This is a genomic window from Fodinicola feengrottensis (genome assembly GCF_010993775.1).
Lineage (GTDB): Bacteria > Actinomycetota > Actinomycetes > Mycobacteriales > HKI-0501 > Fodinicola > Fodinicola feengrottensis.
The window spans coordinates 1-55,575 of sequence record NZ_WOTO01000023.1; the positions used below are offsets into that span (position 1 = coordinate 1).

At 64.3% G+C, this 55,575-nt stretch carries 60 protein-coding genes, 3 tRNA genes and 9 pseudogenes (1 of these 72 only partly in view); 35 read left to right on the top strand and 37 right to left on the bottom strand.

What is annotated here, in order from left to right; genetic code table 11:
• Positions 1 to 23: 23 nt before the first annotated feature.
• From GNX96_RS21265 to GNX96_RS21275, 3 genes and pseudogenes are all read right to left on the bottom strand, one after another.
• Positions 24 to 1,265: a HAMP domain-containing sensor histidine kinase gene (locus GNX96_RS21265; RefSeq protein WP_279581049.1), complete on the bottom strand. Its 1,242-nt coding sequence runs from the start codon at positions 1,263 to 1,265 to the stop codon at positions 24 to 26.
• Between the two features lie 120 nt (positions 1,266 to 1,385).
• A pseudogene (locus GNX96_RS21270) lies at positions 1,386 to 2,109 on the bottom strand (response regulator transcription factor).
• 185 nt (positions 2,110 to 2,294) lie between these two features.
• Entirely contained in the window at positions 2,295 to 2,564 is a 270-nt protein-coding gene (locus tag GNX96_RS21275; protein ID WP_163569415.1) for a hypothetical protein, read from the bottom strand.
• Between the two features lie 187 nt (positions 2,565 to 2,751).
• On the opposite strand from GNX96_RS21275, the gene GNX96_RS21280 reads away from it, so the two are divergent.
• From GNX96_RS21280 to GNX96_RS53895, 5 genes are all read left to right on the top strand, one after another.
• Positions 2,752 to 3,537 (top strand): PucR family transcriptional regulator, encoded by a 786-nt coding sequence (locus tag GNX96_RS21280; protein ID WP_163569416.1) that lies wholly within the window; start codon positions 2,752 to 2,754, stop codon positions 3,535 to 3,537.
• Between the two features lie 219 nt (positions 3,538 to 3,756).
• Complete coding sequence (locus GNX96_RS21285) at positions 3,757 to 4,659, top strand: twin-arginine translocation signal domain-containing protein (RefSeq protein WP_163569417.1); 903 nt, start codon at positions 3,757 to 3,759, stop codon at positions 4,657 to 4,659.
• Positions 4,659 to 4,850 (top strand): hypothetical protein, encoded by a 192-nt coding sequence (locus GNX96_RS53885; RefSeq protein ID WP_279581050.1) that lies wholly within the window; start codon positions 4,659 to 4,661, stop codon positions 4,848 to 4,850. Before GNX96_RS21285 ends, GNX96_RS53885 begins: the two co-directional genes overlap by 1 nt.
• Before the next feature lie 234 nt (positions 4,851 to 5,084).
• Positions 5,085 to 5,363 (top strand): hypothetical protein, encoded by a 279-nt coding sequence (locus GNX96_RS53890; protein WP_279581051.1) that lies wholly within the window; start codon positions 5,085 to 5,087, stop codon positions 5,361 to 5,363.
• A complete protein-coding gene (locus GNX96_RS53895; RefSeq protein WP_279581052.1) occupies positions 5,323 to 6,438 on the top strand; it encodes a GMC oxidoreductase in 1,116 nt (371 codons plus the stop codon). Before GNX96_RS53890 ends, GNX96_RS53895 begins: the two co-directional genes overlap by 41 nt.
• A 46-nt stretch (positions 6,439 to 6,484) precedes the next feature.
• On the opposite strand, the gene GNX96_RS61265 is transcribed toward GNX96_RS53895, so the two are convergent.
• The 6 genes and pseudogenes from GNX96_RS61265 to GNX96_RS64370 form a co-directional block, all read right to left on the bottom strand.
• On the bottom strand, positions 6,485 to 6,742 hold the full coding sequence (locus GNX96_RS61265) for a dioxygenase family protein (RefSeq protein WP_390624099.1): 258 nt from the start codon (positions 6,740 to 6,742) through the stop codon (positions 6,485 to 6,487).
• A 118-nt stretch (positions 6,743 to 6,860) separates the two neighbouring features.
• Positions 6,861 to 7,409: pseudogene (locus GNX96_RS61270) on the bottom strand (dioxygenase); the annotation flags it as partial.
• Positions 7,342 to 8,563 (bottom strand): annotated as a pseudogene (locus GNX96_RS21300) (acetyl-CoA C-acetyltransferase). The pseudogenes GNX96_RS21300 and GNX96_RS61270, both read right to left, overlap by 68 nt.
• Before the next feature lie 19 nt (positions 8,564 to 8,582).
• Entirely contained in the window at positions 8,583 to 8,735 is a 153-nt protein-coding gene (locus tag GNX96_RS21305; RefSeq protein WP_163569418.1) for a hypothetical protein, read from the bottom strand.
• 151 nt (positions 8,736 to 8,886) lie between these two features.
• Complete coding sequence (locus GNX96_RS53900; RefSeq protein WP_279581053.1) at positions 8,887 to 9,222, bottom strand: methyltransferase domain-containing protein; 336 nt, start codon at positions 9,220 to 9,222, stop codon at positions 8,887 to 8,889.
• A 43-nt stretch (positions 9,223 to 9,265) separates the two neighbouring features.
• A pseudogene (locus GNX96_RS64370) lies at positions 9,266 to 9,481 on the bottom strand (methyltransferase domain-containing protein); the annotation flags it as partial.
• Positions 9,482 to 9,939: 458 nt separating this feature from the next.
• On the opposite strand from GNX96_RS64370, the gene GNX96_RS21320 reads away from it, so the two are divergent.
• Positions 9,940 to 10,590, top strand: coding sequence for a TetR/AcrR family transcriptional regulator (locus GNX96_RS21320; RefSeq protein ID WP_279581055.1), 651 nt, complete (start codon positions 9,940 to 9,942; stop codon positions 10,588 to 10,590).
• Positions 10,591 to 11,068: 478 nt separating this feature from the next.
• Here the strand turns inward: GNX96_RS21320 and GNX96_RS21325 are convergent, their stop codons facing one another.
• The gene (locus GNX96_RS21325) at positions 11,069 to 11,770 is read right to left on the bottom strand and encodes a hypothetical protein (protein WP_163569420.1); all 702 of its coding nucleotides are present in this window, start codon (positions 11,768 to 11,770) and stop codon (positions 11,069 to 11,071) included.
• A 242-nt stretch (positions 11,771 to 12,012) separates the two neighbouring features.
• Between GNX96_RS21325 and GNX96_RS21330 the strand changes: the two genes are divergently transcribed.
• From GNX96_RS21330 to GNX96_RS21345, 4 genes are all read left to right on the top strand, one after another.
• Positions 12,013 to 12,085, top strand: a tRNA-Glu gene (locus GNX96_RS21330).
• 41 nt (positions 12,086 to 12,126) lie between these two features.
• Positions 12,127 to 12,200, top strand: a tRNA-Asp gene (locus GNX96_RS21335).
• A 40-nt stretch (positions 12,201 to 12,240) separates the two neighbouring features.
• Positions 12,241 to 12,319 (top strand) — tRNA-Phe (locus GNX96_RS21340).
• 659 nt (positions 12,320 to 12,978) lie between these two features.
• On the top strand, positions 12,979 to 13,821 hold the full coding sequence (locus tag GNX96_RS21345) for a phosphotransferase (RefSeq protein ID WP_163569421.1): 843 nt from the start codon (positions 12,979 to 12,981) through the stop codon (positions 13,819 to 13,821).
• Between the two features lie 49 nt (positions 13,822 to 13,870).
• Here GNX96_RS21345 and GNX96_RS21350 read toward each other — a convergent pair whose 3' ends face one another.
• From GNX96_RS21350 to GNX96_RS64375, 15 genes and pseudogenes are all read right to left on the bottom strand, one after another.
• The gene (locus tag GNX96_RS21350) at positions 13,871 to 14,458 is read right to left on the bottom strand and encodes a hypothetical protein (protein WP_163569422.1); all 588 of its coding nucleotides are present in this window, start codon (positions 14,456 to 14,458) and stop codon (positions 13,871 to 13,873) included.
• A gap of 184 nt (positions 14,459 to 14,642) precedes the next feature.
• Positions 14,643 to 15,608, bottom strand: a complete 966-nt coding sequence (locus tag GNX96_RS21355) for a hypothetical protein (RefSeq protein ID WP_163569423.1) — start codon at positions 15,606 to 15,608, stop codon at positions 14,643 to 14,645.
• A 134-nt stretch (positions 15,609 to 15,742) separates the two neighbouring features.
• Positions 15,743 to 16,090 carry a hypothetical protein gene (locus GNX96_RS21360; protein ID WP_163569424.1) on the bottom strand — a complete coding sequence of 116 codons (348 nt, stop codon included), beginning with the start codon at positions 16,088 to 16,090 and terminating at the stop codon, positions 15,743 to 15,745.
• A 1,556-nt stretch (positions 16,091 to 17,646) separates the two neighbouring features.
• A complete protein-coding gene (locus tag GNX96_RS21365; RefSeq protein WP_390624100.1) occupies positions 17,647 to 18,090 on the bottom strand; it encodes an RICIN domain-containing protein in 444 nt (147 codons plus the stop codon).
• Between the two features lie 838 nt (positions 18,091 to 18,928).
• Positions 18,929 to 20,143: a hypothetical protein gene (locus GNX96_RS21370; protein ID WP_163569426.1), complete on the bottom strand. Its 1,215-nt coding sequence runs from the start codon at positions 20,141 to 20,143 to the stop codon at positions 18,929 to 18,931.
• A complete protein-coding gene (locus GNX96_RS21375) occupies positions 20,026 to 20,751 on the bottom strand; it encodes a hypothetical protein (RefSeq protein ID WP_163569427.1) in 726 nt (241 codons plus the stop codon). Before GNX96_RS21375 ends, GNX96_RS21370 begins: the two co-directional genes overlap by 118 nt.
• On the bottom strand, positions 20,711 to 21,013 hold the full coding sequence (locus GNX96_RS21380; protein WP_163569428.1) for a hypothetical protein: 303 nt from the start codon (positions 21,011 to 21,013) through the stop codon (positions 20,711 to 20,713). The genes GNX96_RS21375 and GNX96_RS21380 overlap by 41 nt, the downstream gene beginning before the upstream one ends.
• 12 nt (positions 21,014 to 21,025) lie before the next feature.
• On the bottom strand, positions 21,026 to 21,763 hold the full coding sequence (locus GNX96_RS21385) for a glycoside hydrolase family 130 protein (RefSeq protein WP_279581056.1): 738 nt from the start codon (positions 21,761 to 21,763) through the stop codon (positions 21,026 to 21,028).
• Entirely contained in the window at positions 21,763 to 22,119 is a 357-nt protein-coding gene (locus GNX96_RS53905; RefSeq protein WP_279581057.1) for a hypothetical protein, read from the bottom strand. The genes GNX96_RS21385 and GNX96_RS53905 overlap by 1 nt, the downstream gene beginning before the upstream one ends.
• Before the next feature lie 3 nt (positions 22,120 to 22,122).
• Entirely contained in the window at positions 22,123 to 22,647 is a 525-nt protein-coding gene (locus GNX96_RS53910; RefSeq protein ID WP_279581058.1) for a carbohydrate ABC transporter permease, read from the bottom strand.
• A complete protein-coding gene (locus GNX96_RS53915) occupies positions 22,553 to 23,041 on the bottom strand; it encodes a hypothetical protein (protein WP_279581059.1) in 489 nt (162 codons plus the stop codon). Before GNX96_RS53915 ends, GNX96_RS53910 begins: the two co-directional genes overlap by 95 nt.
• A gap of 1 nt (position 23,042) precedes the next feature.
• On the bottom strand, positions 23,043 to 23,945 hold the full coding sequence (locus GNX96_RS21395) for a carbohydrate ABC transporter permease (RefSeq protein WP_163569429.1): 903 nt from the start codon (positions 23,943 to 23,945) through the stop codon (positions 23,043 to 23,045).
• Positions 23,945 to 25,231: an extracellular solute-binding protein gene (locus tag GNX96_RS21400; protein WP_163569430.1), complete on the bottom strand. Its 1,287-nt coding sequence runs from the start codon at positions 25,229 to 25,231 to the stop codon at positions 23,945 to 23,947. The genes GNX96_RS21395 and GNX96_RS21400 overlap by 1 nt, the downstream gene beginning before the upstream one ends.
• Before the next feature lie 51 nt (positions 25,232 to 25,282).
• The gene (locus GNX96_RS53920) at positions 25,283 to 25,771 is read right to left on the bottom strand and encodes a LacI family DNA-binding transcriptional regulator (protein WP_279581060.1); all 489 of its coding nucleotides are present in this window, start codon (positions 25,769 to 25,771) and stop codon (positions 25,283 to 25,285) included.
• A 52-nt stretch (positions 25,772 to 25,823) separates the two neighbouring features.
• A pseudogene (locus GNX96_RS64375) lies at positions 25,824 to 26,315 on the bottom strand (LacI family DNA-binding transcriptional regulator); the annotation flags it as partial.
• Between the two features lie 429 nt (positions 26,316 to 26,744).
• Here GNX96_RS64375 and GNX96_RS21410 point away from each other — a divergent pair.
• Complete coding sequence (locus GNX96_RS21410) at positions 26,745 to 27,110, top strand: hypothetical protein (protein WP_163569431.1); 366 nt, start codon at positions 26,745 to 26,747, stop codon at positions 27,108 to 27,110.
• 749 nt (positions 27,111 to 27,859) lie between these two features.
• Positions 27,860 to 28,591 (top strand): hypothetical protein, encoded by a 732-nt coding sequence (locus GNX96_RS21415; protein WP_163569432.1) that lies wholly within the window; start codon positions 27,860 to 27,862, stop codon positions 28,589 to 28,591.
• A 7-nt stretch (positions 28,592 to 28,598) separates the two neighbouring features.
• Here GNX96_RS21415 and GNX96_RS21420 read toward each other — a convergent pair whose 3' ends face one another.
• Positions 28,599 to 29,168, bottom strand: a complete 570-nt coding sequence (locus GNX96_RS21420; protein ID WP_279581062.1) for a TOMM precursor leader peptide-binding protein — start codon at positions 29,166 to 29,168, stop codon at positions 28,599 to 28,601.
• A gap of 100 nt (positions 29,169 to 29,268) precedes the next feature.
• On the opposite strand from GNX96_RS21420, the gene GNX96_RS21425 reads away from it, so the two are divergent.
• The 11 genes and pseudogenes from GNX96_RS21425 to GNX96_RS53935 all read left to right on the top strand — a co-directional run bounded on the left by GNX96_RS21425 (position 29,269) and on the right by GNX96_RS53935 (position 37,214).
• On the top strand, positions 29,269 to 30,108 hold the full coding sequence (locus GNX96_RS21425) for a hypothetical protein (RefSeq protein ID WP_279581063.1): 840 nt from the start codon (positions 29,269 to 29,271) through the stop codon (positions 30,106 to 30,108).
• Positions 30,109 to 30,445: 337 nt separating this feature from the next.
• On the top strand, positions 30,446 to 31,270 hold the full coding sequence (locus tag GNX96_RS21430) for a hypothetical protein (protein WP_163569435.1): 825 nt from the start codon (positions 30,446 to 30,448) through the stop codon (positions 31,268 to 31,270).
• 33 nt (positions 31,271 to 31,303) lie between these two features.
• A complete protein-coding gene (locus tag GNX96_RS21435) occupies positions 31,304 to 32,359 on the top strand; it encodes a nitroreductase family protein (RefSeq protein WP_163569436.1) in 1,056 nt (351 codons plus the stop codon).
• Complete coding sequence (locus GNX96_RS21440) at positions 32,305 to 32,694, top strand: SagB family peptide dehydrogenase (RefSeq protein WP_163569437.1); 390 nt, start codon at positions 32,305 to 32,307, stop codon at positions 32,692 to 32,694. The genes GNX96_RS21435 and GNX96_RS21440 overlap by 55 nt, the downstream gene beginning before the upstream one ends.
• A 31-nt stretch (positions 32,695 to 32,725) precedes the next feature.
• Positions 32,726 to 32,875: a hypothetical protein gene (locus GNX96_RS53930; protein ID WP_279581064.1), complete on the top strand. Its 150-nt coding sequence runs from the start codon at positions 32,726 to 32,728 to the stop codon at positions 32,873 to 32,875.
• Positions 32,876 to 32,879: 4 nt separating this feature from the next.
• Entirely contained in the window at positions 32,880 to 33,275 is a 396-nt protein-coding gene (locus GNX96_RS21445; protein ID WP_163569438.1) for an acyl carrier protein, read from the top strand.
• Positions 33,276 to 33,335: 60 nt separating this feature from the next.
• Positions 33,336 to 33,698, top strand: a pseudogene (locus GNX96_RS64380) (serine hydrolase domain-containing protein); the annotation flags it as partial.
• 82 nt (positions 33,699 to 33,780) lie between these two features.
• Complete coding sequence (locus GNX96_RS21455) at positions 33,781 to 34,524, top strand: serine hydrolase domain-containing protein (protein ID WP_163569439.1); 744 nt, start codon at positions 33,781 to 33,783, stop codon at positions 34,522 to 34,524.
• Positions 34,525 to 34,681: 157 nt separating this feature from the next.
• The gene (locus GNX96_RS21460; RefSeq protein WP_163569440.1) at positions 34,682 to 35,890 is read left to right on the top strand and encodes a glycosyltransferase family 4 protein; all 1,209 of its coding nucleotides are present in this window, start codon (positions 34,682 to 34,684) and stop codon (positions 35,888 to 35,890) included.
• A 19-nt stretch (positions 35,891 to 35,909) separates the two neighbouring features.
• Positions 35,910 to 36,467, top strand: coding sequence for a glycosyltransferase family 1 protein (locus GNX96_RS21465; RefSeq protein ID WP_163569441.1), 558 nt, complete (start codon positions 35,910 to 35,912; stop codon positions 36,465 to 36,467).
• A 2-nt stretch (positions 36,468 to 36,469) separates the two neighbouring features.
• A pseudogene (locus GNX96_RS53935) lies at positions 36,470 to 37,214 on the top strand (glycosyltransferase family 4 protein).
• On the opposite strand, the gene GNX96_RS21480 reads toward GNX96_RS53935, so the two are convergent.
• Positions 37,137 to 38,225 carry a serine hydrolase domain-containing protein gene (locus GNX96_RS21480; protein WP_163569443.1) on the bottom strand — a complete coding sequence of 363 codons (1,089 nt, stop codon included), beginning with the start codon at positions 38,223 to 38,225 and terminating at the stop codon, positions 37,137 to 37,139. The pseudogene GNX96_RS53935 and the gene GNX96_RS21480 overlap by 78 nt on opposite strands.
• Before the next feature lie 186 nt (positions 38,226 to 38,411).
• Here GNX96_RS21480 and GNX96_RS21485 point away from each other — a divergent pair, with 186 nt between their 5' ends.
• The 10 genes and pseudogenes from GNX96_RS21485 (at position 38,412) to GNX96_RS21535 (ending at position 46,539) form a co-directional block, all read left to right on the top strand.
• Positions 38,412 to 38,822 (top strand): ABC transporter transmembrane domain-containing protein, encoded by a 411-nt coding sequence (locus GNX96_RS21485; RefSeq protein ID WP_279581065.1) that lies wholly within the window; start codon positions 38,412 to 38,414, stop codon positions 38,820 to 38,822.
• Positions 38,795 to 39,367, top strand: coding sequence for an ABC transporter transmembrane domain-containing protein (locus tag GNX96_RS21490; RefSeq protein WP_279581066.1), 573 nt, complete (start codon positions 38,795 to 38,797; stop codon positions 39,365 to 39,367). Before GNX96_RS21485 ends, GNX96_RS21490 begins: the two co-directional genes overlap by 28 nt.
• A gap of 23 nt (positions 39,368 to 39,390) precedes the next feature.
• Positions 39,391 to 39,786, top strand: a complete 396-nt coding sequence (locus GNX96_RS21495) for an ABC transporter ATP-binding protein (RefSeq protein ID WP_279581067.1) — start codon at positions 39,391 to 39,393, stop codon at positions 39,784 to 39,786.
• Positions 39,787 to 39,847: 61 nt separating this feature from the next.
• Positions 39,848 to 40,144, top strand: a complete 297-nt coding sequence (locus GNX96_RS21500; RefSeq protein WP_279581068.1) for an ABC transporter ATP-binding protein — start codon at positions 39,848 to 39,850, stop codon at positions 40,142 to 40,144.
• A gap of 301 nt (positions 40,145 to 40,445) precedes the next feature.
• On the top strand, positions 40,446 to 41,051 hold the full coding sequence (locus tag GNX96_RS21505) for an ABC transporter transmembrane domain-containing protein (protein ID WP_390624107.1): 606 nt from the start codon (positions 40,446 to 40,448) through the stop codon (positions 41,049 to 41,051).
• Positions 40,979 to 42,027: pseudogene (locus tag GNX96_RS64385) on the top strand (ABC transporter ATP-binding protein); the annotation flags it as partial. The gene GNX96_RS21505 and the pseudogene GNX96_RS64385, both read left to right, overlap by 73 nt.
• A 37-nt stretch (positions 42,028 to 42,064) precedes the next feature.
• Positions 42,065 to 43,381, top strand: a complete 1,317-nt coding sequence (locus tag GNX96_RS21520) for a YcaO-like family protein (protein ID WP_279581071.1) — start codon at positions 42,065 to 42,067, stop codon at positions 43,379 to 43,381.
• A 108-nt stretch (positions 43,382 to 43,489) separates the two neighbouring features.
• The gene (locus GNX96_RS21525; RefSeq protein ID WP_163569451.1) at positions 43,490 to 43,666 is read left to right on the top strand and encodes a hypothetical protein; all 177 of its coding nucleotides are present in this window, start codon (positions 43,490 to 43,492) and stop codon (positions 43,664 to 43,666) included.
• A gap of 84 nt (positions 43,667 to 43,750) precedes the next feature.
• Positions 43,751 to 45,187 carry an AMP-binding protein gene (locus tag GNX96_RS21530; protein ID WP_163569452.1) on the top strand — a complete coding sequence of 479 codons (1,437 nt, stop codon included), beginning with the start codon at positions 43,751 to 43,753 and terminating at the stop codon, positions 45,185 to 45,187.
• Entirely contained in the window at positions 45,184 to 46,539 is a 1,356-nt protein-coding gene (locus tag GNX96_RS21535) for an AMP-binding protein (RefSeq protein WP_163569453.1), read from the top strand. The genes GNX96_RS21530 and GNX96_RS21535 overlap by 4 nt, the downstream gene beginning before the upstream one ends.
• A gap of 15 nt (positions 46,540 to 46,554) precedes the next feature.
• On the opposite strand, the pseudogene GNX96_RS21540 reads toward GNX96_RS21535, so the two are convergent.
• A pseudogene (locus tag GNX96_RS21540) lies at positions 46,555 to 47,196 on the bottom strand (NADPH-dependent F420 reductase); the annotation flags it as partial.
• 90 nt (positions 47,197 to 47,286) lie between these two features.
• Here GNX96_RS21540 and GNX96_RS21545 point away from each other — a divergent pair.
• A complete protein-coding gene (locus tag GNX96_RS21545; protein ID WP_163569455.1) occupies positions 47,287 to 47,652 on the top strand; it encodes a winged helix-turn-helix transcriptional regulator in 366 nt (121 codons plus the stop codon).
• A gap of 274 nt (positions 47,653 to 47,926) precedes the next feature.
• Here the strand turns inward: GNX96_RS21545 and GNX96_RS53945 are convergent, their stop codons facing one another.
• The 9 genes from GNX96_RS53945 to GNX96_RS21580 all read right to left on the bottom strand — a co-directional run bounded on the left by GNX96_RS53945 (position 47,927) and on the right by GNX96_RS21580 (position 54,070).
• Complete coding sequence (locus GNX96_RS53945; RefSeq protein ID WP_279581072.1) at positions 47,927 to 48,064, bottom strand: hypothetical protein; 138 nt, start codon at positions 48,062 to 48,064, stop codon at positions 47,927 to 47,929.
• A 130-nt stretch (positions 48,065 to 48,194) separates the two neighbouring features.
• Positions 48,195 to 49,163 (bottom strand): WD40 repeat domain-containing protein, encoded by a 969-nt coding sequence (locus GNX96_RS21550; RefSeq protein ID WP_163569456.1) that lies wholly within the window; start codon positions 49,161 to 49,163, stop codon positions 48,195 to 48,197.
• Positions 49,136 to 49,324 (bottom strand): hypothetical protein, encoded by a 189-nt coding sequence (locus GNX96_RS21555; protein ID WP_163569457.1) that lies wholly within the window; start codon positions 49,322 to 49,324, stop codon positions 49,136 to 49,138. Before GNX96_RS21555 ends, GNX96_RS21550 begins: the two co-directional genes overlap by 28 nt.
• The gene (locus GNX96_RS21560; RefSeq protein WP_163569458.1) at positions 49,314 to 49,829 is read right to left on the bottom strand and encodes a sigma-70 family RNA polymerase sigma factor; all 516 of its coding nucleotides are present in this window, start codon (positions 49,827 to 49,829) and stop codon (positions 49,314 to 49,316) included. The genes GNX96_RS21555 and GNX96_RS21560 overlap by 11 nt, the downstream gene beginning before the upstream one ends.
• 175 nt (positions 49,830 to 50,004) lie before the next feature.
• On the bottom strand, positions 50,005 to 50,151 hold the full coding sequence (locus tag GNX96_RS21565; RefSeq protein WP_163569459.1) for a hypothetical protein: 147 nt from the start codon (positions 50,149 to 50,151) through the stop codon (positions 50,005 to 50,007).
• 102 nt (positions 50,152 to 50,253) lie between these two features.
• A complete protein-coding gene (locus GNX96_RS53950) occupies positions 50,254 to 50,532 on the bottom strand; it encodes a hypothetical protein (protein ID WP_279581073.1) in 279 nt (92 codons plus the stop codon).
• A 123-nt stretch (positions 50,533 to 50,655) separates the two neighbouring features.
• Entirely contained in the window at positions 50,656 to 51,075 is a 420-nt protein-coding gene (locus GNX96_RS64390) for a transposase (RefSeq protein ID WP_390624101.1), read from the bottom strand.
• A 98-nt stretch (positions 51,076 to 51,173) separates the two neighbouring features.
• A complete protein-coding gene (locus GNX96_RS21575; protein WP_279581075.1) occupies positions 51,174 to 52,349 on the bottom strand; it encodes a DUF222 domain-containing protein in 1,176 nt (391 codons plus the stop codon).
• Positions 52,350 to 52,881: 532 nt separating this feature from the next.
• A protein-coding gene (locus GNX96_RS21580) for an ISAzo13 family transposase (protein WP_163569462.1) occupies positions 52,882 to 54,070 on the bottom strand; the annotation gives its coding sequence in 2 pieces (ribosomal slippage) (positions 52,882 to 53,985 and positions 53,987 to 54,070; 1,188 coding nt in all).
• Positions 54,071 to 55,120: 1,050 nt separating this feature from the next.
• Here GNX96_RS21580 and GNX96_RS64395 point away from each other — a divergent pair.
• Positions 55,121 to 55,575, top strand: the 5' portion of a protein-coding gene (locus GNX96_RS64395; protein ID WP_390624108.1) for an RICIN domain-containing protein. It continues 61 nt past the right edge of the window; only the first 455 of its 516 coding nucleotides appear in the window; its start codon is at positions 55,121 to 55,123; its stop codon lies beyond the right edge, outside the window.

The following is a 55,575-nucleotide window of genomic DNA, read 5'->3' on the forward strand; positions in this document are numbered from 1 at the left end:
CTCCACATCAATACCCAAGATTTTCAGCGTTGGAAGGCAATGTGGGCAGAGCCTTGGAACCAGCCGCCATCGCTCGACCCGCAGTGTACCAGCTCACGGTCGGACGCGGCGTCGCCGCTCGAGTGCGACACGTATCCGCGAGCCGCGTGCATCACGCCGGGTGCGAACCCAGCGTGATGTCGGCCGCGGTCACCGAACCGTCGATGCCCGCCGGCAGCTCGCGCGGCCGTCCGCGTCCATCTGGCCAGCAGCACAAACAAATCCTCGACCACGCGGTCATCCGGATCGACTCTGACCTCGACTCGGTCCGAATCGCCCCCGCAACGTCCAGAGCCGGCGTCCAATCTGGCCAGCAGCAACAAATCCTCGACCAGCGCGGTCATCCGGATCGACTCGGACTCGACTCGGTCCATCGCCCGGGCGATGTCCGGCGGCACCTTGTCGCCGGACCGGCGGGTCAGCTCGGCGTAACCGCGAATGGCGGCCAACGGCGTACGCAACTCGTGGCTCGCGTCCGCCACGAACTTGCGGACCCGCATCTCACTGGCATGTCGTACGGCCAGCGCATTGGCTATATGGCCCAACATCCGGTTGAGCGCGGAGCCGACCTGGCCTACTTCGGTACGGGGATTGGTGTCCCGGTCCGCCACTCGTACGGACAACGCGACTTCGCCGCGTTCCAACGGCAACTCGGCCACCCGGCTCGCGGTCGCCGCTACTCTTCGCAGCGGGGTCAACGTATAGCGAATGATCAGCTCACCGGCCAAAGCAGTCAGCAGCACCGCGATCAACGCCACCCCGAGCATGATCAACCCGGTGGACAGCAAAGTGCTGTTGATGTCGACGACCGAGAGTCCGACAATCAGGACTCTGCCGGGTGTCCTGTCGGAAGCAACGGCAATGACTTGGTGAGCGCCGAGCGACCCGCCGAGATCCACCGTACTCGGACGCTTGCCGACCTGCACGGTCTCCATCGCGGCCAGCGCATCAGGCGGCAGCTTGACCGGTTTTCCATAGTTCTGCTGGTTGATCGTGTACGCGTCCGTCACAGTCCCGTTGTCGATCACGACGATCGCGGTTCCCGCCCCACCACCCAAAAACCGAAGCCGTCCCGAAGTCGGCGGCCCGAGCGGCAGCTGCCCTTGGTCCCCTCCAATCGGCGAGTCCACGCGTTGGATCGAGCCAGCGAGCTGACCGTTGAGCTTGTCGAGCAGGAACGTCCGCAGGCCGACCTCGGTGACGACCCCCATCACGACGCACGCCACCGCCACCCAATGCGACCAACTGGCCCAACAACCGGCCGCGCAGCGACCAACCACCCGGGTGCAACGCGCGCCGAAGCTGACCGGACACCGTCTGGTCGGCTTCGGGTTTGGCCGCGCTGGTCACGATCCTTGGTCCGCTCCCGGCTTGAGCTTGAGCACGTAGCCCGCGCCGCGCATGTGTGGATCATCGGCGGCCGCCCAGCGTCGATTTTTTCTTGCGCAGGTAAGAGATATAGAGTTCCACGATATTCGCCTGGCCGCCGAAGTCGTAATTCCACACCCGGTCCAGGATCTGCATCTTGCTCAGCACCCGCTTCGGGTTGCGCATCAGGAACCGCAGCAGCTCGAACTCGGTCGCGGTCAGGCTGACCAGTTGGCCGGCCCGGCGTACTTCCCGGCTGTCCTCGTTCAGGGTCAGGTCGCCGACGACGATCTGGGCGCTGTCAGTTTCCTCGGTGATGTGTGCCCGGCGCAGCAGCCCGCGCAACCGGAGCACGACTTCCTCCAGACTGAACGGCTTGGTCACGTAATCGTCGCCACCGGCGGTCAGGCCGGCGATCCGGTCCTCGACGGCATCTTTCGCGGTCAGGAACAGCACCGGAATCCGGGGAGTGTCGGCGCGCATCCGGCGCAGCACCTCCAGGCCGTCGATGTCCGGCAGCATCACGTCGAGTACGACGACGTCCGGCCGGAACTCGCGGGCCACCCGGATGGCCGCGCCACCGTCGCCGGCACTGCGTACTTCCCAGTCCTCGTACCTCAACGCCATCGAGATCAGCTCAGCCAGCGTCTGCTCGTCGTCGACCACGAGAACCCGGATCGGTTCCCCGTCGGACCGCCGCAGTCGCGAGGGTTGCGTCACGGCGACCGGCTCGCCGTTGGTGACAGGTTGGCCTGGCGCGGCATTAACCATCGACATGCCCCCATTTTGGCCGCGCCCGATGTGTCGGGCCTGTGGGCTTCCTGTGCCCGAGCTGTGCGTACGCCCAGCCTCCCAGATCTGGCCGGCCCCGCCGCCCAATTGGGTGGTTATGGTGTGTCGAGGTCTGCCCGTACGGTGACGACATGACTGGCAGTGCGGCCAGGACCGCGAGCTTTGACCAGGTCAGCCAGCTGGCTGGCGTCCTGCTGCGGCGGGTGGACGAACTCGCGGACCAGCTGCTTTCCGATCTTCCCCATGACAGTCACACGGCCAACAACTCCGCCGGGCTCCCCCGGCAGGAGGTGCGCCGGTGCTGTGAGGACAACCTCGCGTCGCTGCTGCGCATCCTCGGCAGTGGCGAGCCGGTGGGCGGCCACCTCTTCGACACCGCCCGGCAGACCGGCCGGCTGCGCGCCGAGCAGCAGGTGCCGCTGGACACCGTCCTTTCCACGTACCGTCTCGGCGGTCGGGTGCTTTGGGAAGCGCTGGTCGACCTGGCCAAACGCGACGACGGCATCGACCGCGACTCGTTGTTGGACCTAGCCAGCACGGTCTGGGCGATGATTGACTCGGTTTCCGCCGAGGTGGCCGGCGCGCGTATCGGCGGGCCGAGCTGGGCTGCTGCTGCGGACGGACGAGCAGCGGCGGTACGCGCTGCTCGACGACCTGCTGGCGAACCGCGGCGAGGACACTGTCGTGGCCCGGGCCGCCGCGGACGCGCTGGATCTGCCGGTCGACGCCACCTACGTGGTGGTGACCGCGGCGGCCAGCGAGGACGGGCGGCCGAGCCTGCGTACGCCCGGGGACATGCTGGCGATCCGCGGCATCCGGTCGCTGTGGCAGCAGCGGTCGGAAACCCTGACCGGCTTGGTGGTGGTGCCGCAGCCGGCGCTGACCGGCCTGATCATGCTGTTGGAGCGGATCGCCCGCGGCCCGGTCGGACTGTCGCCGCGGGTGCACGGCCTGGTCGAGGTGGCGACCGGCTATCGGCTCGCGCTGCTGGCGCTGCGGACCGTACGCCGTGGCACCACCCAGGTCGCGAGCCTGGACGACCGCCTACAGGAGGCCCTGCTGGTCGAGTCGCCAGAGCTGGCCGCTCGGCTGGTCACCTGCGCGCTCGGCCCACTGTTCGCGCTGCCGCAGCGGGAGAGCGACATGCTCATCGACACCCTGCGGGCCTGGCTGGACGCGAACTGCTCGGCCAGCAACACCGCCGAACGCCTCTACTGCCACCGCAACACCGTGCTGAACCGGCTGCACCGGCTCGAAGATCTGCTGGTGGTGCCGATGTACGACCCACGCGGACAGGTTCAGCTCCGACTCGCATTAGCGGCACTTGAGCTGCGATAACACCGCATCTGCGGAGCTGCTGCTCCCGCGTCCGCTTGGGCGATCTGCCCAACAAACCGACACCAAGACTGGGCGTCCGGTTTAGGGGATTAGCCGATTTTGAGTGATATGCATCTCAGGTCCGACGCAAGCCCCGCGCCGGTCCGCCGGACCCGCCTGCCCCGGCGGCCCGGTTTGCCCGCGTACGCGTGGCTCGTACGCACCGGAAGAGAGGGTTCAATGACGACCCACAGAAAGCAGCTGACGCGCCGGGCCTTCCTGGCTCGCGCCGGCGTGCTCGGAGCCGCGGTGGCCGCCGGGGCCATCGTGCCCACGGTGACCGGCCTGCCGTTCGCCTCCGGCGAGACCAAGCAGGCCGGCATCGACCCGGTCATCGCGTTGCTCCGGCCGGCACTGCAGGAGTTGGCCCGCGACACGATCAACGGCCTCACCACCTTCGTGGTGCCCGGCTCCGACCCGTACTCCAAAGCGCAGGGCGTGTCGACCGCCGGCGCCGGCGCCATCCAGGCAAAGACGCCTGACTTCCTGATGGGCGCGCTGGACAACTTCGTACCGCTGCCGAACGAGTACGTACGTCCGGTGGCCGCGGCGCTCGCGACCGCCGTCGCGGACGACAAGATCCCGCTGCCCGGCGACCTGACCAGGCTGCTCCCGCTGCAGCTGAACACCGTCGACGAGGCGCTCAAGCGGATCCTGACCACCGACGAGACGGTGCCGTTGTCGCTGATCATCGCGATGACGCTGAACCTGCTCGCCACCCAGGTCAACCCGGCCTCGCTGCACGGCTTGTTCGTGTCTCCGTTCAGCCGGCTGAGCTGGGCCGACAAGGCCAAGACCATGAGCCTGCTGGAGGGCACCGACTCCGATCTGGTGCAGGCCCTGGACGTGAACCTGCCCGAGCCGCTGCACCAGTCGCTGTCCGGCGTACTGAAATTCGTCGGCGGCGCGCTGATCGAGTTCTCCGGCTACGGCTCGTTCACCGAATATGCCGTCTACAACAAGCAAACCAGGACTCTCACCGGCAAGCCGGTCGGCTGGACGATCACCGGCTACGACGGGATCGCCGAGGGCTGGGACGAGTTCAAGGGCTATTACCAGGGCCGTAAGAAGGTGGAGGGCTGATGCGCGACGTCATCGTGATTGGTGCCGGCGGGGGCGGCCCGGTGGTGGCCAAGGAGCTGGCCGCGAAGGGGGGCTGGACGTCCTGCTGTTGGAGGCCGGCCCGCGTTATGCCCATCCGCCAAGGAATGGACGCATTACGAGAACGACGCGAACAACCCGCTGACCGGGTTCCTCCGGTTCGGCCCGGGTGATCGCAGCAAGCCGGCGTGGTTCCGGGAAACCAGCCAGAACTCGTTCCTCTGGCAGCTTTCCGGCGTCGGCGGCACGACCCAGCACTATTACGGGAACTACCCGCGGGCGTATCCAGGAGTTTTCCAGGGATACGGCGGCGCCGACAAGGCCGCGTACGACACCGAGCACGTCTTCCCGTTCTCGTACAACGAAATGATCCCCCCTACTTCGAGTGGGTCGAGGCGACCGCGCCGGTGCAGACCGCGGCGATGGGGACCAAGGAAGAGGTCTATTTCCGGGGCTGCGAAACCCTCGGTGTGCCCGTACAGAAGACCAAGGACGCGCACGGCTTCGGCTACCGTCCGCAGGAGAACGCGATCCTGCAGCCGGGCGGCAATGCCGGCAAGACCAACAAAACCGACCTGCTGGTCTATCCCAAGGCGACCGGTTTGCACGTTCTGCGGTTTCTGTTTCCAGGGCTGCATGCAGCCGGTGAACGCGCCGCGGAACCAGATCGCCAAGCGCTCCACTGACAACAGCTATGTGCCGATGGCGCTGACCGCGGACGTGTGGGCCAAGGGCGGCAAGCCGGTCACCCTGATGACCGACGCGTTCGTGAATCAGGTGCATTACGAGGAAAAGAACGGCGTCACCACCGCGACTGGCGTGACCTGGCGGGACAACGCCACCGGCGACCTGCACCGCGAGGACGCCAAGGTGGTGGTGATGTCCGGTGGTTGTACGGAAAACCCGCGACTGTGGCTGAACAGCAACCTGCCGAACCCGAACGACTGGGTAGGCCGCGGCTACACCGACCACTTCTTCGACTGGGTGGTCGGCCTGATGGACGACTACACCGGCAACAGCAAGGGCGTCGGCTCGTCGGCCCGGTGCGACTTCCCCGGTCACGGTGGCCTGGAGAACGTCGGGTTGCCGCCGGCGCTGGAAGCGTTCACGTTGATGCTGTCCGACTCCGGTGTCCGCGGCGGGTACGACAACGGTCGCGGCAAGACCGGCTCGTGGGACGGCCCCACCGGCCGCCCGGTCGGCAAGGAGCTCATGGAGATCATGAGCCACGGCATCGACCGGCTGTTGAACGTACTGGTCATCACCGACGACGACGTGGAAGCGCAGAACCGAGTGGTTCGCTCGGCGCTGCCGGCGGACGCCAACGGGCCCATCGCGAAGGTCGAGTTCCACGGCCGCCAGCGGACCGCCCGGACACTCGCGAACCGCGAGTTCATGGCCAACAAGGCCGTACAACTGTTGCGCGGAGCAGGTGCGAAGAAGGTCATCCGGATCGACTGGGCGCCGCTGATCCTGCACGTCCAGTCGTCGATGCGGATGGGTACGTCGGACACCAACTCGGTGCTGGACGCGAACGGTGAGGCGCGTTTCGTGAAGCGGCTCTTCATCGCGGACAACTCGGCGCTGTCCAACGGCCTCGGCGGGCCGAACCCGACACTGTCCAACCAGGCGCTGTCGACCCGTACGGCGGAGAAGATCTTCAAGACGTATTTCGGCGGCGACCCCTGGGTCAGCAAGGAAGCACCGGTGGTCTCCACCGACAACCGGATCAGCATCCGGCTGCAACAGCTCGGGCTTTGACGCTGTCCTTGGCGTGCGCCAGCTGGCCCATCCAGGCCTGGATGGGCTAGCTGGCGCGGGCTAGGACGATGTCGAAAGTGACCAAATAATAGGGAACATCCATGGTTTTCCCGTCGGGGGCGACGCCTGGGTTCTGCATGGTGAATGGCGTGATCAGCGACCGCTTCACGCCGAACACCGCGTCGGAGTCCAGGTATTTGCTGTCTGCCGCGAAAACGTGGGTGATCAGAGTGTCGAAGCCGGCGGCGTCCACCTTGAAATGAATGTGTGCCGGCCGCATCGGATGGCGGCCGGCCGCGGTCAACAACTCGCCGACCGGGCCGTCGGTGGGGATCGGATACGCCTCCGGATGGACGGTCCAGAACCAGAAAACGGCCGTCGTCGGCCGCGCTCAGCCGGCCACGACCCTGGGCCGTGTCCAGGCCGGGATACTGTACGTCGTAAAAGCCGTCCTCGTCGGCCTGCCAGACCTCCATGAACGCATTCGGGACGAGATTCCCGTCCTCGTCACGTACCACACCGCTCACGTAACAGGGCTGACCGGCGGCACCCTGGGAAATATCGTCGCCGTTCACGAAATCCGGTGAGTCGGAAACGAAAAAAAACGGCCCGAGCACGGTGGATTCGGTGACTTTTCCGCCGGCTGGGTGGTTGACCTTGATGGTGGCCATGGAGGCGCCCAGGACATCGGACAGCAAGATGAACTCCTGCCGTTTGTCATCGGTGATGTGGCCGGTACGGGTGAGAAAGTCGATCGCGTAGGCCCACTCGGCCTCGGTCAGATCAACTTCGGCGATAAAGGAATGCAAGTGCCTGACCAGGCTCTGAGTTACCGTCCGCAACTGTCCCCAGCGGTGTCGAAGCTGCGTACGACCTCCTCGGTCAGGTCGCTCAGATCTGCCATCACACCACCCGTTCGAATACGGCGGCCAGCCCCTGACCGCCACCGATGCACATCGTTTCCAAGCCATAGCGCGCTTCCCGGCGATCCATCTCCCGCAGCAGGGTGGCCAGGATCCGGCAGCCGGTGGCGCCGACCGGGTGACCGAGGGAGATCCCGGAGCCGTTCACGTTCGTACGCTCGAAATCCTTCTCAGTGAATTTCCATTCGCGAGTCACCGCGAGCACCTGGGCAGCGAAAGCCTCGTTGAGCTCGATGAGGTCGATATCCGACAGCTTCAGCCCGGCGCGGCCGAGGGCGCGCTCGGTCGCTGGTACGGGACCGATGCCCATCGTCTCCGGCGGCACCCCGGCGCTGGCCCAGCTGACCAGCCGAGCGAGCGGGCGCAGACCGAGTTCGGCGGCCTTTTCTGGGGTAGTCACCAGACAAACCGCGGCACCATCGTTTTTGCCCACTGGCGTTTCCGGCCGTCACGGTCGATTCGGCGTCCTGCTTGACCATCACCGGCCGTAGTTTCGCGAGCGACTCCAGGCTGGCGTCCTCCCGCGGATGCTCGTCGCGGTCGAGCACCTGGTCAGGTTTTCCGCGTTTTCCAGGGATGGTGATCGGTACGATCTCGTCAGCGAACCGGCCGGCGGCAATGGCGGCGACCGCCCGCTGGTGCGACCCGAGGGCCAGCTCGTCCTGCTCTTCGCGGCCAATGCCGTATTCGCGGCGCAGGTTTTTTTCGGCGGTCTCCAGCATTCCGCCCGGCACCGGGTGGAATTTTCCGCCCGCGGTCACCCGTCCGCGGGCCAGCCGGTCGACCAGCTCCACACCGCCGCCTTTCACCCCCCACCGGATGCGGTCGGTGTAGAACTCGGCCTGGCTCATACTTTCCGCTCCACCGGCCAAAACAACGTCACAGGCGCCGGTTTGTACGCGCATTGCCGCATCGATGACGGCCTGCAAACCCGAGCCGCATCGCCGGTCGAGCTGTAAACCCGGCACGGTCACCGGCAGGCCAGCGTCCAGCCCGGCGACCCGACCGATCGCCGGCGCCTCGCCGTTGGGATAGCACTGCCCGAAAATCACGTCGTCGATGGCGGCCGGAGCGATGCCCGTACGCCGGACCAGCTCGGCAATCACGGTGGCGGCCAGCTCCAGCGCCGGCACGTCCCGGAACATTCCGCCAAAACGCCCGACCGGGGTCCGAACGGGCTCGCAGATCACCGCATCACGCATAGAAGGCTGCCTCTCATCGTCATCGGCCGGCTTCGTTGTCATCGGCTGGCAGGGCGCCCAGCCGCTTGCTGATCTCGGCGGCGGCCGCGACGACCGCCGGCAGGAAGTCGGCGTGAATGTCCGCCACCCTGACCGTACGCGCCGGCACGCTCATGCCAAGGGTGGCGATCACCCGGTCGTTGGCGTCCCGGATCGACCGTCCGGGCCGATCACGTCCGGCGCCGGCGAGGATCGCCTCGCACGGAGACCTCCTGCGTACAAACCTTGCCGCAATCTGGCGGACGTCAAGCGTGACCTCGTACGGACGCGATGTCGAGGGGCTGCTAGCGAGGTTTACGAGCGTCGACGAACTGGAGCATCGCGTACGTCCGCGTCTTGATGTTGGTGAAACCCCGATCAGCCAGCAAAGTCGGCATCTCCTCCGGCTCGAACATGTGCGCGCCAGCGAAGTTGCCGACATACGGCGCTATTTGCCGCGACAATCCGTAACCGGCCGCCGTCGCGGCCAGCGCGACCCGGCCGCCGCCGGGCCGCAACACCCGGTCGATGTGGTCGAACACCGCGTCCAGGTCTTCCACCAACTGCAGGACGACCGAGCAGCAGAGCGCGTCGACCGTCTCGGCCCGCAGCGGCAGCCGCTCGGTCGTCGGCTCGCACATATCCAACGTTCGACTCGCTCGTTCGCGCTATCGCCCGCGCCAGCATCTTCTCCGACACGTCCAGCCCGATCACCAAACCGCGTTCGCCGACCGCGCGGGCCAGCCCGACAGTGATGTTCGCCGGGCCGCAGCCAAGGTCGAGCACCGTGGCACCCCACTCCAGGTCGAGCCGCTCCGGCACCCTGCGGGTGTCCGCGCGCGATCCCGGGCGATCGGGTGCAGGAGATCGTACGCGGCCGCGCCGGTTTGATTGAGCCACAGCGACTGGGCCCGACCGGTGGAGGTCACTGGCACGTCAACAAGAAGGTCGAAATACCCTTGTCGGATCTGCAACTCGTCTGATCGAACATCCAACAGCGGCGCGATCCGGCGGAGTGCGCCGGTCATCTGATCGATCTCGACAGCCATTCGAAATGCCTCTTTCCGGCTTCGATTCTCTCCTGATATCCAGCCTACGTCCGCGCCCTCATCGCCGCTGTCTCCATGACTTCGACCGCGGCGGTTTTGCTCATAAAATTCCTGCTGGTGATGACAATCGGAGATCAATGAGGGTTTGTACTTTGTGGACCGACGCGCCCGCAAGAACTATCTTACAACGCCCTTCACCAGCAATAACGCCGAAGATTGCACAATGCGAGCGGGTCGGGGAGGGGAATTGGTCAACCGTACTATCGAGCAATGACTTGGAGAATCCGACAAGTGCCGTAACCTGGACCAGTGAACAGCTCAGAAGCAGTGAACACCGACGCCGCGCGGCCACGCGCGTACGGCGGTCGCCGGGCCTCCGATCGCAAGGCCGAGCGACGCGAGCGACTGATGCAGGCCGGCCTGGAGCTTTTCGGCACCGCCGGATATCCGTCCAGCTCGATCGAGAAGCTGTGTGCACGAGCCGGAGTCTCCACCCGCAACTTCTACGAGGAGTTCACCGGCCGGGAGGCGTTGTTGATCGCGCTTTACGGCCGCATCCTGGAAGAAGCTGCGGTCGCCATCGGAGTCGCACTGACCGACACCGCGCAGGAGTCGATGCGGCCCCGGGTGGAGCGGGCGATCCGGGCGTACGTACGGACCATGGCCGAGGACCCGCGCTGGGCCCGGCTGGCATATGTCGAGGTCATCGGGGTCAGTCAGGCCGTTGAGCAGTTCCGGATGGGCTGGCGGAACAACTACGTCGACCTGCTGGTCGGCGAGGCCGAGCGGGCCGCCGCACGCGGCGAGGCACCGCCCCGCGATTACCGGCTCAGCTCGCTGGGGCTGATCGGCGCGATCAACGAAATGGTGCACCAGTGGACGATCGCCGACGGCGGCATCGACCAGGAGGAATTGGTGGCCGAAATCGTACGCGTCGCGATGGCCGTGCTGAGTAACTAAAACTCACCCTCTGTCCACAGTGGACTATCGCGCGGGTGAGAGCCGCTGCCTGGCCCGCTCGATGACTTTGTCGGCCTCAGTGGAGATCGTCCGCGTCTCCTGCAAATAGGCCCAGTAATCCGGATGGACGCCGGCGAGCATCGACGGCGCGGCCTCCAGCCGAGCGACCAGTGCGTCCAACTGGCGCACTTCTTCGGGCCGCGCGCCACCCGGCGCGGCCAGCACGAACTTCTGCGCGTCCCGTACCTGGAACCAGGCCCGGTCGGCACCCTGCTTCGGATGCGCCACCACGTCCGCCAACTCGCGGGCCCTGGTGTCCACCGCCCGCAGCCCCGCCTCCGCCGCGTCGAGCCGGCGGCGAGCGTTCAGCAACGCGGTCGCCGCGTCCTCCCAGGCGCCCCGCTTGGCGGAGCGCTCGGCGGTGACCAGCGCCGACTTAGCCACATCCAAACCCTCGCGCGCGTCGTCCGGCACGTACTCAAGATCGGCCGAGCAGCCGCGGGCGAACCGCCGTCGCAGGTCCGACAGCGACTGGACCGCGAGCGGGATCCGCTGCCCGACCGCGTCCATCCGGGTAGCGGTGGAGAGCAGCCGCTTGCGGGTGTCGTCCACCATCGCGAAGTACGCCGCCGCCGCGGCCGACTGCACGCCGGCGGCCGCGGTCGCGGTGTCCTTGGCCGCCTGGGACGGCCGCTGCCAGCCCGTCGCGCCCGGGTCCTGGCCCGGCGCTGACCTCCCGCCAGCGCCGCTCCACGTCGTCGAGCTTGGCCGCCACCGCCGCCGAGGTGTAGCCGGCGGCGGTGAGACCTGTCACGGCCATCCGCGCCTTCTCCAGCCCGGTCCGGGCCAGCGCCCGCGACCCGGCGAGGTCCTGCAACGCCGCGTCCAACCGGGACAGGTCCGGCGCGATCCGCGACTCGAAAGCCTGCAGGTTCGCGTCCGCCGCGGCCAGCTGATCCCGTACGCCGGAGAACACCCCGATGGCCTGCCGCAACGCCGGCGCCTTCGTGTCCGGCTCGATCGGACACCGCTCGACCGCCGTCAGGTAAGCCGTCGATGCCTGCTCCGCGGCAGCCAGCAACGGACCCAGGTCAACCCGCATCCGCTGGCCGGAGACACCCCCGTCCAGCTGCGCGTACGACTGCACCTGCGCCTCGACGTGGTCCTGGGTGGTGTCCATGGAATGAAGGCCTGCGCGGCCGCCGACTTCGCGTCGAAGGCCGCGTCGGCGGCCTGCCGCCGCGCCTCACTGTTCCCGAACACACTGCCATCATGCCGCCTACGCGCTCGCCGAGTGACGGACCTCGGCGTACCGGTTTCGGCGGCCCGTACGCGATCACGTATGCTGGCGTGGCTTCCGACGGAGTTGGTTGGGCGGGTGAGATTCGGTCGAGGCCGATGTGCGATCATGGCTGAGGTCCCGCTCCCATCGTCCAGAGGCCTAGGACGCCGCCCTTTCAAGGCGGTAACACGGGTTCGAATCCCGTTGGGAGTACTCGACCGTGAGGTCGTAGGATAGGCAGGCACCACCAGTTAGGCCCCGTAGCGCAGTTGGTTAGCGCGCCGCCCTGTCACGGCGGAGGTCGCCGGTTCGAGCCCGGTCGGGGGGGTCGCTCAGTCGGTCAGGTCATGCATCTGGACCGGCACCGCGGCCAGGTAGCTCAGTTGGTACGAGCGTCCGACTGAAAATCGGATCGGAAGGTCGGCGGTTCGACCCCGCCCCTGGCCACTCTCACCACCTTCCATGTCAAACGTTCCACCGCAGGTCCGCCCGGGGCTTTCGCATGTCCGGGCCGAGCTGGCCCCGAACGGCCTGCGTAGACCCTGTTTGGCCTGGGCTAATCGCACGCTAATTGCACGACGGCCGTACCGGGTTTTCACCACCCTCTCGCGGTCCTGGTTGGTCTTCCCGTCGGCGGTCGCAGACCTACCGGGCCGGACTGCCAGGGTCAGCCGTGGGGGTGTCGGTAGATCCTGGCAGTCCGGTCTGGTCGCCTTTGGCGTCGAAGGGAAGGCCAACCAGTGCCACGTACCCGCTGTACGTCGAGGGCTTCTCGGAGGCGCCAGGGGGTTTCGGGGGCCAGCGAGGACCCCCGAGCACAGACAGCTCGACTGCATGGTCGGCAGCTCAGCCTGGTGCTGATCGTGGTGAATGCATCTGTGCGGAGCGGCGTGACTCCGGCCGACCGGTGCGGCCGCCGTCCGAGGACGGCGCCCAGCGTCGCCCGCAGCGGCGGTGTGGCGGGCCGGGCGACCGGAGCGCGCCCTTGATCCAATACAGAGCAATTCAGCAGCGAGACGCGAACGGGCGTGTGCACGTACCGGACTTGGCGCGAGGTATCGCACATCGGCTGGACCAAGGTTTGGTGTCCCGGTAGCGTGACTGGCATGGCTGATCGAGCTGAGTTCACGGAAGCAAGTACGCGGGCAACGCTGGAAAGTGCGGCCGCTACGGTCGGCATCGATGCCAACGGCGCGGAGCTGCTGCGGCTCGGCTCACACGCGGTCTACCGCCTTCGTGACGCCATCGTCGCGCGCGTCGCACGTACGGCTGCCGATGTCGCCAGCTACCGGCGAGAGATCGGCGTTGCTGACTGGCTGGAGTCCGTCAGCTATCCGGCCGCCCGCGCAGTCCATGTTGATCAGCCAGTCGTCGTTGACAATCGTGTCGTGGTCTTCTGGCAGTCCATTTCAGACCGGCAGGACTACGGAACCCCTGCCGATGTCGCGCACCTGGTAAAGCAGCTTCACGCACTGGACGCTCCGGCGAGTCTCGATCTCCCCCAGCTTGAGCCGTTCACCAGGGTGATGCCGCGCCTCGATGCTGCCATCGGACTTGACGAGGCAGATCGGGCGTACCTGGTCGAGCGACTGCCAGAGCTGCAGAAGGCGTACGCCGGCCTTGATTTCGTTCTACCCGCTGGAGTAATCCACGGTGACGCCAGCGTCGGCAACGTCATTCTCGACCAATCCCGCCAACCGATCTTGCTCGACCTGGACGGCTTCGCCATCGGCCCCCGCGAATGGGATCTGGTCGTGACTGCCATGTACTACGACAGCTTTGGCTGGCACACCAAAGCCGAGTACGACGAGTTCACCAAGATCTACGGCTTCGACATCATGGCCTGGCCCGGCTATGAAACCCTGCGCTCAATCCGCGAGTACCTAATGGTCAGCTGGCTGAGCCAGAAGCTGGCGAGAGCGAGAAATTCGCCAATGAGGTCCGGATGAGGATCTCGTCCCTCCGTAACGGTGAGAGTCGGAAGGGTTGGAATCCGTATTAGGCCGTTTCGTTGGGGTGGCCGAGTCGCGACGGCCGTAGAACTGCTTGGGTCTTCAGAGTCGCAATGAGCGTTTCTGGGACGTCCCGGATTAGTACATCCTCTGAGCGCCAGTCATGCACGCCCTGGGAAACGCTTCCCAGTGTCGTGGCTACAGCATTCGTATTCCGTAGAACGCGGGCACGGTCGAATGGATGGCTACTCCTCGGCAGATACGGGAGGCAGGCGTCAGTTACCCGGAGAACGAAGGACTGCAGATCATTATCCCGAATCGCGGGCAGAACACGACGACGGATCTTTGTGAATTCGTTCCATGCGTGGTTCATTTCCGTGACCCACTCTTTGGTCTTCTGCCGATCCTCGACGTTTAGCCTCTCGACGAGGTCAAACAGGGCGTCATCGAGATCTTCTCCCGCCTTGATAGCAGCCTGCGCTGTCGCGAGCTGCCGTGAGTTCTCGATAGACATCGTTGTGAGTGTGAAGTTGCTCTTTCGAGTCTTGTAGAGCACTACGAGCGCGACCAGAGTAGAGATCACGCCATTGAGAAATGCACCCACGACCGGTGGGATTACCGCAGTCCAGTCCATGACGACGGAGCCTAAAGCTGTGCGCTCTGACTGAGTAGTGGCTGCTTGTACGAGTTGTACGGCCAAACGACGCCGAAGCTAGGGCCAACAGTCACTAACGACACAGAGCAACGCGGGACTCCAGTGACGGCTCGGCTGGCTCTACTGCATACGTTCGGGCAGCAGCATCACGCGGCTTGACTGCTTATGCGGGAGCTGCGAGGCGCCATAAAGTATGTAGTTCGGCTGCGGAAATAAAGCTCCGATCCATCACACTCGGGCCGGCCAGGGCGAGGCGAGCCCTGAATTCGCGGAGGTACTCGACGGTTCGCGCGGACTTCAAGTGTTCACCTACATCGATGGCTTTGAGTGCTATGGATTGAGCTTGTTCGCGGTCACCTGCGGCTAGGTGCGCGTCAGCCAGCACCATGGTGGCGAAATAGTTGCTGCGTAGGTATTCGTCGCTGGTTCCGCATACCGATTGCAGGAGGTAGCCGGCGGCGTCCTGGTGGCGGCCGAGGTCGCGGAAGCAATGGCCAATTTCTGCGGCCAGCTCGGCTTCGTCGACGTACCGAATCCACTCGGGGTCGTCGTCGGGCTTGCGCTTGTCAAAGAGAGTGACGGCTTTCGAGATGGCCCGGTCAGTGCCGGTGGCGTCGCCCTGCCGGGCGAGTGCGCGGGCTTCCATGAGGGAGAAGTGGGCGGTCAGGGTGGCGGTGGCGCGGCCTCGGGTTCCAGCTTGCGCGGCCTGTGCGAGTTGTGCAGCTTGGGTGTACTTACCGACGAATGTTGCCTGGTGGCTCATTGCGTCCATGATGCTGGCGGAGAGTACGCGGTCTCCGGCTGAGTCGGCGATTTTTGTTGCCTGGATGAAATATCGCTGCGCAAGTCCGTGGTTGCCTGCGTCGTACGACATCCACGCGACCAGCATGACCGCCTCGGCGGTGGCGCGGTACAGGTCGCGGCGGACCGGGCCGGGTTGGTGCTCGTCCAGCAGTGGCAAGACATCGCTGCGCAGGTATTGGACGAGGGCCTGGCGGGCGTGGCCTCCGCCGAATTGGTTGTCTAGCCGCGCGAAAAGCTCGGTCGTACGGCGAATCCCTTCAACGCCAGCGATTCGGCCGAGATCGGCCGGTGCGGCCTGGTCGGTGTCAGCCAGCATCCACTGCATGGACGTGTTCTTCCAAGCGTCGAGATCGACAGCGGCGGCAACGATGCCCGGATTGCCGTCGAGGTCGACTCGGAGCAGATCGGCGATGCTGACGCGGTCCGGTTCGTCGCCGGTCGGATAGGTCAGACCGACGGTCAGATCGGGTGCAGTGTCGCCCGCGCTCGACGGAGTGTGAGCGAGGGTTGATGCTGCGTGCCTATCAAGTCCTGCAAAAGGTCGTAGCGCGCGCTCTGTGGCATGTCGAGGCCGTTGGCGATGTCGATAAGAACGCCGAGCGTCTTTTCCTTGGTCTTGTTGATCATGCGGCTGATCTGGCCCTGATCCTTTCCCAGAGCCACACCGATCCGGGTCTGCGAGATCTTGGGCGAAAGGCTGCCCATGATCTTGAACAGTTGGCCGATATCGCGCGCACGCAGAGCCTGACGGACCGCCGGATCCGTCCAGAAGTCCGGCGGGAGTCGGATCGGGTCGTATCCCGGCACGCGGTCGCTGACCTCCCGTAGCTGCGCAAACGCTATCCACAGTGATTGTAGGCGTGCGCCGGGTGACGGTGGCCGTTTGGCTATGACTACATGCCATATGCCAGCGAGCCATGGGATAGCAGGCTGCCAGTCAACAGGCTTGTCACATGGACAAGCCAGCGGATGGGCAGGTGGACACCTTGCCAGGTAAAGAGGTTTGCCGGTCATGTGAGGGCCGTGGCTGGAAGCTGGTCTTTCGGTTGCGGGTATTGCCGATGTCTGAGTCGTCGTTTCGGCAGCCGCGTACGACGTGTATGGACTGCTGGGGAACCGGGCATGTCGGCGCGGCCTGAGTCGTTGCCGCCTGGAGACTTGGACGTGTTCCGGTCGGTGTTGGTGCAACATCGCCCACACGGAGTCCAGGTGGGTACGCGTACCTGCTCGTGTTGTGGTGGCGTCTGGGATTCGGTGCAGCTGGGCGACGGTCCGAGCTTCATCCACCGCTGTATTGAGCGGTTGGACGCGCAACTGGCCCTGGCCGAGGTCGGGCAGCTGCCTGATTCGCTCTTGGCGCCGGCGCCAGTGGTCCAGCCGAGACTGGGGTTTCTAACTTCCTACAGGTAAAAGCTGGCCGGACGGGTCCGGTTGAGCTTCTCGCCGTGACATGTGGCACGAGGGGTGCGGCGGGGGTGATGCTCCCGGATCCGTCTGGCCGTTCACTGGGCTCCAGCTCAGTCGCTATGGGTTTGCTCCGATCCCCATCGTGCATCCATAGCGCTGAGCTGGAGTCCGTCCTCTTTCATGGGAGGCATCGGGGCATGGTCGTTCTGGTACGCGCCGATTCGGTGCTGACGTTGACCGCGCGGGATCTGTCGAGTGCACATCAGCCGCGAGTACGACGCGATCGTGTGTCGTGCCGGGCGTGTGATGACCTGTGGCCGTGTGACGTGCGCGCGGTGGCCGAAGCGGTGCTGGTGGCTGCGGGGATGAATCCGCGGGCGTATGACGATTCCCCGCCGATGCCGCGTAGGCGTCCGGCTCCGCATCGGGCCGTGCGGTGAGCATGCTCGGGCAGGTCTTGTCACTGCGCCGGCAGGTCGCGCAAGCTAAGACAGATGCCGCGCAGATGCTGCAGGATGCTCGCGCGAAAAGGGACCAGCGGCGGGTAGACCACTACTCCGGCAAGACCCTAGCGTTGATCACGATCCTTGACATGATGATCGACAAAGAATTTGGTCTGACAAAAAGAAGAATCCGACTAGCCAGATCGGCGCGGCCCCGCGTGGCAGGTCTCTGTGCAGGTCGTAGAGTTGTGCACGGATCACAAGAGTTTGCAATCACCTCAGCACCTGTTGCCGGAACCGCAAAACCGATGACGCGGCGGATGCGCGTTCTCGACCGGGCCGGTGTGCCACCACCGACCGGTTTCACGTACGGCTGGTCTGCCAGCTGGCAGACCAGCCGCTCTAGGACGGTGGTGACGTATCCGCGTGGTAGGTATGCGTGCCACGGCGCGGGTCATGTCCTAGATCCGGCGAGAGCTCGTCCGCGGCGACCATCCGCGCGATCGCCGCAGGTCAGAGTCTTTCCTGCCATACCTGTTCGTTGCCTTGTGCACAGTCCTGGACAACGAGATGTGCCGGGTCCGTGCCGTCTAGGCATCGGCCACTCGGATTCCAAGTGATCGGAATATTTCTGCCGTTTGTGTCATAGGTCCAGGCGAGGAGAGGGTCGTTGTTATTGCTGTCGCCACACGCACTCGTCGACACCGGCCCGGCGCCTGAGGTGACGACGGTGGAGAGGCAGCGGCCGCTGGCGAAATTGACGAAGGTCGCGCCATAGGTGGCGGTGTACCAAAGTTGGGAGCTGTTGCTGGTGCAGCTCGACAGAAATGCCGATCCGCTGACGTCGGTGTCAAGACACAGTGAGTTTCCCGCGTTCATGAAGCGAGAAACATCCCCGATGAACACTTGAGTCCATCTCTGGGTCGCGTCACCGTTCCGGCAGAATTCGGCGGCCACCGCACCGGACGGATCTGCTTCCAGACAACGGCCGGTGTCGCGGTTGACCCAGGTGCCAGGGTCGTTGCCACTGCTGCTGTCGACATTCATCGTCCAGGTCTGAGCCGCGTCGTTCCTGCAGGCGTCCGTGTGTACGGATTCTTGAAAGTTGTCAATACACAGGCCCAGGATGTTTTGAACAGGGGTGTGTCATAACCAAAGACGTCGGTCAAGTACCATTTCTGGCCGTAGTTGGCCCGACCGAAATCGCAGGGAGAGGTGGACACTTTCCCCGCGCCGTCGGCAAAGAGGCACTGGCCGGTCGCCGCGTTCGCGTACACTCGGAAGGTGCCTCCTTGGACATTTTGCGACTCCAGGGAACGCGGAGTCACCGAGTGCGTTGAGGCGCCTGCTGAAGACGCTGGGGTGAGTGCCAAGAGCACCGCGACTACAGCAGCACTGATTCTGACGTATCGTGGGAGGATTTTCACTAGAGGACTCCGTTTGTGTAAGCACGGTACAATGCACGTGAATTGTCGCGAGATCTTGGTGCGTATGTATCCGTGCTACCACTGATAAACCCGCCTAGTGATTTCCCTATGGGGCAAGTGTGAAGATAGCCTTGACGTACGCGTCCGCCAACGACCCGTCCGGTAAGAACAACTTCGACATGTCATCCCACCTCAGGTCAGTAGAGGTGCGTCTGAGCCGGGGAAGTGGTATAGGGGACGCGGCGGGTTTTCAAATCCATTCCAATAAATCCACAAATGATCGCCAGCGATCAAAGCTTATTGGGTGGCCGAGCCTCCACCCCGTGGCCACCGCGTGGAGTCAAACTCAACAGTAATTTTCGGGGCACTCATAACGTCCAGCCTGAAGAGTTCATGATCGCGACGCCAGGATTTCGAGCATCCAGGAAGCGGGGATCGCGACCGTGGATGACAGTGCCGAAACCGCCGGGTGGAACCTCGACAAGAACCGTCCGGTGGGAGGAGACCTGCCGGCCGTACGGTCGGGCCTGGTCGTCGTACGTCTCGATCACGACCGGTCCACCGTCCGGCATGGTGACCGTGCATGTATGCGAGACCTGATCTCCGTTGCGCAGTAAGGCGAGCGCCGCGTCCGGTCCTGCCATGACCAGCGTCGCGACGACCGGCTCGACGAGCAACGCATCGATCCGGACCGGCCCGGTCGAACAGACCGCGGTGAGCGTGGCGCCGGCCGGGACCGATTGAGCCAGCGAGACTGGCAACAGCGTGCCCGGCACCGGCGAGATGCCCTGAGCGCCACCGGTGCCGTGGTCGATGGCGCCGACCCCGGCGCTGCCGGCCCGCCATGACGTACGGCCCGGATGGTCGGTCAGCTCCACGATCGGGCGGATGAGCAGCGGCCGATTGCCGGCCGGCAGTGTCCAGGACACGCTTGCGGCCGTCGGCAGCGTCGCGTACGAGCCGCCGCTCCACTGATATTCGCCGGTATAGGCCGGATCCGCCGTGACGATCGCCGCGCCGCCGGCCATCCGTCCTGCCTCTGCTTCCAGGACCTCGAGCCCGTCGTGGCTGACCACCCTGGTCAGCCGAGCGAGCCCGGCCCGGTCCAGGGCCAGCATCGAGAGTTGTCCGTGAATCGTTGACTCAGCGCCAGAATTTCGGTTGATCGACCCATCCGGCGCGAGCCCGTCGAAAGTGACACCGGTGGCCGGGTCGTACATCGGTTGGCCGGCTCGGTTGGCGCCGAAATACCAACCGGCGGTGATTGTGGCCAGCAGCCGCAAACCGTCGCGACCGGTGGCGTCCGCGATCGTCAACAGTGCGCGAAGGCGCGCGTCCACGCCGTACGCGATCTGGCTGCGGTCGATCGGCGCTGGCAGCCAACCGTTGTCGCAACCACCCGCGGTCAGCAACGCCGGAGTGAAACCGGCGGCATCGCGCAGTGCCGCCGCCAACAAAGCCGTTGTCAACAATGCCGTTGCCGGCTGGGCTGGCCGGCCGAGTGCGGTGGCCGCGACAGCCAACGCGGTCGGCATCTGCGCGGCCCAGGCATGCCAACTGGACCGACTGTTGGCGGCCGGCATGACCGCTCCGTACGGCCAGGTTTTCGCGTCCCCGGCTGACAAAGCGGCGATGCCTTCGGCGAGCTGGGCCAATGCCGTACGCGCGGCTGGCCCGCCGCCAGCGTGGACGTACGCGGCGAGTCCGAGCACAGCCGGGAACTGGCGTCGGCGGCGCCGTTGATCAGCCAGCCGGGAACCCGCCTTCCGTCGCTGACCTCCCAGTCGCCGTACTTGACCAGCACCTGACGCCGCAGCGCGGACACCGCCAGGTCCAGTCGGTTCCGCAGGAAGGTGGCGAATTTTCGGTCACTGGAACGGAAAGCCGCATATCCCTCGCCGAGTGCCCAGATCGACCTCGCCAGCCAGTACGACGGCCCGGAGTCGGACGGATCGGGACTGTCCGGCGGTGTCGCGCTCGGCGTCAGGGCGCCGTCGGACTGCATCCACAGCAGCGGATTTCCCGCGTTCGGGCCAGAAATCGTCTGCAGATAGGTGAGGCCGCGAAGCAGTTGGTACGCCTTTCGTCCACTGGCGGCAGTATGGTTCTGTTGCCAGTCACGGAGATAGACCACGCAGGCCCGGGCAATGTCATCGGTGTTGAAGGCACCCTGTCCATAGTGGCCAGTCACCGGATCGTACGCACCGCCGCCCGACCCGCCGGAAGGAACCGTCGCTCTGGTGCTCGGCGTAGGTCCACAAAACCCCGATCGCCGGCTCACTGTCGAGCTGGTACGTGTCGTGGCCAGTTTGTTGTGCGGGCTGTACTCCGGCACAGAGGAAGTCGAGGTGCCCGAGATTGGTCAATTTTGGCTCTGCTGTGGAGATCTTGGGGACAGTGACCAAAGGTATGGCCATTCCAGCGGCGAGCAGAGTTCTGCGACGTACGGACATCGGAACCTCCAGCTAGGAAACTCGGTCCAGCCGTGCGACGCCGATCTTGGCGTCGGCCATCCCGTAGAACACGTAATGCTGGCCTTGGATCCGCTCGATCGCGGTCGGAAAGACCACATTGGACACCGCGCCGGCGCGCTCGTCCGCGAGTTCGGGCACCATCAGCGGCTCGGCCGACCGCGCCAGCACGCTGCTCACGTCGTCCGGATCCAGAATCATCGCTCCCGCGCCATAACTGACCTGCTGGGTCTGGGGGTCCCAGCCGTCCGGAATCGTGCCGGTCACTCCGTGATGCAGGAGCAGCCAGCCTTCCTCGACCCGGATCGGCGGCGGGCCGGCCCCGATTTTCAGCTGTTCGTAGGGATATTCCGGCAGCGCCAGCTGTTTATGGCCGCGCAGCTCGACAAGGGCCTCGATGTCCCGCTCGACCTCGGTCGCCGGCACGTACGAGATCCAGATGCCCGGCCGGTCGTCGGTCACTCCGGCCGGCAGGTGCACGCCTTCACCCGGACGGAACCAGCCCAGGTCCCACATCGGCCGGTGCAGCATCGCGTACGCTGGCTCGCCGTCCGGGCCGGCCACCGGTTCGGGAAAGAAAACCGCGTCCTTGTTGGGAAACAGGTTCAGGTCGGTGTCCAGGCCCGGCTGGTAGCGGAAATGTACCGGGCCTAGCCGGCACCAGTGCACTACATCCTCCGAGACCGCCAGTGCCAGCCGCGGACCGAGTGGCCCGTACGCGACGTACGTCATCACATGCAAGCCCAGATGCGGAAAAAGTAGGTGGTTCGCGGATCCTCTACTCCGGCGTTGCCAATGCCGCGTTCCCAACCCTCTTCCGGAGCAAGCGCCACGCCACGCCGCTGGACACCGGTCGGAACGCCTGCTGTCAGCACGATTTCGGCCAGCCCGACCCGGGATACGTTGCCAGCGGCCACCATCCGGGGCAGCAGGTAAAGCGTCCCGTCCGGCGCTTTGCCGCTGGCGGGGTTGAGCACTCCCTCCACCTCGAACTCAGTGCCGGGCTCGGGTGACATCAGCACCCCGAGCCTGGTCAGCTTGTACGGCACGGAGCTTGCGACAACAGTTGTCTCAACAGTCGCTGACACGCTTCAACCCTTCACCCCTGACCCAACGTCCGTGGACACGAAATAGCGCTGGAAAATCACGAAAAGCGCCACCGCGGGAGCTGCCAGCACACAGGCTCCCGCGAGGATCGCCCCGAACGGGTTGGTGGCCCGGGCGGCGACCGTGCTGATGTAGTTGGCCAGCGACACGGCCAACGGCTGCATGCCGACCTGCTTGGTCACCAGGAACGGCCAGAGAAACTCGTTCCAAGGCCCGATAAAGGTCATCAGGACGGCCGTCAGCAGGGCCGGACGTACCAGCGGAACGGCCACCCGCCACAGGATCGACAGCTCGCCGGCACCGTCGATGCGGGCCGCTTCGAACATCTCTTTCGGCAGCTGAAGGAAATATTGCCGGAAGATGAACACCGCCGCGGAGTTGATCGCGAACGGCAGGATCATGCCCAGGTAGTTGTCACCCAAACCGTAGTTTCGCACGATCAACACGTAAAGCGGCACCAGCAGCAACTGGAACGGCACGACCTGGACGAGCAGGACCAGGTTGAACATCACCACCCTGCCTCGAAACTGCAACTGCGCCAACGCGTACCCTGCCAGCAGCCCGAAAACTACCGTGCAGAGGATCACCCCACCGGTGAAGATGCCGGAGTTCACCAACGATCGGCCGAGACTGACTGATGGCCGCGTTGATCTGCGCGTAGTTGTCCAGCGTCAGATTGTCCAGTCGCGGGAAGGCGCCGGCCACCGAGCTGTCCGGCGCGGTCTGCAGGCTGCCGACCAGCATGTAGTAGAACGGAAACAGAAAGACCAGCGCTCCCAGCAGCAGAACCGCGAGGCGCAGCAGCGACGACTTCGACCGCCCACGGCGGCCGGTGACCTTCCTGTCCGCTGTTTTGTCCACTGTGGACTTCACCGCGACCGTACGAGCTGATTGGGCGACCATGTCACTGCCCCCTCTCCAGCACCCGGCGGCTGGCGAGCGAGACGATCAGGACGCCGATGACAAGCAGCACACCGATCGCCGATGCGACATCGGGTTGTCCCTGCTCAATACCCTTTTGATACATCAAAAACACCGGCGAGGTGGACGCACCGTCCGGACCACCGCCACCGGTCAGCAGGTAGGGCTCGGTGAAGAGGTTGGCGCCGGTGATCATGGCCAGGATGAAGACGAGCGTGGTCGCCGGTCGCACGCCTGGCACCGTTACCGACCAGAACTTGCGGGTACGGCCGGCGCCGTCCACATCCGCCGCCTCGTACAGTTCGTTCGGTACGTTCTGCAGGGCCGCCAGGTAGAGCAGGATGAAATATCCGAGCTGTTTCCAGGTCACGAAGATCGCGATAGTCGGCATCGCCAGCGACGAGTTGATCAGCCAGGACGGCGACGGCGCCAGCGGACCCAGCAGCTGGTTGACCAGTCCGCCGGAGTTGAACAGGAACATCCACACGCCGACCACCGCGACGCTGGCGGTGATGTACGGGACGTAATAGCTGACCCGAAGAAATGTCCGGAACCGGATGGCGGCGTTGAGGGCACTGGCGAGTACGAGCGACAACCCGACTGTCAGCGGCACGTTGATCACCAGGAACACCGCGATATTGCCGAACGATCGGGCCACCGCGGGGTCTGTGAGCACCGTCCAGTAGTTGGCCAGGCCGACGAATGGCCGGTCCACGATCGCGCCGGGTGCCGTGAAGAAATACCGGTGGAAGGACATGTAGACGGCGAACACGAGTGGATAAGCGAACACCACCGCCAGGAAAATGGCATACGGCGCGACAAAGGCCGCACCGATGGGCTGCTGGCCGAGCAGCCGCAACCGCCGACCCGCGATCGCCGTGGTCATCAGGCGCTCGTGGCCAGCGAGTCGACCTTCTGAGCCGCACCGTCCAAAGTGGACTTCACCGCGGCCGTACCGAAGATCACCGACTTTGAGTACGCGTCCCGGAACGTCTGCCAGATGGTCACCGAATTCGCGACATTGGGGACCTCGACGGTCCTGCTGGCGGCGTCCGCGAATCCGGTGTAAAGCGGGTTCGCGACGAAATACTGCGGATAGAGCCGCGCGAGATCGGGCCGCAACGGCATCTGACCGGTCTGCGACAACCACTTGCCGTCCTGGTCTTTGCTCGTCGCGAACTTCAATACGTCCCAAGCGGTTGCCCGGTTCTTGCAGGACGCGTACATCGCCACGTTTTTGGCGTCGGAAAAGGTGTGGATCGCGTTGACCGGCATACCGGTCGGGGTCGGTACTGGTACGACACCCCAGTCGACCTTGTTCTGGTAGACCTTGATCGCCCACGGCCCGACGATCGCCATCCCGGCCTTGCCATCCGCGAAGGCGTCACCCTGATAGGTCTCCTTACCGGCGAGGTTCTGCGCGTACAGGCTCCGCCAGAACTCGGCCACCTTCAGCCCGGTTTCCGAGCTGAACTGGGCCTTTCCGTTCTCGACCAACTGCTGGCCGCCGCTGGCTGCCGCGAACAGCGGATAAAAATCGAACCAGGACTGGTAGAACTCACTGCTGGGTGCCGGCAGGATCGCGTACTTGGCGGCGCCGCTGCTGACGATCTTCTGTGCCGCCGCGAGGAAATCGGCGTACGTGGCCAGCTTCGGGCTGGTCGCGCTCAAGCCTGCCTTGGCGAAGACCTTCTTGTTGTAGAAGATCTGCACCGGGTTCGATTTCCACGGCAGCTGGTAGAACTTTCCGTCCGGGGACTTGTACTGGGTAGCCAACGATCCGCTGCGCTGCTGGATGTAGGCGGTGGCGCCAGGGAAGTCGTCGAGTGGCACCAGCCCAGCCTGCTTCTGGAACTGCGGCACCGCGGCCGGTGACGTGTTGAAGATCAGGCAGGGTTCGGTCCCGGCGGTGATCGCGGCGCCAATCACCTCTTCGGAACTCTTGCCCGCCGGAACCTCCTGCGCGGTGACCTTCTCGGCGGGATGCGCGGTGTTCCACGCCGCCACCATTTGCTTGCCCCACGCGATTTCGTCCGCATTGTTGGAATACCAGATCGTGATCGGGCCATGCGCCTTGGCCGCGTCGGCAGCCGATAGTCCTGCGCCACCACAGCCGGCAACCCCGATCGCGGCGACAGCGGCCAGAATTCCGGCGAGTTTCCAGCTTTTCATGATTTCTCCGGGTTTGCTCGTCGGCCGCGGAACGCCGCGACCAGGTCGTGCTCAGGTGTGCGGACGGGAGCCGGGAGCCGCCGTCGACCGGCGCACCACCAGCCGGGCCGGCTCGAGCTGCACGTCCGCGGGCCGCCCGCCCTCGACCAGGTCGAGCAGCGTACGGGCAGCGATCTCGCCCCAGCGGAACGGATCGGCCCGCACTGTGGTCAGCGCGGGATGGACGAACTCGGCCAACTCGGTGTCGTCGTACCCGGTGACCGACAGTTGGTGCGGGACACGGACGCCGAGTTCGGCGGCCGCCGAAATGCCGGCGATAGCCATGACATCGTTGGCGTAGACGATCGCGGTCGGCGGCTCCGGATCGGCCAACAGCCGACGAGTCGCCGCCACGCCGCCGGCCGCGGTGAAGTCCGCGACCACCACCGGCCCGGGCGGGATGCCGAGTCTTTCCAGTGTTTCCAGAAAGGCTTCGCGGCGGGCTTGCGCGTGCATGAAATCGATCGGCCCGGCCACGTGCGCGATGCGGGTATGCCCCATGAGCCAAATGTTCGACCGACGCCGCGATTCCCGGCCGATCGTCCAGGCACACCGCCGGAAAGCCGGACTCCTGGACCGGCCGGTTGAGCGTGACGGCCAGCTGCCCCAACTCCTTGAGCAGCGGGATCCGCGGGTCGTCACGGCGAAGGTCGGACAGCAGAAAACCGTCCACCCGGGAGTCGCGTACGAGCCTTCGATAGCCTGCGACCTCGTCCTGAGCGGTGCCGACGACCTGCAGAACCAGCACCTGACCCTGCTGCGCCAGCACGGACTCGACGCCCGCGATGAACGCCGGGAAGAACGGGTCCGACCGCAGCAGCGCCGGATCCCGGGCAACCACAAAACCGAGCGAGAACGCACGCGAGTACGACAGTGCCCTGGCACGCTGGCTCGGTTGCCAGCCGAGCTCGTCCACCGCCGCCAGGATCCGCGCGCGGGTCTGCTCAGTGAGCCCCGGCCGGTCGTTCACGACCAGCGACACCGCACCCTTCGAGACGCGCGCACGCTCGGCGACATCCGCGATGGTGGGCCGCCGGTTCACCATGTCGAACTCCCTATTAAACCGGTTCAATAGACGATTGAACCGGTTTAACAGCTCACCACTGTGTTGTCAACCACACCCAGTTGACGTCTCGGGATTGAGGTGAAAGTTCGGGAAGTCCGCTCATCGATACAAAGTCTTTTCGGCCCATCGATCAGCGAGCTGCCGCCCATCGCTGCTGAGTGTGGGGGTTTTGTCCCACTCTCGATGATTCGAGGCACCACAGAAGCGCCAGGAGGTCGAGCCACCACACTGGTACGAGTCGGCCTGGCTGCAAGTCGCGATCGTGGGCGTGGTCGCGATGCTCATCGGATTTCTGTGCTATCCGGTCACCGCCGCGATACCCCGGTTGGGTGGCCGGCGTACCCGCCGCCGCCCATGCGCTGCGCCGCGAGACTTCTGGTCGCCGCGGGCGTTCTGACGATCGCCAGAATGGCCTACTTCCTGCCGTCCATGTGCAGGCAGGCCGGTGCCACCCAGATCGGGCCGACGATCCTCGACCGGCCGCCGGCCGGGCTGTTGCGCCAACTGGCGGCGGTCAGTGCGATCGTCGCGGCCGCCCCGATACTGGCACGGTACTTGCGAAAACGACTGTCGGCCGGCCCGCTAGTGACACCTCTTGCCAGCGCCGCGTTGTTCCTGGGGCGGGCCAGCTATTGGGACCTGTTCACGGTGGTCGAGCAGTCGCACGAACGGTGGTCGCGACCTGCGGTTGACCGGTGGCAACAGTCGACACGAATCCTGCGCCATACCGTAATGGACAGGCGTGCCGTTCCTGAAATCGACCGGTCGGATTGAGGAAGCTCAGGCGAAATCGCTGCGCAGTATTTTGGTCGCTACACGGCCAGCTGGTGGCCAAATGGCGAGGGATTTGCGCCAGCTCCTCAGATCGGTGAAGATCGACTCATCGTCCCAGCCCGAGGCCGACCGACCGCGTGCCAGTACTTCGGCCTATTCTGATATGCATGCATCGCGAAACCACATCATTTACTGGCTTTCCTCGCGATTCCGTTGGCAGCGACACCACTGCCTGCCGACCAGGCGGCTGCGGAACTCTACCGGGCAGCTCTCCAAGCCGGACTGTTGATCGAGTCGACTGACGAGGCCGTGCTCGTCGACATCGGCGCGACTGTTGCTGGAGATCCAACCGGTCCGCCAAGTTTGGGTCGTTAATTGTTCAAGGATCGACCAGGCGCTGTTGACTTATGCCACCGAAGTTAGCTGACCATCGATCGGCCGCATCTGGACAAAGAAATAGCTGCTATCTAATTGACCACGTTGTGCTGTGACCTCGATCTCGATCGGACGTCTCTGATAACAGATGAGAACGTCAATTGAGGGGAGCATCACAGGAATGTCATTAGCCTGGTCGGAACATGAGGGACGTGACTCCACGTCGGGTCCGACGCTCCTAAGAACTGCGCGAGATTACATAGGATACTCACAGGAACGACTGGCGGCAGAAAGTGGGGTTGTCAGTACGGACAATTCGGGGACTCGAGGCAAGAGTAGTCGCGATGCCACGCCGGGACACAATTGACCGGATTGTGGTCGCGCTGGGCCTGACCGGCGACCAACGCGGCACGTTTCTGGCCGCCTGGGGTCAGCACGGCGAACGCCGCACGGTACCTTTCGGTGAGCTTCTTCAGAGTCCGGAGAACTATCAATCCCTGTTGGGGAATCTGGATGGTCGAATTGACCGGGTGGCAACTACTTTTGCGAAGAAGACTACTTTCGTCGACCCTTTCCGTCGCATTGTCCTGGACCGATCGGAACGAGTCGTCATTGCCAGTCAATCGGCGGTCGCTGGTACGCCGCTTGTGGTCGCGGCCGACTCGCCTGACGACCTAGATGCGATCCGGCTGTACGCGGTCCGCGGATGCCAGGTAAGCCAGCAGGCATCGTTCCGGGACGGCCCGATCGGTGTCTTCGAGATTGGCTTCGACCGGATTGTCCGGTCCGGCGAAGCCTATCTCTACGGTTTTGAGCACCGGTACGATTTCACTTCCCGGCACCATGTCCATGGCAATCGGAGCTCCGCGGCTCCTTTTGCCGGCAGGAACACAATGACCGGATTCCATCGGGCGGCGCGCCTGGGAATAACCAGAGTCATCTTCCCGCCCGGTGATCGGCCGCGTCGCTGTGTTCATCTGTTCGAGCGTCGCCTCGGCGGTGGATACGAGGAGATCGATGATCTCCATGTCTCGGACAGCGGCGAGACGCAGATCGTCGTTGTCGATCCGGTAGCCGGATGGCACGGCATCGGTTGGGAATGGTAAAGGAATGTCAGCAGCAACCACCCAATGGGACTATGGCAAATTTTCTTACGTTCATGGTGAAGGAGTTCACAAGAAGGATGTCGCCGGCCGGACTGGTAGCAGCGACCGCCCGGTCGGCGGTCAGTTCGGCAACCAACGCCAGCAGATAATTTGGGTAGCCGTCAAGGGCGATATCCACACGCGGCTCCGGCAGGACGGCCCGTCGCGGTGACTCACGGTCGTGTTGCCTTTGCCTCGCGCTAAAACAGTCCGCGCACCAGGGCGTTCCCGGCTGGTCGAGAGGGCCGATCCTGATGTCCGGGTGTTCCTGAACCACCAGCAGCGACGCGGTCCCAGCCGCCCGACAGGAGACGGTCAGCTCATCAATCTCCGGGTCGTCGCAGTCTGTGGCCACTATGACCAGACCACCGTCTCCAGGCTGACCGGCCACTATTTCGGCGGCCCCCTCCACCAGCGGTAGCTGCCGGCGCCGCAGGGCAGCCTTGGCCAACGGCGCCAAAGCCGCACCGAATTTGCCGCGTACCACCAGCCGCACAGCGCTCGGCGCGACGGAAGAAATGCCACAGTCGATGGTCATTCTCGCCCTTCCCCTCGTTCGGGGTCCGACTTTGTCAGCCATCCGCCTGCGGAGGCGAGGCAACTGGCCGGCAGTCGTTGAATTGCCGGGGCATTGCCTGTTGGCCCGCGGCTCGATGACCTTTATGTTCAGCCGGAAGGGACCGCCGTCCGCCGAGGTATCGAAGGGGATGCGCATGACCCAGATTTCACCCGTGATTCGTTTCGTGGCGGGATTTGGCGCACGGGCCACTGTCGCAGGTGTGGATATTTTTGGTGGTCCAGACACCATTCGGCTGGCGGGCCCGCAACGTCGCGCGTTGATTCTTGACCTGCTTGCCGGGCTACGGCGAGGAGCGAGTCAGACCGAGCTGGCCAGCGAACTGGAAGTCCCTCTTGATGCCGTCGCGGCCGCAGTCGGACTTCTTGCCGGAAAGGGCGTGCTCACCGAGCATCCACCACATGGGTCGGCGGCCTCGGAGCAGATAGCTCGGCAGTTGGACCGCCTGATCGGGGTACGGCAGGCCGAGCGGGCTCTGCGCGCGCTCCAGGACGCACAAGTGTGGCTCGACGTCGACGGTTGGGCGGCAACAGTGCTTACCGAACATCTTGAGAAATCGGGGGTTCGGCGAATCCGGTCCTTCCGAGAGCGCCGCACCGCGGCGCCAAATGAGCTTGTCCTCACCGTGCTTTCTGACCGCGAGCGGCCTCATCGCACCGAAGGGCTGCCAGAGTTGCTCGTGGAGTTGGGCACGACTGAACCGGTCGTCGGGCCATTGCTGCACGTGCGCGGAGGAGGTTGTTCCCGTTGCGTCGGTCGGAAAACCGGCCGGGTGTCCACCGATCAAGCCTGCCAGCGAGTCGCGCTCGCAGTGGCCGCGGCCGAAGTTGTCAGATTTCTCAGCAAGCGGGGGTCTGCCGAACAACCGGCGCGGTCGTCCGCATCGCGGACGGGGGCGTAGTCCAAACGCGAGAACCAGTGACGAGGGACCCGGCCTGTCAGTGCTGCGGTAGGTCTGGTCTGACCTTGGACGAGTCGGCTCTTGCTGCGTACCACACCCTTCTCTCCTCCGATGTTGTCCTGCGTACAAGCCGCGACGACGTCCATCTGCCGGAATCAATGTCCAAACTGGACTGGACGCGGCGATTACCTTCCTGCCGATGCCGGCCACCGAGATCGGGGTCGTACCAGACTGGATCTCGTCCGCGCGAGAGGTACTGGTAGAGGTGGTTGGCGGACATCGTCGTGCGCCCACCGTCGGCGGTACGCGGCTGCTGAACGTCTTCACCCGCATACAGGTGCCGCCGGGCGCGCAGACGCATTATGTCGATCCCGCTGGTTCAGGACTGGTCGAGCTTCCCGATGACGGGCTACCACGGTTTCCTGGTGGAGCGGAGGGAATGGTTGTTGTCACGTCCTACCCGATAGCCAGCGCGAAAGCGGTGGCCGGCGACCGGATGGGGATCGTCGCCTGGCAGGACACCGCGGTGTTGCTGAGCCGGCTGGAGGCCGCTCTTCATGAGCAAGGTCTCACACTGAAGCAGCGTACCTACGAAGTCCCCGACCGAGCGTTGTTCGACGAACTGTCACTGGATAGCGGCCGGGACGAGATCACCTGCGTTGCCGATATCGTGTCGACGAAGGAGGCAGTGTCGAGTCCGCCATTTCGGCGAGAGAAGGATCTAGATTTCCTGGCAGAGCTCCACGATGTAGCGGACACAACCGGTGTGTACGTTCGAGCCTATCCCGGCGCCGATATTCCCGCTGGCGTGTATCGAGTCGACGCCAGTGGCCTCGTTGCCACGGCCCTGGACCCAACCGGGCTTGATGACGCACTTGAGCTCAGAGACATTCGATGCAGGTATCTGATTGTCTTCACCTCCGACCTGCTTGAGGTGCTGGCTGCCGAAGGCGAACGTGGACTGCCTGAGACGATCATGCGTCAGACGGCCGCGGCAGACGCGGCTTGTCAGCGATACCAGGGACACGCTGAGCTCTGCCTGTGTCTGCCAACGACTCTCCTTGCCCCTGACGAGCGTGGCTGGGCCACCGCCTTCCGGAGTTTCGCAGCGCTGTGCCTGGAAGGCCCGCAAATCTCCGTCGCCACGGTGGTGCGTTGGTGATGGACGGGACACCGGATCCTTTTCACTCCGCGCTTGACGGCGCCGATCGATCAGCTCGCACCGGCGACATTGCGCATCGGGACTCAGGTGTCGACATTGACTCTTCGACAGCTTCCGCACGGTGCCCTGAAGGCATTGTTGCGCCTCAGCGACGGGCCTGTGACCATGGCCGAACTGCTGGCCCTGGCCGGCCTCGACGGCAAGCCGAGCTCGGATCGCTTTTGGCTTGAAGTAGAACACCTTTTTTCCAGGTTCGCGATCAAAATCGCTATCGTGGACGACGACGGAACGGTCGCCGAACTGACCCCGAACAGTCAGCTTGCCGCTCCCGTCTGGGATCATCGCGGTATCACTGGTGAGTCCTACCGCGCTTCGCAGTACACGCTTTTGCGCCACGCCAACGGTGTCCTGCTTTTCGAGCAGCTTGTACGCCATGTCCAAATACACACGTCACGGCCCCTGCTGGCCACGATCTTCGCCGCGCTTGCTGATGCTCAGGATTTGTCAGACGTCTCCCTCCTTCTACCCGGGACGGCAGAAGGGGTACTTCCCGCAGCCATGTGGCTGCTCGCCCTGTCTGGAGCAATTGAACGGACTGATACGACGGAAGCCGACGATCCCGCGTTGACGGTCCGGCAGCCGCACGATTTGTTTCTTCACAACAACAGCAGGCGTGGTTTGTCTCCCGGGCGAGTTAGCGCGAGCTATCGCTTTGCCGGCCAGAAGGCGCCGTTGCCGGCCCTACGGGAGCCGTGGCCCGGCGAGTCGGTGGTGTTGCCGCGGCCGGATCTTGACGTTCTGCGCAAATGTGATCCCCCTCTCGCGGACGTGATGGAACGTCGACGATCCGTCCGTACGTTCCAGGACACCCCGCTGACGCTGCCGCAGATCGGTGAATTCCTCTACCGGATCTTCCGCGTCAAGTCGGTGGTCCCGGCTTCAATGGACAATGACCACGGGTACGAATCCACCCGTCGGGCGATTCCCAGCGCCGGCGGAATGCACGCTTTGAAGTGTATGTGGCCGTCGGTGCGGTGGCGGATTTGGAGCGATTGCTTTATCACTACCATCCGGCGAACCACACCCTGACACCGGTTTGCACTGCCGCACACGTCGCGCCCGCATTTGTCCAGGGTGCGCGACAGGCCACCGGGTGCGATCGCGAGCCGGCAATCGTCGTGGTACTCGCCTCACGTTTCGGACGCCTCGCGTGGAAGTACGAAGGGCTGCCGTACAGCCTCACCCTCCGGAACGTGGGCGTCGCCTACGACGCGATGTACCTCGTCGCGACCGCGATGGGGCTTGCGGGCTGCGGGCTAGGCACCGCCGACTCGGCGTTGTTCGGTGCGGCCACAGGAATACCAGCACACGTCGAGTCGTCCGTAGGCGAATTCATGCTGGGCACGCCGAGAGCGGCGGGGTAACAGGAAACCGAGTCTCAAAGGGAGAGGCGTCATGTGGAGTTATGAAGAGCTGGAGGCGGTTGCCCAGCGGCTTCGCGACCATGCCGAGGTCCGGGAAGTGGCGGCAGTGCGAAACAGCGACGGGCTTCGGTACATTCTGATCGAACCAGACGGTTTTCTCTTTTGGTCCGGCGCTGCGTGATCTGGTGCTCGACCAGGTCGAGCCGCACAACGGAACGAACGTGGTCGCGATCGTGGGCTCGATTCCCACCGATCCGGACGGGACTATCAACCGGGAGAACTGCGTCGCCATCGCTGAAGCACTCGAACGTACTCCCATCGGGCTGTTCCGTTACGAGCCGCCGGCCGACCAGACCGAGGTCGCGCTGGTAGAACTTCTGTTGGAAATGCTGCCTTACCAGCGGATCAGCATGACAGACAACTTGCCGATGCTTGGCGCGGACTCGCTGGTGATCGTCGAGTTGAGTGCTGTCCTGTCGGAGCGTTTCGGCGTGCAGGTTGGCGCGATTGAACTCTTCGAGGTCCGCGACCTGCGCGGACTAGCGGCTCGTCTCGCTGCCTCAATGGCCCTCCAGGGATGATCCCCACCGAGGCCCGCACGCTGCCGATTTTCGCGCTGCGGGGTGTCCGAAATCATCGACGTGCTGCACACTTTCGTCGAAGAGACAGGGATTCCCGGTGCGTCCGCAGCCGTTTTCTCCGCGGATGGGACAATCTCAAGCGCAGCAGTCGGCGTCCGCGCCGTTGACGCCCCACAAGAGCCGATGACGACGGACACTGCCGGACCGCTTTACAGCCTGTCAAAACTGCTGACCATGACAGGCATCGCGATCCTGGTTGACCAGGGTGAGCTCTCGTTCGACGAACCGATCACTCGATATCTGCCCGACACGGAGCAGACCGAACGATTCTCCACCACGACCTTGCGCCACCTGCTCAGCCACACCAGCGGACTGTTGCCAGTCGCGCCCTCACCGACGCATCCTGCCCAGTCGTACGACGCGCTCGAGCGCTGGGCTCTGGGTGCGGGTCTGACCACCGGTCGACTTTCTCTTCCGGAGCAAGGTGTCTTCGGGTACAGCAAACGTGGGCGTCGCACTAGCCGGCTATGTCGCCCAGAGGGTCGCCCAGGAGCCGTTCGCGTATGCGATGCGGGATCTTCTGTTCGGCCCGGCCAGGATGCGGCGGGCCACATTCGACCCGCTGGTCGCGATGACCGGGCCGATCACCCAGCAGCACATGCAGGACAAGGGGCGACTGTGGGTACGGCGCCGGTTCGATCTGCCCGCGGAGTTCATGCCGTGCACAGGTGCTTTCGGGTCGGTGACGGACCTGGCCAGGCTGGGCATGGTGCTGCTCGGTATGGACAGCGTGCGTCCCTTGCTGTCCGAGCGTCTTCGGCGGGATATTCTCCACCCCACAGTGGACGTCGGACTCGACATCGAGCGAATACACGGGCTCGCGGTGGCGCAATGGCCGCGATATGGCGGCATGGCGTGCATCGGGCACGACGGTCACTGGTCGGGTTGTTGGCTCAGACTGGCGATTATTCCGGAGCTGCGAATTGGTGCGGCCTGGCTGGACAACCGAGACGAGACTTCGACCGCGGCCTGCGAGGCATCCGTACGTCCAGCATCGACCAGCTCTTGCATCTCGCGGGGGCGGGCAGCCGTGACGCGGCCCGAGCGTACGTCCCCAATGACCTTCCGTCTGTCGCGGTGGCGTCTGGGACCTACGCACGTCCGGCCGGACGGCCGATCGAGATCACGGCTGAAAATGACGCACTGGTGGCCACCGATGGCCCGCGGACGGCCCGCTATTCACACCTGAGCGGCCGAGTTTTCGTTGCCGACGAGAGCAAGGATCTGATGGGGTACGTACCCTGGGAACCGGAGATCCACACTGATCGTTCCGCGCTCTGTCTCGTCGGACCGCCGAAGTCGCCGACGCACCTGCTGCTCAACGGCGTTCCATACCGGCGGGTTCGATGACCTCCGCGGACCATGAGTTGCTGAGGATCCTGCAGATCTCGTTTGCCTATCCTCCGACCGTAGGTGGGGTGGAAAGCCATGTCTGGGATGTCAGCCACCGGCTGCAACAGGAGGGCCATGCGGTCCGTGTTGTCGCGGGTGCTGGACCGGCAAATACACCAGGCACCGTGGAGGTCCGGCGCTTTGACGAACTCACCGTGGCGCGCCTGCTGGATATTCGCGCTCCGCTGCATCCAGACGCACCACCTGATCCAGTAGCGGTAGGCCGGCTGTCGTCGTTGCTGTCAGCCGAAGTCGACGACTTCGGACCTGACGTCGTGCACATCCACAATCCGCACAGGTTCGGACCCGAGCTGGCACATGCACTTTTCGAAGCCTCGGCTGTGCCAGCGGTGGCGACGATTCACGACCGGGTTCGCCCGTCCCTGTATCCGCAGGTTCTCAACCTGCCGTGGGAGGTCGTACTTTACGTCAGTCATCACATTTCAGAGGAGCTACCCAGCGCCCGGTCGACCGCCGTACGCTGGCTCGGCATCGACCTGGACGCTTTTGGTCCCGACGGGCCGGCGGACGCGCGGCTGCAGGCCATGCCCCGGCCGGTGATCTTCCACCCGGCGCGGTTGAAAAGGTGGAAAGGCATCGAATGTGGTATCCGGGCTTTCGCCGAGGTTCATCGGAAGCTCGGGGGCACGTTGGTGCTCTGTGAATCGGGCGATGTGGTGGGCTCGCCGAAGCGGGCCGATCAGTTTCGGGCCGAACTGACAGCCCTCGCGAACCGTCTCGGAATCGCCGCCTCGGTACGTTTCGCGAGCTTCACGTACGCCGAGATCCCGGCGGCTTACCGTGCCGCAGACCTGGTCTGGTATCCCACCATTGACGAGGAGGCGCTTGGCCTCGTACCGCTGGAGGCAATGGCCGTCGGAGTCCCCGTCGTCGTGTCCCGATCGGGCGGGATGCGAGAGACGGTACGAGACAATGAAAATGGTCTCACGGTGGAAAAAGACAACTCGGCCGCGCTCGCGGCAGCCGCGACGCGCGACTGCTCACCGACCAGCGGTTGCGCGACAGAATCGTGGCAAACGGGAGACGACACTCGGCCGACTTCGACGTCGGATCGTACGCTCAATGGCTGGTCTGGCAATACTGTTCGGCAGTCAATGTGCGACGGCCCCTTATGGTTACCCAGGAAAGAGCGCCCGCGATGACGCGACTGACAGACATTTCATGAACGGCCGCGATCAGCCGACGGTCTGGATCTTCACCGACCTCTACTGGCCCACTCACGCCGGCGTAGCGGTAACGGTCGACTTCACTATCGAAACACTGCGAGCAGCGGGATATCGGGTCGGCCTCGTCGCGGTAGGGAACGCGGTTGGCTCGGCAGCTGACGACGTGATCGCCGTGCCGGCCGTCAATGACCTGAACTACCAGGGGGACCAAACCGCGGTGTTCAGCGCGCTCGCGCTGACCAGGAAGCTCCGACGGTCGACTTCGCCAGCGGATGTCTTCATCCTGGCCACTCCTGGACGCCTCGGTTTGAGCGGGATCGGGATCGGCCGGCTGCTCAACATCCGGACGATCCTGCTGCACCTGACGGATTTTGTGGCATACACCCGATATTATTCGCCGGCCAGGCTCGTCCTCACCAACGCGGCCAAAATTTCCTTTGCCTTGATGGCTTCGGCGGTCGCGCGACGGAGACCGCTAACCCGCGAACGGTCCCTCGTCCCGCATCGCGGGACGGTCAGGGGTAGGGTTTTTTTTTCGCGACGGCGGCGCTGACCATGATCTGCAGACGTGCGGACACGGTCCTCGCCCTTTCCGAATGGCATGCCGCGTCGTTGCGCCGTTCCGGTATTCCGGCGCGGGTGTGGCCGTCCGGAATCACCCTGCCAGCGAACTGGCCTGCTCGCCGCCGTACCAAGTCGGCTGCGCCGGTCCGCTTCCTATACGTCGGGCGGGTGGTGCCGGAAAAGAATGTCCTGTTGCTGCTACGAGCGTTCTCTTTGTTGGTGGCGACCGGCATCGAGGTCGAACTGGTGATCGCCGGGACCGGCCGGGCGCTCGACGAGGCGAAGACATTCGCCCGTCAGCGGGAATCGCCGCGCGGTCCGGTTTCTTGGAGGAGTCCCGCGCGATGACCTTGGGGCGGTCTATGCGGAATCGGATGTCTTTGTGTTTCCATCGGTGACCGACACCCAGGGACTCGTGCTGTCCGAGGCCGCGCTTTACCGCCTCCCGCTGATCACCTTGGACCCGCGGCTGCCGCTCGGCACCACCGACGCGACAGCTATGGGCGATCCAGCAGCTCTTGCCAGCCGAATGGGCGCGTTGGCGCGCGATCCCCTTGTTCGCCGGCGGGCCGGCGAACAAGCGTGGCTGTCGGTGTACCGTATGCAAGAGCGGTCACGCGAGAGTTTGCTATCGGTGGTCGGCGCGTACGCGCGAAAGTCAGTGGTCCGCGACGCCCAGGCCCAGGTCGGCGCGGACCGCGGTGCCCACCGCGGAGACGAACGCATTGGTACGTAGGCTCAAACTGCTGAGTCGGTAGGCCACAACTGTACGGCTGCCCGGCTCGCAGATCACCCCGGTGCCGTACCGACTGCCGATCGTGCCACCGTGCCCGAACGCGGCCGAATCCCAATCGTCCGCGAAGTTGATTCCGGTGCCACCGCGGAAAAACCCGGTGGCGAACGGGACACTGGGCTGTCCGGTGGTGACGCTGATAGGCATCGACGGCTGGATCAGGGCAGCTACGGTGGCGGGCTCGATCGGCACTACTGCCCCTTCCATTGTCGCCTGGCCTTCTAGGCAGTCGAGGATACGGACGTACAACCTGACCAGGTCGCTCACGGAGGCGCACCCGCCCCAAGCTGGATTTGGCCGGTCGTACAAGCGGTATTTTCCCTGGTCGACGTACGGTTCCCAGTTCTCGGTCCCGTGACGCAACAGGAATGGGTGATTTTCTTCGGCATGTCCTAACAGGCGCGAATCCTCTGCGCCAGGCCACATTATGCGCGTAGTCAGCGCGATAATGGGTTCGCCGAGGACCTGCTCGGCCACCCACCCGAGCAGGTGCCACCCGGCCGTGAGGCTGTAGAACCCGATCGGGCGCCACGTCCACGACGCGATCCGGAGCGCGAGAAGTCGGTCAACGTATTCGTGGAAGTCCACCGAATAGACTCTCGTGCTTCGGAGCTCAGGGATTCCGGCCCGATGAGTGAGCAACTCGCGCAACGTACAGTTGGCAATGACTGCGTTCGTCCCGGCCGGCACCCAGCGCGAAAGGTGATCGTCCAAACTCAACAGGCCGTGCTGTGCGGCCGCCGCCAGAACCAGCGCGGTGAGTGGCTTTACCGCGCAGCGCATCTCGCCAACTGAGTCGACGCGAGCCGGTACGCCTGCCGATTCGGCGCCGAATGCCGCGTTCGCCACGAGTTCGCCATCGTGGAAGACGGTCAGGTGGATACCAAGCATCACGCCCGCCGCCAACGCGCTTTCACACAGCTGCAGGGTTTGTGTCAGCCTCGCCAGCCCCATCGATCCGTCGTTCATCGAGCCTCATTTCCAGATAGTCGTTTCATGCCCTGTGAAATGAATACTCGTTCTCTCCGGAAGAAAAAGGGCGTGACATCTATTGCCGGTTTATTGCCGCCTCGTCCGGCGGTCATAGACGCCGCGAAATGAATATTCTTTCGGCAAGGCTGACGGAAAGGCAACGCGATGATGAGCGACCCGCTGTATGCCCGACTGTGGCAGCAACGCCGGCTGCTGTGCTGGGTCCTGCTCGCACAGATCGGGTCCACCGCGGCCGCGCTCGCGCTGCCCAGGCTCAATGCCGATCTGATCGACCGCGGCATCCTGGCCGGCGATTTCGGGTTCATTGTCACAGTCGGAATGCGATTGCTGGCGGTGACCGCGGCGCAGGTGATGGTGGCGGTCATAGCGATGTTGTGTGGCCGCCGCGCTGCCTTGCGGTTCGCCCGGGACATACGCCGAGCGGTCTACCAGAAAGTCGTGCGAATGTCCGGGACGGATCGGCTTGTCTTTGGTACCGCCTCGCTTGTTACTCGGATGACGGCTGACGCGTACAGCAGGTGTTCCTGCTGGTGCAGATCCTCAGCGCGACGGTCGTAGCTGTCCCGATTACTGCCGTCGGTGCCGTCATCCTCGCCATTGAGGCCGATCCCGTGTTGGCTCTGGTCCTACTGACAGCGGTTGCTGGACCTGGTCTCGTCGTCCTTGTCGCGCTTCGCAAAATGGCCGTCCCCGCCGGAGACATGCAATACCACCTCGACCACATGAACGGCGTATTCCGCGAGCAGGCCGCCGGACAACAGGTGATCAGAGCCTTCGGCCAGGAAGCCGCCGAGCACCGACGCCTGTCGCTGGTGACCGAGAACCTCGCCAGATCAGCGCTGCGGATGGGCCGCATATACGCACTCACGCCGAGTGCAATCGCACTGGCGCTTGCGGTTGGCAGTTGCGCCATGATCTGGGTAGGCGCCATACGGGTCGACCAAGGGCGCCTCCAGGTCGGTGAGGTGTCAGCGTGCCTGGGCTATCTAACCCAGGTGGTAAGCGCGATAGCGGTCGCCTCGTACGCCGCTGTCGCCATTCCACGCGCCCGAGCATGCGCCCCCACCGGCTGCGAGCGGTCCTGCTGGCCCCCACTTCGGTGAGGCGACCTCACAGTCCCGCGCCGATGCCGAAAGGTCCGCTGTCTATTACTCTTCGACACGCGAATTATCAGCATCCAGGCGCCGATCAGCCAGTTTTGCAAGACCTCGATTTCACCGTGGCGGCCGGTACCACCACGGCAGTGGTGGGCAGCACCGGATCCGGGAAATCAACGCTGCTTCTCCTCCTGATGCGAATCCTGGAATGCGAGCCTGGCCAGATTTTCGTCGGTGATACGGACAACCGCACCGTGGATCCGGAAGTTCTGCGTGCGCGGATCGGATACGTCGCCCAGCACTCGTCTGTGCTGGGCGGCACCATCGCAGACTGCCTGCGATACGGCGCGCCGTCGGCGACGGACGAGCAAATATGGAGCGCGTTGAAAGTCGCCCAACTGGCGGACTTCGTCGTCGCTACCTGACGGTCTCCGGGCACGAGTCGACGCGAAGGGCGGAAACCTTTCCGGCGGCCAACGACAGCGGTTGGCCATCGCCCGAGCGGTCCTCCGGCGGCCCGACATCTATCTTTTCGATGACGCCTTTTCCGCGCTGGACAGCCTGACCGAGACCAACGTACGTTCGGCTCTGCGGCCCATTCTGCGTCACGCGACCGCGGTCGTGGTCACCCAACGATTGGCAACGGCGATCGAGGCGGACGAGATCGTCGTACTCGACCAGGGGCGGGTGGTGGGCCGCGGTAGGCACCCCACGCTCATTCGCGATTGCGTTGCCTACCAACGGATCGCGCGAAGCCAGGCCGACCTGACGGCGGCACGATGAAGGCACCGGGCCGTACCGACCGCTCGCTGCTCCCGACCTTGTGGCGGTTGATCCGCTTTCTGGGCGCAGAACGGTGGCAGGTCGCGACTGTGGTGCTGTGTGTCGTCGGGTCGACCTGCGCCGCAGCGGTCGGTCCACGCATTCTCGGCGCTGCCACCGATGTGGTGTTCGCTGGTGCCCTGGGGGGCGCACACTCCCGCTCGGCCAGACCCTCGCACAGGCAGCGGACGCGGCGCGCTCACGCGGCGATACCCGGCTCGCCGACATCCTGGTACGAGCACACGTCGTGCCTGGCGTCGGGATGGACATCCCGACGCTCGACCGGCTCCTTGCCCTCGCACTCGCGATCTACCTCATGAGCGCGGCGCTCGGCTGGCTGCGACAGCAGGCAGTGAACCATCTGGTCCAGCGGTCGATCATGCGGCTGCGGCTCAAAATCGGCGCCAAACTACACAGCCTGCCGCTGTCCCAGGGCCGCCGAGTCGGCGACCTCCTGAGCATCGCCACCAACGACACCGACAGCGTCGCCACCTGGATTGGTCAAGCGGCCGGCGTCCTTTTCACAGCGTTGACCACCATCTGCACGGTAGAGGCGATGCTGTTCTCGGTGTCGCCATCCTTGGCGCTGATCGGATCGGTCAGCGTGCCAGCATCGGCACTGTTGGTATCGATCATCGCCAAACGATCACGCCGGCATTTTCGCGGCCAGTGGTCGGCCCTGAGCGAGGTCAGCGCACACGTCGAAGAGACGGTGTCGGCGATGGACCTGGTGACCGCGCGTTCGGTCGCGCCGACGCCGCCCTCGCCGATTTTGACCGGCACAACAACACCTGGTACCGGGCGGCCGCTCGCGCGCAAGGGGTCTCCGGGATGGTCGTGCCAGGCACGACACTCGTCGTCAACCTGAATTTCGTGCTGATCGCCACCCTCGGTGGCTTGGGGGTCGCGACCGGTACGCTCAGTCTCGGAGACGTACAGGCCTGCGCTCAGTACGCCCGGCAGCTTCTGCAGCCAATGCTGCAGGCATCATCAACAACCAACTTACTGCAGTCCGGGTTGGTGTCGGCAGAACGAATCTTCGATCTCCTGGATAAGTCGGATGAGCCACCGGATCCAGCCGAGCCGACTCCGCTCCCACCGCGCAACACCCGCGAGCTGCGGATCGAGCGAGCCACTTTCTCCTATCCAAAGAACAGTCCGGTTGTCGTGGACGCGACGCTGTACGCACCACCCGGATCGATGGTCGCCATTGTCGGTGCCACCGGTTCCGGCAAGACCACGCTCGCCTCGCTCGCCGCCCGATTCCACTTTCCCTGCACTGGGCGTGTTCTGCTCGACGGAGTCGACATTCGCACGGCGAGACGTGTGGATGTACGCCGCGGGTTGGCGATCGTACCGCAGGAATCGTGGCTCCTTTCCGCCACCATTCGCGAGAACATCGTCTTCGCCGCCGTCCGCACGCCAACCCCCGCGAGTTTCGCGCCGCTGTCGAGGCGGCCCAGGTCGACACATTCGTCCATGGCCTGCCGGACGGCTACGACACGGTCGTCGGTGAGGCAGCGGGCCGACTGTCCGCGGGACAGCGGCAACTCATCGCCATCGCCCGGGCCTTCATCACCGAGCCGGCGCTGCTAATCCTCGACGAAGCCACCAATGCGCTGGACAGCGGCACCGAACTCGCCGTGGTACGGGCGATGGCCGTGCTGCGATGGCGTTGCACAAGTCTCGTCATCGCGCATCGCCTCTCCACCGCGCGCATAGCCGACATTGTCGTCGTGATGTCCCAAGGCCGAATCGTCGAGCAAGGCACCCACGACGACCTGCTTGCGCGCGGCGGGCTCTACACCAAACTCTACGACGCGCATAAAGCGGTTCGAGCATAGGAACCTGTACCCAAGGAGGTGTCTTTTCTTGCCCGCATTGAAGACAGTCGCCGATGCCGAGGCGTTGGCAGTCGAGCAAGAACAGTCTGCGGAGAGCTTGGTCGGCCGGTATGGGATCGTGGACAATATCGTCCGCATCGACACCCGCGGATGGTTGCCGCCAGGAACTGCGGTGTGCGCCTCGTCCTGCGGTTATCCGGCCCGATTGCCGCCGTTCAACGGGCGCGGTGCGAAATCCGTTCTCGGCGCTGGTCGAGCGGTCGACGACGCGCAAAAGGCCCGTACGATCGCGATCTGGGAAGCGATTGAACGCTACAGCGCGATCCGTTACAGCGGTAATTCCATCACCGCCACCGGGCAGGAACTGGGCGACAGTGCATTGTCTTTGGCTGACCTGCCGAGGATATCCGCCGCCGAGGCCCGGCGACCAGGATGTCCTATCCACCTGCCGGACCCGGGCGCCCCTATCCGGTGGGCACCGGCGTACGAGACGACCTCGGGTACCGTCCGTCTCGTGCCAACCGTTGTGGTGGAGCATCTTCCTGTCAAGAACCCGGCTGAGAAGTTCTGGCTGCCAATCTCGACTGGGTGCGCGATCCACCAAACCACTTCAAAAGCCATTCTTGGTGGGCTTATGGAAGTCGTCGAGCGGGATGCGCTGGCGACCGCGTGGCTCCGCAAACTGCCTTTACCCCTTCTTGATCCCGAGATCCTCGACGAGCCTGCCCGACGCTTTCGCGAATGGTATCGCCGTCGCGGCGCGACACTGCATCTCTTCGACGCCACGACAGACCTGGGCATTCCGGTGGTGCTCTGTGTTCTGGACATCCCGCATCATCCGCGGATTTCCCAGCTGGTCGCCTCGGCCTGCGGCTTTGACGTCGCGGAAACGGCCACGAAGGCAATGCTGGAAGCCGGCGGGATCTACCGGCTGTTGTTGGACCGACCCAGACAACGCCGTTATGCCGATCACCACGCCGTGAGTGACAACGCCGTGGTGATGGGAGCGCCGTCGCGCCGACGGGCGTTCCGTTTCCTGCTCGACGGCCTCGATCGCCGCCCTACTAGCAAAATCCACTCCCGAGCCTTCGCGGACGACGCATCGGCTCTTGACGACGTCACGGCCACCTTGGCCGCGCATGCCATGCAAATCTATATGGTTGACCTCACGCCACCTGAGCTCGCTCCACTGGGATGTGCGGCGGTACGTGTCTTTATTCCTGCGCTGCAACCAATGTCCCTCAATCCCTTCGTCCAGTATCGGGGGCACAGCCGGCTGCGCGATCCGCATCCGGCGGCGTCGAGCCGCACCCGTATGCGTGACCTCAATCGGTGGCCTCAGCCAATGGCGTAGCACGTTTCTTTGTTCGAAGAAGAGGAAATTGCAGGATACTTGCCTGGTCTAGCCAGGCCGCGGGATTGACACTGACATCGGCAATACACCCAACGAAAGGGGAAACCCATGACCATGGCGCTAACGCGGCCGTCAACGCTCATCGACGAGATCGAGATCGTCACTGCGAAACCGGACTTCACCGAGGAGTTCACCCACGGAACCGGCGTCTCCTCGGAGAGCCTCGGTGGCTGCGGTGGCTGCGGCGAGGCATGCTGCGAGGTCTCCGGCACCTGCGACGACTGATTGGTTCACTACGCGACCGCTCCGGCGCCATGCCGGAGCGGTGGGGGGGTGGCGGCGGACACAGACCGGAGAAACGGACGACACATGAATCTCGACACGGCGATCGAGACGTACGCACGAGAACGCGGTGATGATCCCGCGCTGGTCCTTTACGCCCAGCGCGGTACGCAGACCGTACGGGACACCGTGACATGGGCCGAGCTCCAGCGCGAAACATCCCTGCTGGCAGGAAAGTTCTCCGAAGGCAAGCATTGTGTCGTGGTGGTCATGACTCGGCACGACCGGACCGACCTCGCGAATCTGCTGGCCGCGCTCAGAACCGAGCAGTCGGTGCTGGTGGTGAGTGGCGGATCGGCCACTGCGGCGCATCAGGCGCTCGTCGACGAACTCCGCTCTACGGTCGGCTCTGTTGTGGTCGCACAGGGAAAAGTGGTTGAGACCGACCCGACCGTGCCGTTGGGGCCGCCACTGTGGGGTCCATCGGTGACCATGCTTGCCTCCGGCGGTACGACTAGCCGGCCGAAAATCGTCCTGGATCACTCGATCCGGCTAGCCGGCACTCGACCGCGAGAGGTGCGTCTTTATCCGCGTACTGGCTGGCGTGAGGGCCAACGCCAGGTCATTTGCAGCCCGCTTTATCACGCGGCGGGACTGACACCATTCATCGAAGGCATCGTCGACGGCAACGTCAACTATGTCCTGGAGCAGTTCGATCCCGCGCTGCTCATCGACATGCTGGCCACCGGCGAGATCGAATGGATACAGGCGACTCCGTTTCACCTGGGCGCGTTGTTGGCGCGGCCGAATGGGCTCGACTCGGTCCGGCCCGGCCCGGTTGTCGTCCATGGCGCGGAACATTGCCCGAGTCGCGTCAAGGCCGCTGTTCATGCGCATTTCGGTGCCTCCCGAGTCTACGAGATTTACGCGGCCAGCGAGGGAATCGGTGTCACCATCGCCCGCGGCGATGAATGGGAGATGCGTCCTGGCACGGTGGGGCGAGGTTTCTTCACCAGCGTAAGAATCGCCGACGAGAACGGGTTTCCGATGCCGGCCGGCATCGTCGGGACGGTCTACCTGCGGACCGGCGGGCGTCGCGCCGCGACCTATCTGCAGACGACCGGTCGGCTGCGGGCGACCCCGGACGGGTACGTCACCCTCGGCGATATCGGCCACGTCGACGAGGACGGGTATCTGTATCTGGCGCCCCGGCAGATCGGCACCATGACCGTGGGGGGCGTCACCGTCGTCGCGACCGAGGTGGAGTCCGCGCTGCTGGAGCACCCGGACGTGATCGACGTGGGAGTCTTCGGGCAGTACAGCGCGGTGTTTGGCGAGCGCGTGGTGGCAGCCGTTGTCGCACGGACCGAACACCTGTCGGACCGCGCTCTTCGTCAGTGGGCCCGGCCGCGACTGTCCGCCGCGCAGCTCCCAGTCGGGTGTTTCTTCGTCCCCTCACTGCCCCGACAACCCGGCGGCGGGATTGACCGGATTGCCCTGGCCGCGCTGGGAGACAGCTCGTGAAGTCGACCACTCGCGGCCAGGAACTACACCACGAACTGCTGTCCCGCGGCCGGCCCGCCGCGGACGCGATAGTTGTCGACGGAGTTCGGGTCACTTACCGCGAACTGCGTTCGCTGGTTACTCGAGCTGCCAGCGACCTTTCCAGACCTTTCCATCTTCTCCCCAAAACCAACGGAATTCCCGGCATCGCGCAGTATCTCGCCTGCCAGCGGGACGGAGTCACGGCGGTGGCCTATCCGACCGGAGTCGACGACGCGACGCTGCGGCGCACGGTCGTACGGCTGGCGCAGTCCGCCGCCGACGAACCGTTACCCGACGGCACCGCGTTGCTCATGCCAACGTCCGGCTCGACCGGCGCCCCTGGTTGGGTCGCGACGACGTACGACAACCTGCTCGCCAACTGCCGGGCCGTCGTCTCCCGGCTCAAGTTGCACTCAGGCCTACGCGTCTACAGTCACTTGCCGTTGAGCTACTGCTTCGCATTGTCGGTGCTCAACACACATTTGCAGGCCGGAGCCACCTTCGTCACCTCGTCGGCGCCTTTCGGCGCACCCGCTGCCTACGATGCAGTGGTGAATCTCGGCTGCAACGGGTTCGCCGGTGTGCCCTCAATGTACGAAGCGTTACAAGTGCAGGGATTTTTCACCGCGTACGGAAAGAAATTGGTGCATTTACAGCACACCGGTGGTGCCCTGCGGAACCGGACCGTACGGCAGCTCGCGGACGCGGTCCCGGCCGGCGCCAAGTTCTACGCGATGTACGGCCAAACTGAGGCCACCGCGCGCATCGCCGCTTTCGACGTGCTGACCGACCTGTCCCGCGCCGGGTCTGTCGGTCCCGTACTGGACGGATTCGAAGCGACCCTACGCCCGGCGCAACCGGGAGAGGACCACGGCGAACTTGTTCTCACCGGACCGTCCGTGACACCGTTGACGATCGACCCGACCGGCGACCGGCTGGTGCGGTCGTCACTGGCCACCGGTGACATAGTCCGGATGGATGCCGACCGCCACCTGTCCATCGTCGGCAGGACCAGCACTGTCATCAAGGTTGCCGGGATGCGCGTACACGCCGAAACCATCGAGCAGGCGCTGGCCGACCGCGGTGTCAGCGGTTACCTCGTGGCATTCGCCGTTCCCGACCCGGCGTATGGAGAACGGGTCGGTGTGGCGGTCTGTGGCTCGGCGGCGGACCGCGATAAGGTCGCTCGCGCCGCCGCGCTGGCGCTTCCGCCGGCGCTCAACCCGGCACACGTCTGGACCCTACCCACCATCCCGATGACGGACTCGGGAAAGGTGCGACGCGCAGAGGTCCGCGCCCAGTGCCTGAGAGGCGCCGCCGCTGGTCTTTGAGAGACTTCGCTGCGGTCAGCCGCCGAGACGGGGCATGGCCCGGGCAGGATCGACGCCCTTGAAGGCCAGCCCGATGACGAAACCGGCGACCTCCTCCAGCTGACGGGACCGGGACAGCGGGCCGAGTACGGCCGGCTCGCCGCCCACGTCCCGGATCAGCTGGCTCGTACGCTCCAACGCCGTCTCGTCGTCACCGCAGATCGCGACGACCGGTGACTCACCTTCGCGCGGCGCGGTCCACTGAGTGGAGGCGAACAGGTGGAACGCCTTCACCACACGAGATCCCTTGGCGATGTCGGTGACCTGTTCCGCGACCGATGTTCCCGGCTCGGTCAGCAGTACGCCAACGCCGTGCCCGATCGCGTTCGTGGCGTCGATCACCGGCGTACCGGCGAGGCTGCCCTCTTCGGCACCTGCACTACGCAACATTTCCCCGACGCCTTCGTAGCTGACGGCGAGCAGCACCACGTCCTGATCGGCCACCGCCTCCTTGGGACTGGTCGCGCGTACGCCGCCGCCCAACCGCTCCGCCAGTGCGTTCGCCTTTCCCTGCGACCGGGCGCCGATGGTCACCTCGTGGCCCGCCTTCAGCCAGACGGTGGCCAGTCCTGCGGCCAGTACGCCCGCGCCCAGAATGCCGATTCTCATGGTTCTTGCCCTGTTCTTCGAGTGATTTTCGGATAGCGGTCACGATAGTTTTCCCGATACGCACCAATCGGTAGGTGACAGCGCGCGATAATCGGGGTGATGACGACGCACTGCAACCCGTACGACCAGCTGGTCGCCGACTGCCAGCTGCGCGCGGCCACCGATCTGTTCAGCCACCGCTGGGATCCGGTCGTCCTGGTGGCGCTGCAACTCGGGCCGCTCCGGCGCGGTGATGTATTGACCACCATCGGCGGGATCAGCGACAAAATGCTCACCGAAACGCTCCGGCGGCTGACCGGCAACGGGCTGGTCGAACGTCAGACGTACGCGCAGGCGCGCGCCCGGGCGGAGTATTCGCTCACTCCGCTGGGCCGCAGCCTGGTCGAGGGCCCCATGCGGGCGCTCGGCAAGTGGATCCTCGAACACGGCGAGGAAATGTTGGACGCCCAGGAACGCGTCCTATAACCCGCTGGGCCAATTTCTCAGGAACGCATCCAGAGCAAGATCAATCCTGCCTCAGTTGATCTTGACACAGAGGGATCACCCGATTCGGAGCTCCTTGTTCCGCTTCTTTACAGCCCCCCAGCACCAAATGTGCGATCGCCTGCAATGGCGGCAGTTGCTTGTACTGGTTGTCGATCGGCTCTCGGATCAACTGCTCGTATGAAGCTGTGGTGACCGGAGAGAAACCCTCTCACGGACGACCGCACGAAGCAGCGGACCCGTCCGGGAAAAGGTCTCAGCGAGCGCGCCGGCGCCCGAACCGCCGGACCAGTAAGACGCACCCGCAGGCGAGCAGGACGAGGACCACCGACATCGTCAGTGCCCAACCGGGCCACGGCCCACGGTCCGGATCACCGGCGGGGACGATGGTCATCTTGGGCACCAGGTTGCTGGCGAGCTGGAGAGCTCCGACGCCGTGTGCGCCACCGTCCAGAATGGACAGTGTTCGATATTTTCCGGTACGCAGCGAGACTTCGGCCAGCGCATCGTCCGGATAGCGGGTGTCACGCCCGGACGGACCGCGTACCAGGAAAACTGTCGGCCGAGCGCCAGCCCAGGATCGGCGAATACGGATTGCTTGCCTGGGAGACTGCCTTGGGAACCGTTCGCCCGAGTCCACTCGGGTCCACCACGAGAAACGTCTGCGTCGGGTTCAGGCCCGTCGGCGGCTCGCTCAGCGGGCCGGTGACCAGCATCGACCCGTCCGGCGACCAGGCGTTCGCGTCGCTCAGTTCATGGTCGCGCGCGATCGGCAGGGTCCGCAGCTGGGACCCGTCCGCTGCCAGGATCCGAAGCGTCGCGCCGTCCTGCACGGCGATCTCCCGACCGTCCGGCCGAAACGCCACGGCACGTACCTGGGTGTACGCGGGAAACTGCCGGGTAGATCCGGTGGTGACGTCGAGCAGGCCCAGAATTCCCTTACCGGTCTGGACGATGTTCGGATAGGTGCCGGTGAGGGGTTCGTGCTCGTTCGGGGTGATGAGGTACGCGAGATAGCGTCCACTCGCCGACCACGCCATCGCCCGTACGGCGCGGCCCTTCAGAAGCGGGAAACTCCGCGACTGGCCAGTGGACAAGTCGACCATCTCGATGTCGCCGTGCGCCGCACAGCTGTCGCCGATTGCCACCCGCCTACCGTCAGGAGACAGCAGCGCCTTCGCGGGGCCGGCCAGGAGGGGCAGCCCATCGTCCACCCCGCGGCAGCCACGGTCGTCGGCCTGGGTGAGACGGCGATATCTGTCGCCGTACGCCGACAGGATCATCGGCTGTTCGTAACCGAGGTCAGCCTCTGGCACGGCCGTGTAGTAGGCGATGGCCGCTCCGGGCGGACTGGCCGCAACAGATCCGGCGAGCAAGGACAGCCCGGCGATCGGGTTGGGTAGCGCCGGCGTTCCGGCCGGCGCGACCGCGGGCCGGGGCGGGCTAGGCAGCAGCCGCGGCATGATCACCGCGCCGAGCACCAGTACGACCACCGCGGCGGCGACCAGGTACGGAAGGAGGCGACCGGCGCGGCGGTCCGGCCGCCCGGAGTTTGCCCGCCGGAGAACATCCGCGATGTCGGCATCGGAAATCCTGGCTCCGCGCAGTGGTGGTCCAACGCGGTCCGGATTCGGTCGTTCAAATCAGTGCTCATCGAAGTACTCCCGGAGAGTGCGCAGGCTTCGGTGCAGGAGCGATTTGACGGTGCCGGGCCGACAGCCCAGGCAGTCCGCGATCGCGCTCTCGGACAGATCCAGGTAATAGCGCAGAAAGATTGCCGCCCGATGCCGTGGTGAGAGCCGCGCCAACGCCGCTCGTACGGCCACCGCGTCCGGTCCGACCACGTCTGGTCGGCTAGCTGCCGTGGCCGGCCCGGGTTCGGCCGTGGCATGCCGGCGTTCGACGATCCGACGGCGCACCCACCCGGTGGCTCGGCTCGCCACGATCCTGCGCAGGTACGCCACTGGATCGACTAGCTGGTCGAAGCGCCGGTAGAGCTCAGCGAAGGAGTCCTGAGCAAGGTCCTCAGCCGCCGCGACATTACCGGTGGTGACGTAGGCCAGCCGCACCATCGGCGAATATTCGCGCAGGTAGAGCGCATGGAAGCTGCATTCCCGCGCTTCGGCGTGGACGTCGCCACCAGCGTTCGCCCTTGCCATCCAGTCCACTTTCATACCCTGTCAGGTGCGCGAGCGCAGGATTTGGTTGCACCTGGACGTCAGGCCGGAAACCCACTGAGCCCTCGATCGGCACGTCGGCGGCCTGCTGGGCGAAGCCCCACTGCTGGTCCTCCAGGTCCTCGACCAGGTAGTTGCGGTCCGCATACGGCTTGGTTTACGGCTCGGCGATGGCGGTCGCGCCAGCAGCCTTGGCCCCGGCGAAATGCCCGCCCACATCGTCGACGTACAGATGCGCGAGGTGGTGTACGTGCCCGGTGTCCTCACCGTCCAGCTCCGGCAGGTCAATCCGACGAATTGACACGGAGCTGCGACCGCCAGGGCTCCAGCGTGACGCCCGGCGCCGTTGCGTCCCAATAATAGCGCCCCGAAGTCGAGCCGGCCAGCGGTCGACAGCCGGACAATCTCACCCTCCATCACGGTCCGCGCCGGCACGTGCTCGGCAATCACGGCCGCAACCTCCGGAAATGACCAGGTCAGCGAATTTTTGTCGGCGAGAGACCGGCTCGACGACGCCACGGCCGGTTTTCCGTGCCAGTACGCGGAATCCGTCCCACTCGAGGTCGAATCGCAGTGCCGAGGCCGAGGCAATAAAGGCCGCCGGAATGCTACCAGCGTTCACCGGACTGGCCTGCCACGACGCCTGGGTGCCGTACGACACCCCACACCAGCGCTTCGCATTCATTGTGTAACGCCCACGCGCTTGCGTGAATTGCAAGCTGTTATCGAAACAAACCGACTCTGCTCAATGGTGTTGGGCCAGCCAGGTCGCGCAGGCATTGCGAGACATGAAAACCCTTGTTGACGATCAACTACTAAGCCGGCAGTTATCTAAGAGACTTTTGTGATGTATCGAAGGCGCGGGTCGCCGAAGAATGCCTGACCAGGCGTGGCAGTTTCTGGAGGCGGGCCAGGGCGTTGGTGGGGAGTTGACGTATTCGGTAGTCACACCGGCGGTATGAGCTTTGTGTCGGTCCAGGATCAGAAATACCGGTCGACGGGAATCGCGGACGAGCTTCTTGAGGAAGTCGATAAACACCCCGGAATTGACGTTCCCGGTGAACGTACCGAACTTCAACGACCCGCCGGCGGTAATCGCCGAGATCATGCCGATCGACTTGCGGTTCCCGGTCTTCTCCAGCACCGGGGTCTGGCCGATCGGCGCCCAGGTGGTGCCGCTGTGAAAGTCCGACCGAAGACGCCTCGTCGCCGAAGTACACCACAGCATCCGCCTTCTTCGCGGCCTTGACGATCGCCGGATACTCCACCTCCTTCCCCTGCTCGCTGGCGGTGGTGAGCCCGGGATCGCAGGGCGCCTTTCCGCCGCTAGAACGGTGGTGGTGGGTATTCGTCGTTGGGGGTGACGTCGTACGTGCGTCCGGTGGGGCTGGTCCACAGGAAACGTCCGGGTGTGGGTTGGGTGACGGTCCAGCCGTGTTCTTTGATGTCGTTATGGAACTTGCAGGCCGGTCCGGCACTGTCGTACGCGGTCTTCCCTTGCGGGTCACGGAAGGGGGTGGTGTGGTCGAACTCGCAGGTCGCCGCGGGCCTGTTGCAGGCGGGTCCGCAGCATCGCTGGTCTCGGGCGTTGACCAAGTCGCGTAGCGCTTTGGTGGGGCGGTAGCGTGTACGGCCGTGGTCGATCACCACTCCGCTGACGGGGTCGGTGAGGATTCGGTACCATTCGCTGTTTTCGTCGCCGGCGAGTTCGCGGGCGCGTTGCGCGGTCATCGGCCCGTATCCACTCAGGATCGCGGGGTTGTTGTCCAGGCCCATCAACGTGGTGGCGTCGACGCGGAGTTCGATTTTGGTGCGTACGTTGCTGGGCACGCCCAGGCACAGATCGGTCAACGCATCCGCTCGCAAAGCGTCCATCGTCCGAGTCTCGTCTTTGGTTTTGAGGCTGCGAGCGATGGTGTCGTCGATGATGCGGTAGATCGCTTCCGCTGATTCGGCGGGCAGGAACGCGCCCAGCAGCGCCATCCCGTCTTCGCAGGGCTGCTTTTCCACCCGTCGTTCGGAGACCAGTTTCTTGCGGCGGGCTTCGGCAGCGGCTGGGTCGATCTTGATGACCTCCCGGCGAGCCCTGTCCCGGATCGATCGAGGCGTTTTCGAGTCGGCACCGGGCAGCACCTTCTCCTCGACTTTCCGAGCGTCTTCAGGTGAGAGGTGGCCGACCTGGTCCGCGAACGTGAACGCCTTACGCAAGTCAAGGTGACCGTGAGACATCCCGGCCATGGTGCCCGGCAGTTCGTGGACGAGTTGGTACGCCAAGTTCAGTCGTTTCTGGGCCGCTGACAGGCTCCAGGTCAGCATTGCGGCGATTTCGCCGGCCGCGTATTTGGAGAATGGTGCACCTACGGCGGGTCGGGCGTTGGTGAAGCGGTCCATGAACCGCATCTGCATCGCCTGCGTATATGAAATCACCTTGTCCAGCGCCTCGACCGCGGCCAGCGCGGTGTCAGCGTCCGCTCGGCCGTACCGGTCGAGTTCCTCCAGCATCTGCAGGGGAACCCCGCTGGGTGGCATGGTCCGCCATGGTTGCTTGTTGGGGTCCGTGAATTCCGGTCGCCTCGTTTTTTCTGCTCATGACCCGATTTTACTGGCTGCCACCGACAGTCGGGCTGCCAGTTTTCGTTTCTGTGGATAAGAAACGGACCACCTAATGCCCCTGTGGAGAACTTCTATTTCAGAGCGCGCGCTCTGGACCGATACTCAACTGCTTGTTTTCTACGAAGCGGTAATGAGGCCCATTCGTCTCCACGTGGTGCCCACTGTGAAAATCGGACCTGATCCAATGCCTCGTCGGGGCGAAGTACACCACCGGACCGGTCTTCTTCGCGGCCGCGACAAAGGCGGAACATTCGTCGCTCTTCCAGCTCTGCCCGCCACAGACGGTCGCCGCGGCGATAGGCCCATCCTTGCCCAGCAACCGTCCGACTACCACTGACCAGCCCCACCACAAGCCCATCAGCCAAGCCCGAGAAAGTCCACTACAACACACCCGCCTTAGGGGCTGGAATCATATAAGATTTCAAACAGTTGATTTGATTGTGTAGTTCCACTCGCCGTGGAATTCGTGCCTGGCTAGCGGGATTGATTCCTTTTGTTGTGTGGTGAGTTTGATTTTGGTGGGATAGAGGTTGGTGTCGATTTCGCAGCGGACGGTGAGTCCGGTGGTGGTTGTGGTGTTGGCGATGAGGTTGACGACGGTTTGGAAGGTTTCCAGGGGGCGGCCTCGCCAGTTGAGGCTGATGCGGGAGAAGAGACGGTGTTCGATCTTGTTCCATTTGCTGGTGCCGGGTGGATAATGGCAGACCTTGATCTCAAGGCCGGTTGCTTTGGCGAGTCGAGCTAGTTCGTACTTCCACAACCAGGGACGGGAACCGTTGGATCCGCCTCCGTCAGCGGTGACGAGAAGGCGTGTGGCGTTCGGATACTTCTTGTGTCCCATTTCTCGCCACCAGGCTTCGATGGTAGCGACCGCGAACACGGACGTGTCGTGGTTGACTCCGACCGATACCCATGCACTGTCGTCCGCGATGTCGTACACGCCATACGGGATGTCTTTGCCGTTCGCGTTGGGAAAGTCATAGGTCGAGACCTTGACCGGATTGCCACTTTCCCGCCATTCCCGCCCGGCCTGCGTGAACCTCCCGACCAGCTCCTTCTTCTTCGTGTCCACGCTGATCACTGGATCGCCAGTGGTCAGGAAATCTTCGGCGAGTCCGTTGATGTAACGGAACTGGGCGTCACGGTCAGGATGCTGTTCACCCTCCAGGGTTTTCCGGGTTCCTTGCAGGCTGTAGCCCATCCCGCGGAGAATATTCCGCACGAGCGTATGACTAGCCGCATAGCCTTGCTCGGTTGCCTCCTTGGCGAGATTGCGAGTTGACTTCGTAGTCCACCGCAACGGGGACTCCGGATCATCACCTCGCGTTCCAGGCTCAATCAAGGAATCCAAGCAATCCATCAAATCCGGGTCGGCGTCCTCGGCCTTCTTGCGACCCCCGCCAGGAATCCGCACACGACCCCGCGGGACACCATCACCCGCAGCATCCAACTCCCGCACACCCCGACGAATCGTCGGCATGGACACACCGGTCGCGCGAAACACAGCGGAAATCCCACCATACCCCCCACGAACAAGCCTCCGTCGCCAACGCCAACCGCCGCTGACGTTCATCCAAAGCCGGCAGCAAACCGGCCAGACGCTCCGCCATCGCAGCAAATTCAACAGATCGATCCTTGGGCACCCCGACATAATACCAAATAATCAGCCAACTTAAAATGTTATTTCATTCCAATTCCTTAGTATGCGCAACACTCGGTTCGCTCGACAGTCTCGGCACCGCCAGACTGGGTGAACTCACCTACCGGTTCCAGTCAACGACGATGGCGACCGACTCCGCCGTCATCGCGGTGAATCTCCCTGCTCGCTCGTTCTGCTGCGCAAGGTCGATCGGGGGCCAAAAGTTGGCCCTTTGGGCTACTTGGAACCACCGGATCGAATGCCACCATCGGGTCATGTTCAATGGTGACCCGATCAACCGGATCCACGTACCACCGCCACCGTTATTGCGGCGCAGAAGTTGGATTCGGGTTGTGGCCGGGTTGTGGTTCCTGGTGATGGGGATTGTCCCGACCGGCTTCATGATCCAGCAGGTACCGGTCTACTTCGGGCACTCTGGTGTCGACGGCATCCTGACGCTCTCCTCTTGTCGGTCGGTACCGGTGGGAAAGAGCGGATTGGTCCAGGAATGCAGAGGGACGTTCACCAGCGTTGGCGGCGTCTCGGTCGCTGATGTCAGTCTCGGTGATCCCGACCGCGAGCGGTCTTACCAGAGCGGCGATGCGGTGAGTGTCCATTACGTTGTGGACGACGGGGTCCCTACTGGCTACCAAGACTTCCGGACAGACTGCCCAGTTCGTGGGCGGGGGTGTCCTGTTCCTGCTTCTCATCCCGATCGGACTCGTCATCATCCTCCTGGGCCTGTTTCGTCCGTAGCAGCCCATCGATGGGAGTGCCTGCGTCGCCGGGTACTCCTTTGCCATCCGACTTTGAGCAGCCGTCGCCATCGCGCTGACAACGTCGCGGCATCGTGCTGACAATGTCCTGGCATCCTGGTGGCAGCGTCGAGTGCTCTCATGACCTGGGTTGAGTCCACCCGAGAAGGCGGCCGATCATGAACGGTCCCCGCCGGATTCGTTGAAGGAGAATGAGCTACATGGATCAAAAACCACGCTGGCGCGGAGTCCACAGGGTGATCGTCATGATCGGGGCCGTACTGGCGGCGGCCAGTTTCGGAGCAGCTACGCTTGTTGCTTCGCCGGCTCAGGCCGCACTCCAGCCGACTTCGATCAATCCCAACGAAGCGCACATAATTGAAAACCTGGCCACCGGACTATGTCTGGATGACAGCAATATCGGGACACGTACGCATTCGTGTAACAACTCGAGCTTTCAGTCTTGGAAAACCACGCCGGAGAATACCTCGGGCACACTGTGGAGGATCAGGAACGTTAATACCGGTGGTTGCCTGACGAACGGAACTAACGGATCGGTCTTTACGATCGCATGTCCAGCCGCCCCCGCACCGATCTCACTTAATAAAAAATGGTCTGTCCCGCTCGACTCGACGGGTGATACACCTGTGGCGATATTCGAATCCAACACGAACCCGTTTGGCTGTGTTCGAGACAATCCTGACGTAACTCCCGGGACTGG

Bases quoted from the DNA above. Each gene is read 5' to 3' on its own strand.
- GNX96_RS21285 (WP_163569417.1), top strand. From the start codon at position 3,757: ATGACGACCCACAGAAAGCAGCTGACGCGCCGGGCCTTCCTGGCTCGC.
- GNX96_RS53885 (WP_279581050.1), top strand. From the start codon at position 4,659: ATGCGCGACGTCATCGTGATTGGTGCCGGCGGGGGCGGCCCGGTGGTG.
- GNX96_RS53900 (WP_279581053.1), bottom strand. From the start codon at position 9,222: ATGTGCGAGCCGACGACCGAGCGGCTGCCGCTGCGGGCCGAGACGGTC.
- GNX96_RS21325 (WP_163569420.1), bottom strand. From the start codon at position 11,770: ATGGACACCACCCAGGACCACGTCGAGGCGCAGGTGCAGTCGTACGCG.
- GNX96_RS21345 (WP_163569421.1), top strand. From the start codon at position 12,979: ATGGCTGATCGAGCTGAGTTCACGGAAGCAAGTACGCGGGCAACGCTG.
- GNX96_RS21350 (WP_163569422.1), bottom strand. From the start codon at position 14,458: ATGGACTGGACTGCGGTAATCCCACCGGTCGTGGGTGCATTTCTCAAT.
- GNX96_RS21355 (WP_163569423.1), bottom strand. From the start codon at position 15,608: ATGCAGTGGATGCTGGCTGACACCGACCAGGCCGCACCGGCCGATCTC.
- GNX96_RS21370 (WP_163569426.1), bottom strand. From the start codon at position 20,143: ATGCCGGCCGCCAACAGTCGGTCCAGTTGGCATGCCTGGGCCGCGCAG.
- GNX96_RS21380 (WP_163569428.1), bottom strand. From the start codon at position 21,013: ATGTCCGTACGTCGCAGAACTCTGCTCGCCGCTGGAATGGCCATACCT.
- GNX96_RS21385 (WP_279581056.1), bottom strand. From the start codon at position 21,763: ATGACGTACGTCGCGTACGGGCCACTCGGTCCGCGGCTGGCACTGGCG.
- GNX96_RS53910 (WP_279581058.1), bottom strand. From the start codon at position 22,647: ATGTTCAACCTGGTCCTGCTCGTCCAGGTCGTGCCGTTCCAGTTGCTG.
- GNX96_RS53915 (WP_279581059.1), bottom strand. From the start codon at position 23,041: ATGGTCGCCCAATCAGCTCGTACGGTCGCGGTGAAGTCCACAGTGGAC.
- GNX96_RS21395 (WP_163569429.1), bottom strand. From the start codon at position 23,945: ATGACCACGGCGATCGCGGGTCGGCGGTTGCGGCTGCTCGGCCAGCAG.
- GNX96_RS21400 (WP_163569430.1), bottom strand. From the start codon at position 25,231: ATGAAAAGCTGGAAACTCGCCGGAATTCTGGCCGCTGTCGCCGCGATC.
- GNX96_RS53920 (WP_279581060.1), bottom strand. From the start codon at position 25,771: ATGGGGCATACCCGCATCGCGCACGTGGCCGGGCCGATCGATTTCATG.
- GNX96_RS21410 (WP_163569431.1), top strand. From the start codon at position 26,745: ATGGCCTACTTCCTGCCGTCCATGTGCAGGCAGGCCGGTGCCACCCAG.
- GNX96_RS21420 (WP_279581062.1), bottom strand. From the start codon at position 29,168: ATGACCATCGACTGTGGCATTTCTTCCGTCGCGCCGAGCGCTGTGCGG.
- GNX96_RS53930 (WP_279581064.1), top strand. From the start codon at position 32,726: ATGTGGAGTTATGAAGAGCTGGAGGCGGTTGCCCAGCGGCTTCGCGAC.
- GNX96_RS21460 (WP_163569440.1), top strand. From the start codon at position 34,682: ATGACCTCCGCGGACCATGAGTTGCTGAGGATCCTGCAGATCTCGTTT.
- GNX96_RS21465 (WP_163569441.1), top strand. From the start codon at position 35,910: ATGAACGGCCGCGATCAGCCGACGGTCTGGATCTTCACCGACCTCTAC.
- GNX96_RS21480 (WP_163569443.1), bottom strand. From the start codon at position 38,225: ATGGGGCTGGCGAGGCTGACACAAACCCTGCAGCTGTGTGAAAGCGCG.
- GNX96_RS21485 (WP_279581065.1), top strand. From the start codon at position 38,412: ATGAGCGACCCGCTGTATGCCCGACTGTGGCAGCAACGCCGGCTGCTG.
- GNX96_RS21495 (WP_279581067.1), top strand. From the start codon at position 39,391: ATGCCGAAAGGTCCGCTGTCTATTACTCTTCGACACGCGAATTATCAG.
- GNX96_RS21505 (WP_390624107.1), top strand. From the start codon at position 40,446: ATGGACATCCCGACGCTCGACCGGCTCCTTGCCCTCGCACTCGCGATC.
- GNX96_RS21525 (WP_163569451.1), top strand. From the start codon at position 43,490: ATGACCATGGCGCTAACGCGGCCGTCAACGCTCATCGACGAGATCGAG.
- GNX96_RS21530 (WP_163569452.1), top strand. From the start codon at position 43,751: ATGAATCTCGACACGGCGATCGAGACGTACGCACGAGAACGCGGTGAT.
- GNX96_RS21545 (WP_163569455.1), top strand. From the start codon at position 47,287: ATGACGACGCACTGCAACCCGTACGACCAGCTGGTCGCCGACTGCCAG.
- GNX96_RS53945 (WP_279581072.1), bottom strand. From the start codon at position 48,064: ATGACCATCGTCCCCGCCGGTGATCCGGACCGTGGGCCGTGGCCCGGT.
- GNX96_RS21555 (WP_163569457.1), bottom strand. From the start codon at position 49,324: ATGAGCACTGATTTGAACGACCGAATCCGGACCGCGTTGGACCACCAC.
- GNX96_RS21560 (WP_163569458.1), bottom strand. From the start codon at position 49,829: ATGGCAAGGGCGAACGCTGGTGGCGACGTCCACGCCGAAGCGCGGGAA.
- GNX96_RS53950 (WP_279581073.1), bottom strand. From the start codon at position 50,532: ATGAATGCGAAGCGCTGGTGTGGGGTGTCGTACGGCACCCAGGCGTCG.
- GNX96_RS64390 (WP_390624101.1), bottom strand. From the start codon at position 51,075: ATGCTGTGGTGTACTTCGGCGACGAGGCGTCTTCGGTCGGACTTTCAC.
- GNX96_RS21575 (WP_279581075.1), bottom strand. From the start codon at position 52,349: ATGCTGGAGGAACTCGACCGGTACGGCCGAGCGGACGCTGACACCGCG.